The following is a 54,796-nucleotide window of genomic DNA, read 5'->3' as shown; positions in this document are numbered from 1 at the left end:
AGCGACTGGACGACCTCGAGGTGCTCGTCGAACTCGCGACCGAGGCCGACGATGCCGAGGCTGCCGCCGAGGCCGCGAGCGAGCTCACCGACCTCGAAAAGGCGATCCAGGACCTCGAGGTGCAGACGATGTTGTCGGGGGAATACGACGAGCGCGCCGCCGTCGTGACGATCCGTTCGGGCGCCGGGGGTGACGACGCGACCGACTTCGCCGAGATGCTGCTGCGCATGTACCTGCGCTGGGCGGAGAAGCACGGGTACGGTTCCAAGGTGCTCGACACCTCCTATGCGGAGGGTGCCGGCATCAAGTCGGCGACGTTCGAGATCGATGCGCCGTACGCGTTCGGCACCCTCTCCGTCGAGGCGGGCACCCACCGGCTCGCCCGCATCAGCCCGTTCGGCTCAGCCGACAAGCGCCAGACGAGCTTCGCCGGCGTCGAGGTGATCCCGCTCCTGGAGGAGGCGACCGAGGTCGACGTGCCGGAGACCGATCTGCGCATCGACGTCTACCGCTCATCGGGGCCAGGCGGCCAGTCGGTGAACACCACCGACTCTGCGGTGCGCATCACCCACCTTCCGACCGGCCTCGTCGTCTCCATGCAGAACGAGAAGAGCCAGATCCAGAACCGCGCCGCTGCCATGCGCGTGCTGCAGACCCGACTGCTGCTGCTCCAGCGCGAGGAGGAAGCGGCGAAGAAGAAGGAGCTCGCCGGCAGCATCACGGCGAGCTGGGGCGACCAGATCCGGTCCTACTTCCTCTACGGCCAGCAGCTGGTGAAGGATCTCCGCACCGGGCACGAGTCGACGCAGCCCGATTCCGTCTTCGATGGCGAGATCGACGGTTTCATCGCTGCAGGCATCAAGTGGCGCTCTCTCGAACAGGCGTCAACGGAAAGCTGAGAGCCTGACGAGTGCCTGCGCGTCGCAGGTGCTCCCCGAATCGTCGAGCGTAAGGTGGGGTGCGTCATGATCCTCTTCGAGAACATCACCAAGCAGTACCGAGGTACGCAGCGCCCGGCGCTCGACTCGATCGACCTCAAGATCGACCGAGGTGAGTTCGTCTTCATCGTGGGTGCCTCCGGTTCCGGCAAGTCGAGCTGCCTGCAGCTGATCCTCCGTCAGGAGCAGCCCACGTCTGGCAGCATCCACGTCCTCGGGCAGGATCTCGGCCGGATCTCCTCGCGGAAGGTACCGTACTTCAGGCGGAACCTCGGCATGGTGTTCCAGGACTTCCGGCTCCTCACCGATAAGACGGTGTACGAGAACGTGGCGTTCTCGCTCCAGGTCATCGGCAAGTCGCGCGGCTTCATCCAGGAGGCCGTGCCCGACACGCTCGAAATGGTGGGGCTCGGCAACAAGTCGAAGCGGTATCCGCACGAGCTCTCGGGCGGTGAGCAGCAGCGCGTCGCGATCGCTCGCGCGATCGTGAACAAGCCGGCGATCCTGATGGCTGACGAGCCGACGGGTAACCTCGACCCCGCCACAAGCCTCGGCATCATGCAGCTGCTCCGGGCGATCAACGCGTCGGGGACCACCGTGGTGATGGCGACACACGAAGCGACCTTCGTGGACATCATGCAGCAGCGCGTGGTCGAGCTCTCGCAGGGCATCGTCGTTCGCGACGAGATCGGCGGAGGCTACGGCGAGACCGCATCGATCCCGGTCACGGAGCTCCCCGCAGTGAGCGCGCAGGTGCTCCGTACGAGTGAGGAGGTGGTGCGCGCCGCGCTCGCCCCCGAATTCGGCGGTGAAGCCCCAACCGGCAGCGTGCCGGGCGGCAAGGGAGAGGCTCGCTCGACGGGGCCGGCGCAGAGCACCTCCGAGGCCGAGCCCAAGCCGGCCTCCGCGGACGTCGTGGAGACGGTCGACGCCGAGTCAGAGGTCGTGGATGCCGACAGCGGCGACGGCGACGGCGACGGGCGTCGCTTCGCGGCGCCCGCAGCAGATGATCGTGCTTCCCGCTCCGGGGACCAGGGGGCCGAGGATCAGGAGACGGAGGCCGGGTGGACGCAGGCGGAAGCGCCTGCCGAAGAGGACGACGACCTCACTGTCGTCGCGGGCGAACGCCGTGACGACCAGCGGATTCCCGCGTTCCTGGAACCGGGCGAAGACATCGATCCGGTGAAGCTCGCCTCCGAGGGTGGGCTCGCATCGAGGCTGGGCCTCTCGAAAGACAAAGACGACGACACGGATGTGGGGCCGGTTCGATGAGGGTAGGGCTCGTACTCGGAGAAGTCTGGAACGGACTCCGCCGCAATCTGTCGGTGGTGATCTCCGTCATCCTGGTGACCTTCGTCTCGCTCACCTTCGTGGGTGCCGCGATTCTCATGCAGCTGCAGGTGCAGCAGATGAAGACGTTCTGGTACGACCGAGCTCAGGTGGCCGTGTACCTGTGCACGGAGTACGACCAGAGCGCGACGTGCTCGGGAGAGGACGTCACCGAGGAGCAGATCGCCGCCGTTGACGACGCGCTGAACTCCGACGTGCTCGCGCCCTACATCGACGACTACTTCTTCGTCGACCATGAGCAGGCGTACGAGGAGTTCACGCAGCAGTTCGAAGGCAACCCGATCGTCGATATCACGCGCCCTGAGCAGCTCAACCAGACGTACTGGCTGAAGCTCGAGGATCCCTCGGAGTCGGCGATTATTCAGGAGACGTTCGCCGGGATCCCCGGAGTGCAGAGCGTCTCGGACCAGCGGAGCCTGCTTGACCGAATCTTCCTCTTCCTCGGAGTCGCGAGCTACACCGCGATCACCATCGCCGGCCTGATGCTCGTCGCCGCCATGCTCCTTATCTCGACGACGATCCGGTTGTCGGCGTTCTCGCGTCGACGGGAGATCGGGATCATGCGCCTCGTCGGCGCATCGAACCGCTTCATCCAGACCCCGTTCGTCTTGGAAGGGGTGATCGCCGCCCTCGTGGGCGCGGTGCTTGCCGGAGCGGCCTCGGTGGGAATTGTGAAGTTCTTCGTTCAGGACTTCCTCGTCGCGGAAGTGCCGTTCACGAGCTACATCACGGTCGAGCAATCGCTCGTGGTGCCGCCGATACTCGTGCTCGTCGGAGTGGTCCTTTCGGGCATTGCGGCGAAGATCGCGATCACGCGCTACCTCCGCGTGTAGCGAAGTCGACCCGCTCAGCGGGCGGTGAGTGCTCTGAACGGGTAAGCTGGTGCTTTGGCCAACCCGCGAGAGGATGTGAGCGATGCCCAAGGAGAGCGGCGAGAAGCTGGTCGCCTCGAACAAGAAGGCGCGGCACGACTACCTCATCCTCGACACCTATGAGGCGGGCATGGTCCTCACCGGCAGCGAGGTGAAGTCGCTGCGCATGGGGCGGGCCTCGCTCGTGGACGGGTACGTCTTCTTCGAGGGCGGGGAAGCGTGGCTCGACGCCGCCTACATTCCCGAGTACCTGAACGGGTCGTGGACGAACCACGCGCCCCGACGAAAGCGGAAGCTGCTGCTGCACCGCGATCAGATCGACAAGCTCTACCAGAAGACCCGCGAGGGCGGACTGACGGTGGTGCCGCTGCGCCTCTACTTCCTCGACGGACGCGCGAAGGTTGAAATCGCGCTCGCCCGCGGTAAGAAGGAGTACGACAAACGGCAGACGCTCCGCGAGAAGCAGGACAAGCGTGAGGCGGAGCGGGCGATGCGTCAGCGCAATCGGATGGGCGAGTAGCCCGCCTCGCTCACACCCCCGCCTGCTCGCGCACCCGACGTCCGGCGAGGACGGTGTACAGCGCGATCGAGACGATGATGCCCGCGGGTACGGACAGGTCGATGTTGCCGATCGCTACCGCGAGGGGACCGGTCCACACATCGGTGGCGAGGAAGAGCGCACTCGCGACCCCGCCCGCGACAGCTGAGGTGAGGCCGGCGATGCTGAATCCGCCGTGGTACCAGAAGCGAGCGCCCGGGCGCTCGTCGAAGAGGTCGACCCCGTCGTACCGGTTCCGGCGCAGGACGATGTCGGCGACGTAGACCGCCATCGTCGGCACGGAGATGATCAGCAGGAACTGCAGCATGAGGTTCACCGCGTCGAGCAGGCTGGTCGACATGACCAAGAAGATCGTGAAGCCCGTGCCGAGCACGCCGATGAGGATCGCCGAGGGAATGCGCCGGATCGGTACGCCGATCGACTGGAACGCCATACTCGCGGTGTAGGTGGTCATGCCGTTCAGTGCCACGGTGTTCACGATCACCCCGACCACGAACACTGGGCCGAGCCAGGCGGGGAGCATGTCCAGCAGGGCGTACTCGATGCCGAACTCGAGAGCGTCTGCCGAGACGATGCTGCCGAGGAGTGCGCCGATGATCGTGAAGAAGACGCAGGGGAGCGCGCCGCCGAGGGCGGTCGCCGCGATGATGTGCGAGCGCTTCGCGTCGCGGGGCAGGTAGCGGGCCATGTCGGCACTGTTGGAGAAGGACAGCGGCGAGGAGGCGAGGATCGCGAAGGCGATCGTCAGGCTCGACCAGAGCGCGACGCCCTGGAGGGGTTCGGGCTGGCTGAAGTTCCAGTCGACCTCGGGAACGATGAAGCCCGAGACGAGGAGGAAGATGCCCAGGAGGACGACGGTGATCGCCGTGTAGGCCTTGAGGATCAGCGCGTGCCCGTAGACCGCGACGAGGACGGTGATGACCGAGACGACCACCGTGACCCCGATGAGCGCGACGGTCTTGTCCTCGACGCCGATGCGGGTGAGGAGTTCGGCGCCCATGTACGAGGAGGCGACCCAGTTCAGCGCGAGGAACACTCCGGAGATGAACCACCCGTAGAACGCGATGACGATCTTGTTCCCGCGGAATCCGTAGATCGCTCGCTGGATGACGGAGCCGGAGGTGCCCGCTGCTGGGCCGCTGATGGCGACGATGCCGGGGAGGATCCACAGCACCGCCACGGCGACGGTGACGAGGATCGCCTGCCAGATCTCGAGTCCGAGGACCGCGGTGAACGACGCGCCGATCGTGAAGTTCAGCACGCTCACCATCGTGGCGGCCCACACGGGGAAGAGGCTTCTCGGTCGGCCGTGACGTTCGGAATCATCGACGAGCTCGATGCCGCGCGTCTCAGGCTGACTGGCGACGTCGGTGAAGTGGGCGTCGGCCGGGGGAGCGGGTGTGGTCACGAAGGTTCCTCTCGGGGGTCGCGGGCGTCATCGCTGGCGACAGCAGCAGCGCCTCTGCTATTGGTCATTGGGCCAATGGACGCTGTTGGTCACTTATCCAATAGGATGTGCGGCATGGTGTCAAGCGGAGCAGCTGGACGGGTGCGGAAGCACCCGGAGGAGCGCCGTGCCGAGATCCTGGACGAGGCCGCCCGGCTTGCGCTGGCCGAGGGACTCGAGCGCATCACCCTTCGCGCGGTGGCCGCCGGACTGGGCGTCCGTCCGGGGTTGATCAGCCACTACTTCCCAGCAGCCGAAGACCTCGTGGTCGCGGCGTTCGCGCGAGCAGCGGACGGCGAGCGTGCGGCGATCCTCGGATCTACCGGGTCGGGGGACCCCTTGGGACGGATGGCGCGGTTCATCGCCCGCATCGAGCGCGGTTACGGCGACGAGCTCGCGTGTCTGTGGCTGAACGCTCGCCACCTCGCGCGCTTCCTGCCGGGCCTCGCGGATGCGCTCGAGCGGCAGGAGGCTCGCGATCGCGACCGGATGGTCGCGCTCATCGAGGCGGGGAACGCCGCGGGCGACTTCCACGCGCCCGACCCGCTGGCGGCGTGCGTGCGCATCTTCATGGCGGCGGACGGCTACGGGGTGTACGTGAATAACCCGGAACCGTTCGACGTCGATGCCTACACCCACTTCGTCGCCGACGTTGCCGAGTGGGCGCTGGGGGTCGCGCCGGGAGTGCTGAGGTCACGTGCCGTCGACATGCCCGAAGTCGACGTGGTATCCTGAAAGGCCGGCTCAGCCGGTGTCACATTGACAACTCCACAGTGCGTGATGTCACTCCTCTCTCGGGGCCGATCGGTTTCGACACGTCGATTTGAGACCGTGAGAAGCGGGTCGAGGACGCGAAGTTATCTCGTTAACGCCCTTCGCAAACCATAGGTGCCAACGCAAAGCGCACCGACTTCGCTCTCGCTGCCTAAGCACGAGACCGAGTCCGTCAGGCCGGGTGGGCCTCCGCCCCGGTTCCTGGCGTCATTCAGGAGGCTTGCTGATGTGTCGCGCCTCAGGGCACATCGGGACTTTGCTTGAGGCTGGGCCTGTCGTCCGAGGTGTTCGTGACAACGGACGGGGCCGAGTAGAACGCCTGCACGAACTACACCCGTAGAAGGCACGGAATCATCGAAGTGGACCGGGGTTCGATTCCCCGCGGCTCCACCGAGGCGCATCGACGAGATGCGTCGGAGCGACATCACGCGCTGTGCGAGGACTTCCTCTCGCTCCGATCGGGCAGGTCGCGCTGACCGATCAGTCCGTCCGCGGCTCCCGGTCGAGGCGACGTGTGAGCGCGGCGACTCCTCGCCACCCCACGAGTCCGATCAGTAGCGAAACCGTCGCCACGATGATGAATGGTGTGGCGATTCCGCTGCCGGTGATCGCCCGCAGTCCCATACCGACTACGAGGGCCGCGATCCACACCGGGAGGCCGGTGCGCACGAGCGCCCAGGGTCGCTTCCAGCCGCGGACGGTGGCCCAGCCTGCTGCTGCGCCCGCCAGGAACGGCCAGGCGGTCTGCAGCACGCCGAATACCGTCATGTCCTCCGAGTGTGCTCCGCGGCCGATCCAGGCGAAGAGCAGGATCACGATGACGTCGATCGCGGCCGCCGAGATGATCGCTCCCCGTGACGCGGGGAGAGAGGTGTGTGAGCGCATGCAGCTATTGTATGAATCCTCCACACTCGGAGGCGAGTCGGAGGGCTCGCATATACTTACGTCGCGATAGCGAGGACCGTCCGTGTCTTGGGGAAGGGAACGATGACGGAACCGAAATGGCTCAATGATGAGGAGCGACGGGCGTGGTTGCGCCTGGTCAGCCTGAACGTACTGCTGCCCAGCGCGCTCGAGGCGCAGCTCAAGCGTGACGCCGGAGTCACCCTGTTCGACTATCACGTGCTGGCGATGCTGTCCGACGCTGACGATCACACGCGCCTCATGAGCGACCTTGCGCTCTTCACGAATGCGTCGCTGTCGCGACTCTCCCACGTGGTCACCCGGTTGGTGAAACAGGGGTGGGTGCGACGCGAGGCGCACCCCGGTGACGGCAGAGCCACCAACGTCGTGCTCACCGAAGCGGGGCAGCGGCACTTGGACGAGCACGCTCCCGCCCACGTCGCAGAAGTGCGCCGCCTGGTTTTCGACGCCGTGGATCCCGATCAGGTCGGGGTGTTCGCGGATCAGGTCGGCAGGATCCTGGATGCCATCGATCCCGACGGTCGTCACCAGCGCGAAGCGTAGCGCGGGGAGTCAGGCGGGGGAGTGGTGCTCAGCGATGTGGGCGACGGCTGCGTCGTGCAGATGCCCGTTCGTCGCGAGTGAGCTCCCGTTCCAGGCGGTGTCAGCGCCGTTCACATCCGTAAACCGCCCGCCCGCCTCCCGCACGATCGGCGCGATCGCGGCGAGATCGTAGGGCTTGACGTCGAATTCGGCGACGATGTCGACGAGGCCCTCCGCGAGCAGCATGTACGACCACATGTCACCGTAGGCGCGATCCCGCCACACGGTCCTGGTGAGGGCGACGAGCGCCTCGAGGTAACCCGCCTGGTCCCACTGCTCGATGCTCTGGAAGCTCAGGGAGGCGTGCTCGAGGTCGCGCACATCGGACACCCTGAGGCGCCGCGGCTCCTGACCTGACGCCTGCCCCCACGCGCCGGTTCCGGTCGATGCCCACCAGCGAGCCCCGAACGCCGGTGCGGAGACCACTCCGACGGTGGCGACGCCGTCCACTTCGAGGGCGATCAGCGTCGCCCAGTTCGGAACTCCGCGGAGGAAGTTCGCCGTGCCGTCGATCGGGTCGATGATCCAGCGACGGGATCCCCGCTCGGAGCGACCGGATTCCTCGCCGAAGAAGCTGTCACCCGGGAGCTCCTGCTCGATGACTTCGCGCAGTGCCCGCTCGACTGCGGTGTCCGCATCGGTGACGAACGAGCGGTCAGGCTTCGTGTCCACGTGCAGGTCAGCGGCCTGGAAGCGGGGGAGCGAGACGGCATCGGCGAGATCTGCCAGGCGCAGGGCGAACGCGAGGTCGGGGGACGGCTGAGTCATGAAACCAGCCTACCGACTGCGCCACCGACTGGGCCGCCGACCCAACTCGCGACCACCCGCGATCCCCCGCGAACCCGAGACAGCCGGGTCACTCCTTGCGGGTCCGGAGGCAGGATACCCGCGAGAAGCGACCCGGCTGAGCCGGGACAGGAGGCGCGATCACGCCGTGATGGTGCGCGACTCCGTCTCCCGGGCCTCATGCGGCGTCTCCACCTCGATCTTTCGCGGTTTTGCGCGCTCGCTGATCGGGATGATGACGCTCAGCACACCGTTCTCGTACGAGGCCGAGATGCCAGCGGTGTCGACGCCCTCCCCAATGCTGAACTGCCTGAGGTAGCTGCCCTCCTGGCGCTCCCGTGCGAGCCACTTGACGCCCTCGGTCGACGATGCGGAGCGCTGTGCGCGAATGGTGAGCAACTGCCCGTCGACGTCCACATCGACGGAGCCCGGGTCGACGCCGGGGAGGTCCGCGGTCAGTACGTACCGCTGTTGATCTCGGTAGAGGTCTACCGGCATCACGCGGGGCGCGGATCGGGACTGGAGCAAGCCGCTCGCAAGGCGATCCAGTTCGCTGAAAGGATCAAAAGACAGTGCCATGATGAATCAATCTCCCTTCGAATCTCCGAACTTGAGTCACTATCACTCAAGTTGAGACGAGAATAGCTCCAGATCCCCGGAAACATGCCTGGAGGATGCCGAGAGCGCCCATGAAGATCGCCGAAAATAATCTGAAAGGGGAACGAAGAAGGCCCCCACTCGTGAGAGTGGGGGCCTTGCTGTACACCCCCCGGGACTTGAACCCGGAACCCGCTGATTAAGAGTCAGCTGCTCTGCCAATTGAGCTAGAGGTGCTCGCTGCGACCGGCGCAACAGAACTAATTTAGCACGGTCCGTGGCGCCCCCCAAATCGAGGTCCGTCGAGCGTGTCAGGTGTCCCGTGGCAGCCGTTTCGCGGCACGTGCCTCGCTCGGTCGGACGAGGAAGAACGCGGAAACGACGATGGCGATGAGTGATCCCACCATGACCGCCAGGCGGGCGGTGTCCGCGTGATGGGGGTCTGTGAAACTGAGATCGGTCACGAGGAGTGAGACAGTGAAGCCGACGCCGGCGAGCGCCCCGACTCCGATGAGCTTGTTCCAACGCACCGTCGGGTCGAGCTCGGCGCTCGTGAACTTCGTGACGAGCCAGGTCGTCAGGGTGATGCCGATCGGCTTGCCCAGGACGAGTCCGACCATGACGCCCAGTGCGACGGGGTCGAAGGGGAATCCGGAGGTGGAACCGACGGCCACGCCCGCGGCGAAAAAGGCGAAGAGGGGGACCGCGACTCCGGTCGAGAGCGGACGGAAGCGGTGCTCGAAGACCTCCGCGAGGTCGGTCTCGCCCCTCCCTCGGACCGGAACGAGGAACGCCAGGACGACACCGGCGATCGTCGCGTGGATGCCCGACGCGTGGAAGAGCGCCCACGCGATGACGCCGAGGGGAAGCATGATGAGCCACGGGGCGGCACCGGATTTTGCGAGCCAGTGCGGGAAACGGTAGCCGATGAGGGCGAACGCGGCGATCGGAATGACTGAGAGAGCCAACGCCCCGAGATTGAGGCCGTCCGTGTAGAACATGGCGATGATCGTGATGGCGATGAGGTCGTCGACCACTGCCAGGGTGAGGAGGAACATGCGGAGCGCCATCGGAATTCCCGGCGCGAGCAGCCCGAGGACCGCGACAGCGAATGCGATGTCCGTCGCGGTCGGGATCGCCCACCCGTGCGACGTCTCAGTCCCCGCGTTGAACGCCGTGTAGATCAGGGCGGGAACCGCTACGCCGCCGAACGCGGCGGCGACAGGGACGATGGCGGTGGAGAAGCGGCTGAGGGCGCCGCCGACGAACTCGCGCTTGAGCTCCAGCCCCACCATGAAGAAGAAGATCGCGAGAAGTCCGTCGGCCGTCCACTGCCCGATCGACAGGTGCAGGTGGAGCGATTCCGGTCCGATCGAAAAATCTCGGATCGAGAAGTACACCTCGGACAGCGGACTGTTCGCCGCGATGAATCCGAGTGCCGCGGCCACCATGATGATGACTCCGCCGACGAGCTCGGCGCGCAGCACCCGGCTCACGCGCACGACTTCGCGCCGGTTGACGTATGAGATGACCCTGATCGGGTGACTGCGCGTACTCGGGGCCCCTGGTTCGTGCAGGGGGGAAGACTCGGTCATGCGTGGACTACTGGTTCAGCTCCTCGAAGACTCGATCCTCTTCCTCTTTGGCGACACCAGCCACCGAGAGGGCGAAGCCGCCGAGCCAGATGCCCCACACGATGAGCCGTCGCCAGTCAGCCGGCATGTTCTTCGTGCGCTTGATGACGCCCAGAACACTGATCGCCGATCCGATGACTCCGGGGTTGGTCACGTACCTGCCGATGGACATGGGGCCTCCCTAAAACGTCGCTGGTCCTCGCCGTTGCGGGCGATACGGGACCAGCCTACTCGGTACGGTACGCTGGGAAGCGATTCGCGCGCGGACCACGTGCGCAGGCATGCAGGTCGAACGGCGCGGAAGGAAGAGTCGGAATGGCGAAGCAGAACGAGGCACTGTTCGAGGAGAGCTCGCAGGGAGCGGTCGGTGTCGCGACAGCTCTGACATTCATCGTGTCGATGGTGCTCATGCTCGGCGGGTTCGTTCTCATGAGCTACGCCTTCACGGCGGATCACACCGCGGGGCTCTGGGAGTTCGCCGGTGGTCTCGTCGCCGTCGTGCTCGGCTTCATGATTCCCTTCAGTTACCAGATCAAGAAGGGCAAGTAACCCGTCGTTCCGCCGCCCGACCGATGCCGATTCGGTGGGCCGAGCAGGACTAGACTGGGCGCATGTCTGAGATCGATATCAAGCCGCGCAGTCGCGACGTCACCGACGGAATCGAGAAGGCCGCAGCCCGAGGCATGCTTCGGGCTGTCGGCATGGGCGACGAGGACTGGGACAAGCCGCAGATCGGCATCGCGAGCTCCTGGAACGAGATCACGCCCTGCAACCTGAGCCTCGATCGGCTCGCTCAGGGGGCGAAAGAGGGTGTGCACGCCGGCGGCGGCTACCCGCTCCAGTTCGGCACGATCTCCGTTTCGGACGGAATCTCGATGGGGCACGAGGGCATGCACTTCTCGCTGGTGTCGCGCGAGGTCATCGCGGACTCGGTGGAGACCGTGATGATGGCCGAGCGCCTCGACGGATCGATCCTTCTCGCGGGGTGCGACAAGTCGCTCCCCGGCATGCTGATGGCGGCGGCTCGCCTTGATCTCGCCTCGGTCTTCCTTTACGCGGGGTCCATCGCTCCCGGCTGGGTCAAGCTCGAGGACGGCACCGAGAAGCAGGTCACGATCATCGACGCCTTCGAGGCGGTCGGCGCGTGCAAGGCCGGCACGCTGAGCGAAGAGGACCTCAAGCGCGTGGAGTGCGCCATCGCCCCTGGCGAAGGCGCCTGCGGTGGCATGTTCACCGCCAACACCATGGCATGCGTCGCCGAGGCGCTCGGCATGAGCCTGCCGGGGTCGGCGGCGCCCCCGAGCGCGGATCGTCGCCGCGACTACTTCGCCCATCGCTCGGGCGAAGCCGTCGTGAAGATGCTCGAGCAGGGCATTACCGCCAGAGACATCCTCACGAAGAAGGCGTTCGAGAATGCCATCGCCGTGGCGATGGTGCTCGGCGGGTCGACGAACGCCGTGCTTCACCTGCTTGCGATCGCCCGCGAGGCCGAGGTGGAGCTGACGCTCGATGACTTCACGCGCATCGGCCAGCAGGTGCCCCACCTCGCCGACATGAAGCCGTTCGGGCAGTACGTGGCACAGGACTTCGATCGCGTCGGCGGCATGCCGGTGATCATGAAGGCCCTGCTCGACGCGGGTCTGCTGCACGGGGACGTGCTCACCGTGACGGGGAAGACGATGGCCGAGAACCTCGCCGACGTCACGACCCCGCTCGACGGCAAGGTGATCCGGAAGCTCGACGATCCGCTGCACGAGAACGGCGGGCTGACGATCCTCTCCGGGTCGCTCGCCCCTGAGGGCGCCGTGGTCAAGACGGCCGGCTTCGACGCCGAGGTCTTCGAGGGCCCTGCACGGGTCTTCGAACGCGAGCGCGCCGCGATGGATGCGCTCTCGGAGGGCAAGATCAGCAAGGGCGACGTCGTCGTGATCAGGTACGAGGGGCCCAAGGGCGGACCTGGCATGCGCGAGATGCTCGCGATCACCGGCGCCATCAAGGGAGCCGGGCTCGGAAAAGATGTACTACTATTGACGGACGGACGATTCTCAGGCGGCACAACCGGCCTGTGCATCGGCCACATTGCACCGGAGGCATCGGACGGTGGTCCGATCGCCCTCCTCCGCGACGGGGACCTGATTCGGGTCGACATCGCCGCACGAACGCTCGACATTCAGGTGGATCCCGCCGAACTCGAGGCCCGCAGAGCAGACTGGGCTCCGCTTCCCCCGCGCTATACGCGCGGCGTTCTGGCCAAGTACACGCAGCTCGTTCACTCCGCATCGGAAGGTGCGATCACGGGCTGAACGCGCGCTCGCGCACACCGTCACACAGAAAGCAAGAGATGAACTCGGATACGAGTACGACTGCAGCAGATTCGCGTGCCGCGGCTCCTCGCGGCGAACAGATGAGCGGAGCGCAGGCTGTCCTGCGCAGCCTGGAGCTCCTCGGCGTCACCGACGTCTTCGGGCTCCCCGGCGGGGCGGTCCTGCCGCTCTACGACACCATCATGAATGCGCCGACGCCGAGACACATCCTCGTGCGGCACGAGCAGGGCGCCGGGCACGCGGCTGAGGGCTACGCCTCGGCCTCGGGCAAGGTCGGGGTCTGCATCGCGACTTCGGGTCCGGGGGCGACCAACCTCGTCACGGCGATCGCCGACGCGTACATGGATTCCGTGCCGCTGCTCGCGATCACCGGGCAGGTCTTCTCCCACCTGATGGGCACGGACGCGTTCCAGGAGGCGGACATCGTCGGCATCACGATGCCGATCACGAAGCACTCGTTCCTCGTGAAGCGTGCGGAGGACGTGCCGAGCACGCTCGCCGCGGCGTACCATCTCGCCTCCAGCGGACGCCCGGGACCGGTGCTCGTCGACATCACGAAGGATGCCCAGGAAGGCCTCTTCGATTTCGAGTGGGATCCGAGGGTCGACCTGCCCGGGTACCGCCCGATCACCAAGGCGAACAGCAAGCAGATCCAGGCGGCTGCCGAGCTCATCGCTCAGGCGGAGCGACCGGTCTTCTACGTCGGCGGCGGCGTCGTTCGCGCGGGTGCATCGGCAGAGCTCCTGCGTCTCGCCGAACTGGTCGGGGCCCCAGTGGTCACGACCCTGATGGCGCGAGGCGTCTTCCCCGACTCGCACGAGCAGAATCTCGGCATGCCTGGCATGCACGGCACGGTCCCGGCCGTTCTTGCGCTGCAGGAGGCCGATCTGCTGATCACCCTCGGCGCGCGCTTCGACGACCGGGTGACCGGGAAGGCGGCGCTCTTCGCGCCGGAGGCGAAGGTCATCCACGCCGACATCGATCCGGCAGAGATCGGCAAGATCCGCGCGGCGGACGTGCCGATCGTCGGCGACGCGCGAGAGGTGATCGCCGACCTCGTCGCCGCGATCAGCACGCTGCAGCGCGACCGCGTGTTCGCCGACCTGACCGTCTGGTGGAACCGCCTGAACGGTCTCCGCGCGAAGTTCCCGCTCGGGTATGAGCCGACGAGCGACGGGCTGCTCTCCCCGCAGCACGTGATCCAGCGCATCGGCGAGCTGACGGGCCCCGAGGGCGTGTTCGCCGCCGGCGTCGGGCAGCACCAGATGTGGGCTGCGCAGTTCATCGAGTACCAGCGCCCGAATGCCTGGCTGAACTCGGGCGGCGCTGGCACGATGGGATATTCGGTTCCCGCAGCGATGGGGGCGAAGGTCGCCGAACCCGAGCGTCCCGTTTGGGCGATCGACGGCGACGGCTGCTTCCAGATGACGAACCAGGAGCTCGCGACCTGCGTCGTGAACAACATCCCCATCAAGGTGGCGATCATCAACAACTCGTCGCTCGGCATGGTGCGGCAGTGGCAGACGCTCATTTATGAGGGGCGCTACTCGAACACCGACCTCAACACGGGCCACGGCTCGTCGCGAGTGCCCGACTTCGTGAAGCTCGGCGAGGCCTACGGCTGCCTCTCGATTCGTGTGGAGCACGAGGACCAGGTGGACGACGCCATCAAGCTGGCGCTCGAGACCAATGATCGCCCGGTCGTCATCGATTTCGTCGTGAGCGCCGATGCAATGGTTTGGCCCATGGTGCGCCAGGGCACATCCAACAGCGATGTGCAGTACGCCCGAGAACACAGCCCCGAGTGGGAGGAGGAAGCATGAGCCGTCACGTTCTGAGCCTCCTCGTCGAGGACAAGCCGGGCCTGCTGACCCGAGTGGCCGGGCTGTTCGCCCGCCGCGGCTTCAACATCGATTCGCTCGCGGTCGGGCCGACCGAGGTCGAGGGACTGTCGCGCATCACGGTGGTCGTCGATCAGGATCAGGTGCTCCTCGAACAGGTGACGAAGCAGCTCAACAAGCTCGTCAACGTCATCAAGATCGTCGAGCTCGAACCGCAGTCCTCGGTGCAGCGCGAGCACATGCTCATCAAGGTGCGGGTCGACAACCACACGCGGTCGCACGTGCTCGAGGCCGTGAACCTCTTCCGCGCTCGCGTCGTCGATGTCGTCACCGATGCCCTGATCATCGAGGTCACGGGCGACACCGGCAAGGTCGACGCGTTCCTGAGGGTCCTCGAGCCTTTCGGGATCAAGGAGATCGCGCAGTCGGGCCTCATCGCCGTCGGTCGCGGTCCGAAGTCGATCACCGAGCGGGTCTTCAAGAACTGACTCGATGGCCGGATCCGGCCACTCACACTTGCGCCTGCAGTGGCGCGCATCACCACTCACGACAACAGAAGGAGAATCCCCATGGCAGAGATCTACTACGACAGCGACGCCGACCTGTCGGTCATCCAGAGCAAGAAGGTCGCGGTCGTCGGGTACGGCTCGCAGGGACACGCGCACGCGATGAACCTCCGCGATTCGGGCGTCGACGTCGTCATCGCGCTGAAGGACGGCTCCAAGTCGACCGCCAAGGCGCAGGAGGCCGGTTTCGAGGTGAAGAGCGTCGCCGACGCCACCGCGTGGGCCGACCTCATCATGATCCTCGCTCCCGATCAGCACCAGCGCTCGATCTACAACGACCAGATCAAGCCGAACCTCAGCGAGGGCAAGACCCTGGCATTCGCTCACGGGTTCAACATCCGCTTCGGCCTCATCCAGGCCCCCGAGGGCGTCGATGTGATCCTCGTCGCTCCCAAGGCGCCCGGTCACACGGTGCGTCGCGAGTTCGTCGCGGGCCGCGGCATCCCCGACATCATCGCCGTCGAGGTCGATGCTTCGGGCACCGCGTGGGATACCGCGAAGGCGTACGCGAAGGCGATCGGCGGCACGCGCGCCGGCGTCATCAAGACCACTTTCACCGAAGAGACCGAGTCCGATCTCTTCGGTGAGCAGGCAGTGCTCTGCGGCGGAACCTCGCAGCTCGTCCAGTACGGCTTCGAGGTGCTCACCGAGGCCGGGTACCAGCCCGAGATCGCCTACTTCGAGGTGCTCCACGAGCTCAAGCTGATCGTCGACCTCATGTGGGAGGGCGGCATCGCCAAGCAGCGCTGGTCCGTCTCCGACACCGCCGAGTACGGCGACTACGTCTCTGGCCCGCGCGTGATCGATCCCTCGGTCAAGGAGAACATGAAGGCCGTGCTCGCCGATATCCAGTCGGGCGCCTTCGCCAAGCGCTTCATCGACGACCAGGACAACGGGGCGAAGGAGTTCCAGGAGCTCCGTGCCAAGGCCGAGTCGCACCCCATCGAGAAGACGGGTGCCGAGCTCCGCAAGCTCTTCGCCTGGCAGCAGCAGGACGACGACTACACGGACGGCAGCGCCGCGCGCTGACCTCGACCTCACGAGTCGCGTCACGGAAGCCCTCGAGCTCAGGCTCGGGGGCTTCCTGCGTGCCAGGGGCGCTGCGAGAGCCTGCCGTGGGATAGTGGGGTGTTCGAGCAGTTCGTGTTCGAATCGAGAGTGCGGGGAGTGATGCGGATGCCGCGCAGGCGCGAGCGGAACAGCGACATATCGTGCACGTCACGGGCAGGCCGATGAGTCTCGTCTACATGGCCGCGCTCCTCATCTCGTTCGCAGGAGTGGCGATCATCGACCTGCGGCATCGTCTCTTCTTCGCGCAGGGTGCCAGGCGAGCGCTCGTCACGGTGGCCGTCGGGTTCGCCGTGCTCCTCATCGTCGATATCATCGCGATTCTCTGCGGTCTCTTCCTCATTGGCTCGTCCCCGTACATGACGGGCATCACTATCGCGCCGCACATGCCGATCGAGGAGCCGCTGTTCCTCCTGTTCCTGAGCTACCTGACGATGGTGCTCCAGACGCTCGTCGCTCGGGTGCAGGACAGGCTGCGGGATCGGGGGACCGCACGTGGTTGACGGATCCGCCACCTACTTCTGGATCGCCTGTGCGATGCTCGCCGCGAGCCTCGCCTTCCGCATCTGGGTCGACCGCCGTGCGCACCGCAGGGGTGAAACGGTGCGGGTCCTCCCGACCGCGGTGACCGCTGCGGTCCTCGTCGTGCTCACCGTCGTGTTCGACAATGTCATGATTCTCGCCGACCTGTTCCAGTTCGATCACGACCAACTGATCGGCGTCTACCTCGGTGTGGCCCCCATCGAGGATCTGAGCTATCCGCTGTGCACCGCGATCCTGCTTCCGGCCGTGTGGAGGATGCAGAACGGCGGCCGCGCGCCCTCGTCCGAGTAGATGAGTGCGCGCGGCCGCCGGCCGTGCTGAGGACTTACTCCTGGGTCGCGGCGTACTCGTCGAGGGTGCCGTCTGCGAACGCGGAGCGGACGTTCTCGAGTTCCGCCTGGTCGGGGACGACGATCGACTGGCCGTCACCGGAGGTGCCCGTACCGTTCGTCGGACTCGTGAAGAAGGTAATGTCGTTCGAACGGATATTGCGCATGTCGAGTCCGAGCATCACCGCACGGTTCAGCGTGAGCCCGTCATCGAGGATGAGATACGGCTTCAGCGATTCGAAGACCGAGGTGACCCGGTCGACGCTGCCGAGCGTGTCCGAGCTGAGGAGCTGGCTGACGAGCGCCTTCATGTAGATCTGCTGGTTCCGCACGCGCTGGTAGTCGCCGTCGGAGAACGCATATCGCTCGCGCACGTACGACAGAGCCTGGTCGCCGTCGAGCGTGATCTCGCCCTCCTTGAAGGTGTAATCGCCGCCACCGTTCTGAGCGGTGTACTCGATCGGGTTGTCGATCGTGACTCCGCCGACGGCGTCGGTGAGCCCCTTGAACGAGTCGAAGTCGATGAGCGCGACGTGGTCGATCCGCGCGCCGATGAAGTTCTCGACGGTGTTCACCGCGAGGGGGAGACCGCCGTAAGCGACGGCGGCGTTGATCTTCGCCTCGCCGTGGCCCTCGATGTTCACCCAGTTGTCGCGCATGATCGACATGACGGTGACCGAGTCGTCCTCGGGGGAGACCTGGGCCACCATGATCGCGTCGCTCCGGAAGCCGTCGAGATCCTCGATCGTGGCGTCAGGATCGGTGGTCTCGCGGGAGTCCGAGCCGAGCAGGAGGATATTGACCGGTGCATTGTCGCCAGTGGCCTCCGCCGGGCGCTGCCAGTCGGGATCCTGCTCGATGGACACGCGATCGACCTCGTTGTAGGTGCTCGCGAGGAGCGCGTACCCGATGCCGACCACGAGGCCCAGCAGAACGAGCAGCACGCCGATAATGATGAGGAATCGCTTGAGTCCCCGGCGGCGCCTCGGCCGTCGGCCGGTCGGCTCCGGTTCTGCGGATCCGTCGTCCGCGAAGAGGCGGTCGAGCGCGCTGTTGGACTGGTTCACGTGTCTGCTCCCGTGGATCGTGCGTACTGGTGCTGCGAGTCGTTCTGAGGGCGGACGCGCATCGTGCGCTCCCTAGGATACCCGGCACACGCTGCGCAGCTGCCCGGGAGACGGCTCAGACTGAGTGCGTACGGAGCATGGCCCCGTATCCTCAGGGCCATGCAGGGACAGCAGGTGAGAGAACAGGACACGTCAGAAATCGGGATCGGGGTCTCCGACGTGTACGCGAGCGCCTTCCCGGAACTCGCGGTGCCGTGGGAGGCCGGGGAGCCGGAGCGTCCTGCGCTGCTCGTGCTGAACGACGCGGTCGCTCGCGATATCGGCCTCGAACCACGATGGCTCAGATCCGAATCAGGGGTGCGCTCCCTGCTCGGCAACGAACTCGCCGAGGGGGCGCGCCCGGTGGCCCAGGCATACGCAGGCCACCAGTTCGGAAACTACTCCGCTCGACTCGGAGACGGGCGCGCCTTGCTCCTCGGCGAGCGGACGAACGCTCTGGGGGAACTCAGGGACCTTCACCTCAAGGGTTCGGGACCCACGCCGTTCGCTCGCAGCGACGGGTACGCCGCGATCGGGCCCATGCTGCGGGAGTATGTGCTCGGCGAGGCTATGCACGCGCTCGGGATCCGTACGACTCGGGCCCTCGCGGTCATCGATACTGGTCGGCGGGTGCGACGCGATGCGGAACTGCTTCCGGGAGCCGTGCTCGTCAGGGTCGCGCGCAGTCATTTGCGTGTCGGCACGTTCCAGTACGCGCGGTCGATGCGCGACGAAGAGCTGCTCTCTCGGCTGGTCGCGCACGCGCTCGAACGTCACTATCCGGAGCGGCAGGACGACGATACCCCTGCGCTCGCCCTCCTGGACGGGGTGATCGAGGCTCAGGCCCAGCTCGTCGCCGACTGGATGCTCGTGGGCTTCATCCACGGCGTCATGAACACCGACAACGTCTCGATCGCCGGAGAGACTATCGACTACGGTCCATGCGCGTTCATGGATGCGTTCGAGCCGACGACCGTCTTCAGCTCGATCGACCATAACGGCCGGTACTCCTATGGGAATCAGCCGGGAGTCGCCCAGTGGAACCTCGCCCGCTTCGCTGAGGCGCTTCTGCCGCTGCTCGACGGCGACGAGACGCGTGCCATCGAGATCGCGGAGGATCGCATCGGCCGCTTCGCGGCGCTGTATGAATCCGCGTGGCTCCGGGGCATGCGGGCGAAACTGGGCATTTCACACGGAGAGGACTCCCGAGCCGCCTCGACGACCGACTCCGATGAGGCGGTGCATCGCGACACCGAGCTCGCGCAGACCATCCTCCAGGATCTTCGGGATCATCGTCTGGATTACACCGGGTTCTTCCGGGCGCTCGCCGACGCGGCGCGCGGAGATGACACGGCGATCCGCGCCTTCTACACCTCGTCAGCGGACGCGGGGAGCGACCAGCGCAGCGCGGCTGGTGCGGATGCCTGGCCCCGTCCGTGGACCGAGGCGTGGCGGGCGCTCGAGCCCGATGCCGACGCCATGGACCGCGTCAACCCTGTCTACGTCCCGAGGAATCACCTCGTCGAAGAAGCCCTCGACGCGGCGACGGCGGGTGACCTTGCTCCGCTGACCCGACTCGTGGAGGTGCTCCGCGCGCCGTTCGACGTGCGGCCGGATCGAGCGCGGTTCGCGCTCCCGGCGCCGGCAGGGTCGTGGATCGGCACGACATTCTGCGGCACCTGAAACGGCTCAGACCAGTCGGCGCTCCGGGGAGGAGGATTCCGTAAGCGCGGGATCCCGCTCGACGACCCCCTCGAGCGCGTCATCGATCGCTTGGAGCAGGTCCGCGTCGAGGGTGATCCCTGAGGCGCGAACCGTGTCGCCGAGCTGCTCGGGACGGGAAGCTCCGACGAGTGCCGCGGAGACGTTCGGGTTCTGCAGCACCCAGGCGATGCCGAGTTGTGGCATCGTCAAGCCCGCCTCGTCGGCGAGCGGCCGGAGCCGCTGCACCGCCCTGAGTACCTCGTCGCGCAAGAAGCGCTGATCCACGTTGTCGCGGCTCTTCTCGTTCGCGGCGCGTGAACCCTCGGGCAGCGCTTCGCCTGCGCGGTACTTCCCGGTCAGCACGCCCTGCGCGAGCGGGGACCACACGACCTGAGTGATCCCGAGTTCCTGGGACGTCGGCACGACGCGGTCCTCGATCACCCGCCAGAGCGCCGAGTACTGCGGCTGGTTCGAGACCAGCTGGATCCCCAGGTCCTTGGCCAGGGCGTGGCCGGCGCGCAACTGTTCGGCCGTCCATTCGGAGACGCCGATGTAGAGCACCTTGCCCAGGCGGACGAGGTCCGCGAAGGCCTGGAACGTCTCCTCCAGCGGGGTCTCTGAGTCGAATCGGTGCGCCTGGTACACATCGATGTACTCGGTCCCGAGTCGGCGCAGGGAGCCGTCGACCGAGTCGCGGATGTGCTTCCGGCTGAGCCCCGTATTGTTCGGCCCTTTGGCTCCGGTCGGGAAGTAGACCTTGGTCATCAACTCCAGCGTGTCCCGTCGCTGTCCCTTGAGCGCTTCGCCGAGCACCGCTTCCGCGCGGGTGTTGGCATACACGTCCGCAGTGTCGAACGTCGTAATGCCGTGGTCCAGCGCCGCGTGGACGGTGGCGATCGCGGCGTCGTCTTCGACCTGCGACCCGTGCGTCACCCAATTGCCATAGGTGATCTCCGAGACCTTGAATCCGCTGTTTCCGAGATACCGATACGCGACCATGCGGCCCACCATACTCCGGGGCACCCGGGGTGGATCAAGAGAGACCGGTGACACGCATCGTAATGTTCACTCGTCCGTGATCGAGACCGCACCCGTCTGGAGCGGTCCCGGGGAACGTCTTCTGCACGCCGTGGAAGGCGAATCGTGATGGGCCCCCGAAGACGAAGAGATCGCCAGACGCGAGCTCGAGATCCTGATAGGGCCGATTGCGGTGCTCGGTGTTTCCGAAGCGGAACACGCAGGTGTCGCCGATCGAGAGCGAGACCACGGGAGCATCGGAACGTTCATCCTTGTCCTGGTGCATGCCCATACGCGCGTTCGCGTCGTAGTAGTTCACGAGCGCCGTGTCGGGTGCGTAGTCCTCACCGGCACGCGGATCACCGGTCGCCTCGACCAGGGCGCGTCGACCGAGATCTCCGAGCCAGTCGGGAAATTCGAGGACCCGGTTGCCGTTGACGTCGACGGCCTCGCGCGAGTACTGGTAGGGGCGCCAGTGCCATCCCAGGCAGACGGTCTTCACCGACATCTCGTGTCCGCGCACGCGCGCGGCCCGAATCGGCACGGGACCATCGGCCCAGGTGAGGAACTGACCGATGATCCAGCGCTGCTCGTCGAGGGAGAGCCACGCCGGCACATGGTGGGCGCCCTCCGGAAGGTCTGGCGGGATGAGCATGCCTCCAGGCTAACCCCGCACAGAGCTGCTCGCGCTGCCGCCGTTAGACTGGGGCGCGTGTCCGTCTCCGAGCTTTCCGCCAGCACCCAGAACTACCTGAAGGCCGTGTGGAGCCTTCAGGAGTGGTCTGACGCACCCGTCACGGCGACGACCATCGCGGAGAAAGCCGGCGTCAAGCTGTCGACGGCGTCGGACGCGGTGCGGAAGCTGAGCGAGCAGGGGCTGCTCGACCATGCGCCGTACGGGGCGATCGCTCTGACGGAGCTCGGTCGCGACTACGCCATCGAGATGGTGCGCCGTCATCGACTCATCGAGACGTTCCTGGTCGAGACGCTCGGGTACACGTGGGATCAGGTGCACGACGAAGCCGAGACCCTCGAGCACGCCGTCTCCGACTTCATGATCACCCGGATCGACGGGCACCTCGGGCACCCGACGCGGGACCCGCACGGAGACCCGATCCCGAGTGCCGGCGGTGACGTGCACCGCCCGGATGCGGTGCGCCTGTCGAGCGTGCCGGCGGGACATCGGGTGCGCGCCGAGCGCGTCTCCGACGCGGATCCTGAGCTGCTCCAGTACTTCGCGTCGCACGGGATCGCCGTCGGTACCGTGCTCACAACCCGCGCCGGGGCGCCGTACTCCGAGTCCGTCGAGGTCGAGGTCGAGGGTGGAGCGACGTTCCCCCTCGGGCGCGTAGCGACTGACTCGGTGTGGGTGACCTCCGCCTAACTCTCAGGCGATTTCGGCTCCTGCGGAGGTTCCAGGGGCGAGCGATCTCGGTAATGCGAATGAGCGCCGCGACGATCGCGCGCACTTCTCGCATATGTCGGCGGTCGTGTGCGCCGGATCGGACTTCAGCGTGCGCGTTTCCGCTCGGCAATACCCTCCAGCACATGTTTGGCGTGCCGTATTTGCATTGTTTGGAGCTCCGAACAATAATGAATCTCGCCAGTGCGAAGCGCGAGAGTGCCCGGGAGCATCCGTCCCGGAGTCGTGCTGCAGAGACCCCAGAGGAGACCCGTGAACACCGCGCCCATCCGTGGAAGTGTCGGCTTCGAATCGCACGAGATCTCGCGCGAGGCGAGCGCCGACCTCGTCTACTTCTCGAGCGCGTCGGAGAACACCCGCCGCTTCGTGGAACGTCTCGACCGACGGGCCATCCGCATTCCGCTCCGCCCACGCGTCGAGGGGATGATCCGGGTCCGAGAACCCTACGTGCTCGTCGTGCCGAGCTACGGCGGAGGCGAGCATAAAGGGGCCGTGCCGAAGCAGGTGATCGCGTTTCTCAACGACGAGGTGAACCGGTCGCTGATCCGCGGCGTCATCACCGCGGGGAATACCAACTTCGGTGAGCACTACTGCGTCGCCGGGCCCATCATCGCCGAGAAGTGCGGAGTGCCCGAACTGTATCGGTTCGAACTGCTCGGCACTCCGGACGACGTGCAGCGCGTCGATGCGGGACTGCGCGAATTCTGGGAAGCCGAGCGCGGCCGCCGATCCGCATAACGACCGCGCATCCCGCTGTGCTCTGACTGCTGCTCCACGCTTCTCGACTCCGCCAACGTCACCCGCCCATTCCGACCAGAAAGGCCCCGCATGAACGCGCCGCTCACCTCACCGTCCGTCACTCCGCCCGCCTACCGGCACGACCCAGCAGCTCGTCTCCGCCCGATCAACTGGAACCGCGTCTCAGATGAGAAGGACTTGGAAGTCTGGAACCGGCTGACCGCGAACTTCTGGCTCCCGGAAAAGGTGCCGCTCTCCAACGACCTCCCCGCCTGGCAGGGCATGGATGAGGTGCAGCGCACGCTGACGATGCGCGTCTTCACTGGTCTCACGATGCTCGACACGGTGCAGGCGACGGTGGGGGAGATCTGCCAGATTCAGGACGCCCGCACCGAGCACGAGGAGGCCGTGTACACCAACATCGCGTTCATGCAGTCGGTGCACGCCCGCTCGTACTCATCCGTCTTCTCCACATTGACGAGCACCCCCGAGATCGATGACGCCTACCGCTGGGCCGTCGGCAACGACCTCTTGCAGCAGCGCTGCAAGACTGTGCTGCAGCACTACTTCGGGCCCGATCCGCTGAAGCGGAAGGTGTCATCGACACTGCTCTCCTCGCTGCTGCTCTACGCCGGTTTCTATTTGCCGCTCCATTTCTCGGTGCACGCGACGCTCACCAACACCGCCGACATGATCCGCCTCATCCTGCGAGACAAGGCGGTGCACGGGTACTACTCGGGATACAAGTACCAGCGCGGGCTCGAAGCCCACACAGCTGCGGAGCGCGCCGAGATGGAGAAGTTCACCTTCGCGCTGCTCGAAGAGCTCTACGAGATGGAGCTCGCGTACTCCGGAGAACTCTATGCGCCGCTCGGACTGATGGATGATGTCGCCGCGTTCGTGCGCTACAACGCCAACAAAGCCCTCATGAACCTCGGCTACGCCCCACGATTCGACGCCGCCGAGACGCGCGTCAGCCCCGAGATCCTCGCAGCTCTCGCCCCAGGGGCAGACGAGAATCACGACTTCTTCAGCGGCAGCGGCTCGTCGTATGTCATCGGCACGTCAGAGGCGACGCGAGATGAGGACTGGGAGTTCTAGGCTTCGGCGCTCGTGGCGGAGCCGGGTCCGGCGTCGGTGTCGGGATCGGTGAGCAGCGCCTCGCGGAGCTGCTCGAGCGTCCGCTCATCGAGCCCGAGCCCGTCGGTGAAGTATCCCTCGATCGACCCGTAGTCCTCATCGACGGCGCTGAACGCGGTGTCGAGATACTCGGTCCGCACGCCGAGCACGGGATCCAAGAGCCTCGGATCCCCACCCGCTGCCTCGAATCGGTCGAACAAGGGGCGCAGAGCCGGGATGAGGTCGGTGTTGGTGCGAAGGTAGTCGTCCAGGACGATGCTCGCCTCCACACCGAGGAATGTGAGCAGGGCGGCTGCGGCCCATCCGGTGCGATCCTTGCCCGTGGTGCAGTGGAACAGCGCAGGGCGCTGCGGCGCCGTGGTCAGTCCCCGGAAGAGTGCGGCGTACGAGCGTCGCGCGCTGGGCAGGCGCACGAGGTCGCGGTACGCACTCGTGAACTGCGTCTCGATCCCGCCTTGTTCGGCGAACGCGCGCGCCGCCTCCGGGTCGGAGAGGAGCTGCTGGAGTTGTGCAGGGGCTTGGTGCTCGGCGTCGGCAAAGACGTCGAGCGTGACCTCTTCGATGCCCGAGGGCAGGCGATCGGGTCGGGCGTCGCGCTCCGCTGCGGTGCGGAGATCGTAGACGGTGCGCACGCCGAGCTCGGACACCTGCGCGATCCCTGTTGCATCGAGCCTGCCGAGGTCGACGGAGCGGAAGACCACGCCGGTGCGGACGGTGCGGCCGTCGGTGGTGGAGTGGCCGCCGACATCACGGAGGTTGGGCAGTGTGTCGATCTGCATGCGAAGTCCCCTCATCGTCACAACCCATGCTGCCAGAACGGTCGGAGACTCAGGAGCGGAGCGGTCGGGTCGCCTATCGTGGAAGTCATGCGGCACGGAGCTCGGAAGCGTTTCGACGTCCGGCGACTGCTCACCCGCATCGACGGGAAGCGAGTGCTTCGGGGCGTCGCCGGCGGGGGCATCGCGCTGCTGCTCGCCGTGGGAGGCGTCGCTCTCATCGTCTCCCCTGCCCACACGCCCAACGTGCCCGACCGTTTCGACCCCGGCATGATCATCGCGGATGACCTCTTCTACGACGGTGACGCGATGACCGCTGACGAGATCGAGGCGTTCCTCGATGCACGCGTGCCCGACCCGACACGCAAGAGCCTCCGCAACTTCAGCGAGGACACCGAGACTCGACCTGCCGACGACTACTGCGATGACTTCTCAGGCAAGAAGCACCACACAGCCGCGGAGATCATCGCCCAGGTCGGGGAGGCGTGCGGCATCAGCCAGCGGGCGCTCCTGGTGATCCTGCAGAAGGAGACCGCGCTCGTGGGGCTGCGAGAGCCCGAGAGCTGGCGGTACGACCGTGCCATGGGGTACGCCTGCCCCGACAGCGGCCCCAACCGGTCAGCGAACTGCGACGAGGACTTCTACGGCTTCGCCAACCAGCTGTACTGGGGTGCACGGCAGTACCAGGTGTACCGGCAGCACCCGGAGAACTTCAACTACCGGCCCTTCAAGATGAACACCATCCAGTACCACCCCGATCGCGACCGCTGCGGCGTCTCCGACGTCTACATCATGAACTGGGCCACCGCCGGGCTCTACAACTACACGCCGTACCAGCCGAACCTCTCGGCGCTCGCCGCCGGACAGGGGGAGGGCGACGAATGCTCCACCTACGGCAACCGCAACTTCTACGATCTGTACAAGGCGTGGTTCGGCGACCCGCACGTGGTGCACCAGGAGTAGTGCCGCACACCGCGTTCCTGGCGTACGCTGATCGCATGTGCGGGAGAGTCATCGTCGACTACGAAGAGAATATGGACGTGGCGGCCGACAGTGCACTCGCGGAGTGGGTGCTCGGGGTGCCCGACGGAGCGCGATCCTCCTGGAACGTGAAACCGACGGAGGCGATCCCGATCGCCCTGACCTCGGCGAAGGACGGTCGTCGGCGATTCGAGCTCGCGCGGTGGTCGCTGGTGCCGCCGTGGGCGACGTCGCTGGCGTCGAAATTCCCGACGTTCAACGCGCGGTCCGAGGGTGTGGCAGAGAAGCGCACCTTTGCGGGGCCGCTACGGCACCAGCGGTGTGTCGTGCCGGTATCGGGGTTCTACGAGTGGTCGGGGCCGAAGGGGGCCCGAGTGCCGCACGCCATCTTCGGGTCGGAGGAGGTGCTGCCGATGGCGGGTCTCTACTCTTGGTGGCGGGACCCGGCACTGGAGGGGCGGGACGCCTGGCATCTCACGGCGACGATACTCACCCGCCAGTCAGCGGGAGTGATGGCCGGCATCCACGAGCGGATGCCGGTGTTCATCGCCGACGAGCTGGTGAGGGAATGGCTGGATCCCGAAACGTCGGGCGACCAGTCGCTCGTGGACGCGGTCTCAGCGGAGGCAGTGCCGATTGCCGAGCATCTCCGCGAGTGGACGGTGCGACCACTGCGCGGAGATGGGCCAGAACTGCTCGAGCCCGCCGACTGACGCGAAGCTCAGAAGAGCGGACGGAAGGGCAGCAGTGCGGCCTCGGCGATCTTCGTTGCGGTGCTGCGCTCCTCCCAGTGCGGAGGGGAGAGGATTTCGCAGTGCTCGGAGTCCGCCTCGTAGATGCGCTCCATCTCGCTCGCGAAGTCCTGATCGACGATCTCGACGTTCGTCTCGTAGTTGAACGTGAGTGACAGGCGATCGATGTTCGCGGTACCGACCGTCGACCACTCGCCGTCGATGGTCGCCGTCTTCGCGTGGATCATGCTTGCCGCGTAGAGGAGCAGCGTGATCTTCGACGAGAGCAGCTGGCCGTAGAAGCCGCGCGTCACCCAGTCGGCCAGGATGTGGTTCGACTCCTTGGGGACCATGAGGCGTACGTCGACGCCGCGCTCGGCCGCGTGGCTGAGCGCGGTCACGATCTGCTGGTCGGGCACGAAGTAGGGGGTGGTGATCCAGATCCGGTGCTGAGCCCGTTCGATCGCGTCGAGGTACATTTGCCGGATCGGGTACACCAGTTGCACCGGAAGATTCGCCGCGACGTGCACGGGGGAGGCCCAGGTGTCCGGCGGGATCCAGGGGATCGCCTCGTCGGAGCTGCAGCGCTCGTTCCAGACCCGCGCGACCGAGTTGCGCAGCCCCCAGACTGCAGGACCGATCTCGCGGATGTGGGTGTCTCGCCACTCCCTGGCGTAGAGCGCGCCGATGTTGTACCCGCCGACGAATCCGATCCGGTCGTCGATGACGAGCACCTTCGAGTGGTTCAGGCCGGTGTAGCGGAGCGGGGCCTTCCAGATCTTGCGCCGGAAGACCGGCAGACGGTGCACAAAGACCTCGGCGGAGATCTGGTCGTAGAACGACTGCGGAACGACGAGGTTCGCGAAGCCGTCGTACATGAGGTGCACGCGGACTCCTCGGGCCGCAGCCGCATTGAATGCGTCGATGAATCGCTGGCCGACCTCATCGTTCTTCCAAATGTAGGTCTCCATGATCACGGAGTGCTCGGCGGCCTCGATCGAGGCGAGCATGTCGTCATACAGGGTGCCGCCATCGGTGTAGATGGTGATCGAAGACTCGGCGACTTCCGCCTCGTACGTGCCGGGGTGCGGAGCGTTCCGCTTGACGCGTCCGCGCCGCTCCAGATGGTCGACGGTGATGGCGGGGGCCGCAGCGATTGCGGAACTGATCGCCCCGATCGCTGACGCGATGGCTCCGTACTTCAGGATCGTCCGCATCGGTCGCCGTCGGTACTCCTGTCGCGCACGCATGCACCCACTGTAGCGTGCGACTGACTCGCGAAAATGTGCGCGGGGCGCGTGCGTCCCATCCAACCCTCGCACTGGATGGGACACGGCTCCATCATATCAGGGCGGCCACATGTGAGTGGCGAGCCATGTGGAGCTGTGGCGAACCTGGGCGCGTTCCCGTTGCGGCTCCCAGGAAGGCGAACTACCGTAGATCAGATGAATGCTCGCGACCTCGCGGGCGCGCACCCGACCTCGCAGGAAGCAGGATGTACCAGAGCATCTTCGAAGACGCCATCGCCGACCTGAAGAGCACGGGTCAGTATCGCACCTTCACTCACATCAACCGTCTCGCCGATCAGCACCCCCAGGCGCTCATGTATCCGAAGGGGGAACAGGGAGGGCTGCGGCCGGCGGACGCCGCCGCGGCGACGGACTCGCACGAGATCACGGTCTGGTGCAGCAACGACTATCTCGGAATGTCGACGCACCCCGACGTGATCGGCGCCATGGTCGCCACGGCGCAGCAGTACGGCGCGGGCGCCGGGGGCTCGCGGAACATCGGCGGCACCTCCGACCTGCATCGGAACCTCGAGCAGTTGCTTGCCGACTGGCACGGGAAGGAAGCAGGACTGAGCTTCCCCTCGGGATACGGCGCCAACGACGCCACGCTGCAGTGCCTCGTCCGCCTGATTCCCGACCTCGTGATCTTCAGCGACGAGTTGAACCACGCGTCGATCATCAGCGGTATTCGCGCGTCGCGTGCGGAGAAGCGCATCTTCCGCCACAACGACGTCGCCCACCTGGAGGAGATGCTCGCCGAGTACCCGCAGGAGCGACCGAAGATCGTCGTGTTCGAGTCGGTCTACTCGATGGACGGCGATGTCGCGCCGATCGCCGAGATCGTCGAGGTTTCGGAGCGTTTCGGAGCGCTGACGTACATCGACGAGGTGCACGCGGTCGGCATGTACGGGCCGGGAGGGGCCGGCGTCGCGGCCGAGGTCGGCATGCAGGATCGGATCGACATCATCCAGGGCACCCTCGCGAAGGGGGTCGGGGTCTCCGGCGGTTACATCACCGGTAACCGCGCGCTCGTCGACGCCGTGCGCTCCTTCGCTCCCGGTTTCATCTTCACGACCGCCCAGGCTCCTGCCGTGGTCGCGGCCGCTACGGCGAGCATCGAGCACCTCAGGCGCTCGGATGCCGAGCGGGAGGCGCAACGCGCCGCCGTCGCACGTATGCGCGTGGCGCTCGATCGCGTCGGCATCGCGGTGAACCCCGACACCACGACCCACATCCTGCCGATCCACGTGGGCGACTCGGCGCTCTGCCGGCAAGCGGCCGATCGTCTGCTCACGGTGCACGGCCACTACCTGCAGCCGATCAATGCGCCGTCGGTGCCCAGGGGGACGGAACGGTTCCGCATCAACCCTACGCCGAACCACTCCGTCGAGCAGATCGAGGCTCTCGCCGATGCGCTCCGCGAGGTCTTCGACCACTTCGGACTTCCGCACGGGGTAGCCCCCGTGCTGCGCGCAGCCTAGCGAGGACGCGTTTCCAGTGGAGGGGCTAGGCGCAGCTTCCGCGGAAGCGATCCTGCGGGTTCGAGATGAGACCCTCTGAGAGGACGGTCTCGAGCGCCATCTCGCCCTCGGGTGAGATGTCGATGCCGGTGAGCGTGATCCCCCGCGGCAGCCGATCCGCGATGCAGACGGTTCGCGGTTCCGCGAGTTCGCCGAGGAGGGCGTCGCCGAACATTCCGGCTCCCTCGATCGTGAGGTCGGACGGCGTCACCACGACGTGACCCGCTTCGACCGCGAGTTCGAACACGCCCTGGAACGGCAGCATGGCCTGAGGTGTGTCCAGCGTGCCGCCCGCGACGAGCCGACCGTCGCGCATCTCCGCCCACTCGACTGCCCCAGCCGTCATCATGCGCATGGCGGGCTCGAGGTGCTCGGGCGCGATCGTCAAGGTCGCCGTTCCGTCCCTGAGCTTGCCGATCAGGGGGAAGAGTGGCACGGAGGCCACCTGCATCTCGGCCGTCGCCGTGACATCGGTGTCGAGCGGGACGTTCTCGGCCTCGATCGAGACGTCGGCGATCCGCCACCTGAGCGCGTTGAGCGCCGCCGACCCCTCCATCGACACATCGACCCGGCTCTCCTGTGCGACGCGGAGGGGCACCCGTACCCCGCCTTCGATCACCGAGGGCATAAATGCGCGCAAACCGAACTCTGCGAGCGCGCCCAGAATGGCGATCACGAGGACGGTGATGGCGAGGCGTTTGAGGAACGTCATCACCATCGACCTTATCCGCCGATCGGGAGCTGTTTCCAGCTCATAGAGCCCGTATCCGCGCTTCGTGATCAACCCGTAAGGTAGGGTGCAGGCATGGCCTCAGAACAGCGCGGTTCGGCGCCCTCAGCGATTCCCACGCCCCCGATCACCCGGGTGGTGATGATCGCGGCGGCCGCCGCGATGGGCGGATTCCTCTTCGGGTTCGACACGGCCGTCATCAACGGCGCCGTGGGCGCAGTCGGGGAGTGGAGCGGCGCCGGGTCGGTGCTGCTCGGATTCTCCGTCGCCGGTGCGCTGCTCGCTTGCGCGATCGGTGCCTGGTTCGCCGGCCCCATTGCAGCTCGCCTCGGTCGCATCAGAGTCATGCAGGTCGCCGCTATCGTCTTCTTCGTTTCCGCACTGGGGTCGGGACTCGCTTGGGATATCTGGTCGCTCACGGTCTTCCGGTTCATCGGAGGATTCGGGGTGGGGGCAGCGAGCGTGATCGCGCCCGCCTACATCGCAGAGGTGTCCCCGGCGAAGATCCGAGGACGGCTCGGCTCGCTGCAGCAGCTCGCGATCGTTGTCGGGATCTTCGTATCGCTGCTCAGCAACTACGCCCTCGCTCAGGCGGCGGGTGGAGCGGGAAGCGAACTGTGGTTCGGGCTCGACGCGTGGCGGTGGATGTTCATGGTGGAGTGCTTGCCCGCCGTGATCTACGGGCTCCTCGCCTCGTTGATTCCCGAATCGCCACGCTTCCTGGTCAGCCAAGGAAGAGATGATGAAGCCGAGCAGGTGCTCGAGCACTACGTCGGCGGCACCCCGACGGAGAAGATCACCGAGATCCGCTCGACGCTCTCCGTCGAGAAGACGCAGTCCATCGCCGTGCTGCGCGGAGTCCGCTTCGGGCTGATCCCCATCGTGTGGATCGGGATCCTGCTCTCCCTCTTCCAGCAGCTCGTCGGCATCAACGTCATCTTCTACTACTCGACCATGCTCTGGGAGGCCGTCGGGTTCGACGAGTCCGACGCCCTGCTCACGAGCGTCATCACCTCAGTCGTGAACATCACGACCACGATCGTCGCGATCCTGCTCGTCGACAAGGTGGGGCGGAAGCCGCTGCTGCTCATCGGCTCCGCGGGCATGCTCGTGACGCTCGGCACGATGGCCTATATCTTCGGTACTGCCCCGACGGAGACGGTCGGCGGAGAAGTGCAGCCGATGCTCTCGGACACCGCGGGCATCGTCGCGGTGCTCGCCGCCAACCTCTACGTCGTGTTCTTCGGCGTCAGCTGGGGGCCGGTCGTCTGGGTGCTGCTCGGGGAGATGTTCAACAACCGGATCCGCGCGTACGCCATCTCGGTCGCCGCAGCGGCGCAGTGGATCGCGAACTTCACGGTGTCGCTGACGTTCCCCGCCCTCGCCGATGCGGGGCTCGGACTCGCCTACGGGCTCTATGCCACGATGGCCGCGGTCTCTTTGTTCTTCGTCTGGAAGTTCGTGCGGGAGACAAAGGGGCGCGAACTCGAGTCGATGGAGTAGTTCAGCCGATCACCCGGGGCGGGACTTGTCCGAGAGACCCCGCATGCAGCATCCGCGCGAAGGCGTCGAGGTCTGCGCGCACTCGCGCATCGCAGGTGAGAGCCTGTCTCGGTACCGTGCCGGTCAGCAGGCGGTGGTCCCACTCCATCAAGAGCGCGACTCGCGTGCGGCGCTCGCCGAGGGCCTCGAACGACACCGAGCCGGCGTGCACGCGCGGACCCAAACTGCGCCAGGCCAGCCGGCGTTGCGTGAGCCGCTCCAGGATCATCGCGTCGAACTCCAGCTCCCTCCCCTCGAATGCGACATTCCAGCGGAACACCGTGCTGCTCAGCTGAACGACCTCGACCGCAGCGGCGATGAAGAGCGGATAGGTCTCGCACCGCAGCCACGGCTCGAAGACGTCGTGCAGCGGCAGGTCGATCTCCAGATCGGCAGACCCTCGGTCTCGCGGCATCGTGTCAGTCCCTTGATGTCGGTGATATCACCGAGGCTACGTGCCGGATGCCCGGAAGTCACCACGGTTGACACCGAACGGAAAGGTCTGCATTCGGTGCTGCACGCCGACGTGACCCGGGAAGCGACAACGCGAGAGGGCGAGATCGCTCTCACGGGTGGAAGGGCTCGATAGTGCCGAGTGGTTTCTCAGGGTCGTGAATCCAACCGACAGGCTCCTCAAGGCCGGTGAGTTCACGCTCCCACGGGTAATGACGAACACGGCCCGACCCCGTGGGGCCAGCGAGCCCATCCACGATCACGGCATCGGCAACATCGGCAGGCGTATTCGGATCGAAGAGAGCTGACAGGGCGGAATACTCAAAGAACCTTCCCACCAAAGGGGCGCCCTCTGATCCGCGATAGATCACGATTGCGGTGTCTTCACCCGCCACCGCCGTCGCGATCAGCGGGAACGGGAACAGATCCTCCATTTTCGACTGCTTATGCAGTTCGAGGAGAGACAGTTGCACCTCTGAGAGCCCGTTATTCATGGGTACCCCTATTCGTGAGTGAATCAACCATAAGCATCTATGATCACGTCTCCGCGATGTGACCGATACCGGACCACGGGACGGCCTGAAGCAAATGACTCGCAGGGTGAATATTTCAGACGCATGGTCGAAGACCGCCCCGACGAGCTTCTGTGAATAGATGAATCGTCTCTGTCCTCTTCTCGAGAACCGGGCGGGACACTGTCGTACGTCCGGGCGTATGAAAGGAGACAGTTCGGTAAAGGAGGCCAGAATGGGGTTAGGACTTATTACGGCCCGAGAACTCGGAGTCACCATGAGCAGGAAATCGCGGAACATCTTCATCCTCGTAGCCGCACTGGTTCTGCTTGGATTCGCTGTTCTTCTATTCGGCGTTGAGTTGAGTGGATGGTGCAACGACTCAACTGAAGCCGAATTGAGCGAGTGTCGTACGAATTGGCGTTGGAGACAGTGGTGACTTCGCGGTGAGCTTCGGGCGACTCTTTTCTCCAAGCTCAACGCGTCGTCACCGGCTTGCCGCAAAGCCCCATGACAGTGTCGTCACGAGCTCACTCCAAAGGCGCTACGTCGAGGTTGACGTACCACGTTCAATCTACGCGATCCGGTGGTCCACAGATGAAGAACGCCCCAGGCGAGAGCTGTACGGAGTCTGATCTGGGGCGTTTCGTCGTGGGCCCGGCGGGGCTCGAACCCGCGACCCGCGGATTAAAAGTCCGATGCTCTGCCAACTGAGCTACAGGCCCACAGAAGATCCTATCGGACCGAACGAGCCTTCTCGTTCACTTCGGGTCCACGCCTCGGGTCCACGCCGGGAATCTCGACTCCATTCTCTCACCCGCCCCTGAACGATGAGTCTGTGCGTTGCGAGTGGTCGGGGCGTAGACTCGCCGGGTCGTCGCAGGCGATCTCGGCCGGGATCCGTCACGCGCGAGGGAGAGGAGCCACATGACCCGCGAGCACGCCAAACCGATCCTCCAGCCCACCCAAGACTTCGATTGGATTATCGGATCCGACGAACCCGGAGCCGCGCACCGGCTCGCGCACGAGACGTCCTGGGCGCTTCTCGATCGCGTACGCAGCGTCGCCGATCCCGACGTCGTCGATCGCGTGGTTGGCCTTGCCGCGAACGAGGGGATCGACGATATCGCAGAGCTCTGGTCCCACGCGGATCCTCGCTCACTCGCCGGAGTGCTCTGGCGGCTCTATCTGCTGCGACGGGTCGCCGCGGTGAACCCGGCTGCGACAGCGGATCTCTTCACTCGAGGGGTCGAGGTCGCAGTCACCATCGATCCCGTGGTGGCCGGTGCCGCCGAACCTGTTACGCCCGGCTCGATGGTGGAGCTGTGCGACACGATTCTGCGAGGTGTGTATGCGGGCGATCTCACTGCGGCCTTGAACCGTGCCGCGAGCTACTGCCGGCTCATGTCGCTCGGGGCCGCGGCGCTCGCCGACGACCGGGACGCCCACGACGACGATCACGCCGCAGAGCTCACGCAGCGGTCTTTGCGATACTCAGCCTTCGCCGAGGAGCTGCACGCGGCAGCGGTCCGCTGGCGAGACGGCACACTCGACTGAGCAGTCCGTGGCTGGCGCCTGGACGTGCCGCTTTCGCACCCCTCCATTCGCCTTCCGCTCGAGATGTACCGTCCGCTCACTCTGGGGAGTGAATCGGGCGAGCGGAGCCTCGATTTCGAGCTGGCCGTCAGGCATATCCCGCAACCGAGACGCAGCACGCCCGGGCGCGATGAGTGACTGGCGGACCCCCGGGGGTGCTGCGTTACACTGATTCGTGCCGGGCCGCAGTAACCCCGGGCTCCAATTTTTGCCGCTTCGAGCGGCCTTCCGCCGAGAGGCGTTCTGCGGCTCGGTCTTTCAGTTGAGGGCCCGGATGCGCGGGATGCCCGCCGTCGACCCCCCTACCCGAAGCGCCCGGAGACGTAGTCCTCGGTCGCCTTCACGGACGGTGCGGAGAAGATCTTTCGGGTATCGCCGTACTCGATGAGCTTGCCGGGCTTGCCCGTGCCCGCGATGTTGAAGAACGCGGTGCGGTCGGAGACGCGGGATGCCTGCTGCATGTTGTGGGTGACGATAACGATCGTGTACTGCTGCTTGAGTTCGTCGATGAGATCTTCGATGGCGAGCGTGGAGATCGGGTCGAGCGCCGAGCAGGGCTCGTCCATGAGTAGCACGTCGGGGGAGACGGCGATGGCGCGTGCGATGCAGAGGCGCTGCTGCTGACCGCCGGACAGGCCGGACCCGGGCTTGTCGAGACGATCCTTCACCTCGTTCCAGAGGTTCGCCCCAGACAAGGACTGCTCGACCAGGGCGTCGGCGTCGGACTTCGAGATCGACCGGTTGTTGAGGCGCACGCCGGCGAGCACATTCTCTCGGATCGACATGGTCGGGAAGGGGTTCGGGCGCTGGAACACCATGCCGATCTGACGGCGGACGAGCACCGGGTCGACTCCCGGTCCGTAGAGGTTCTCGCCGTCGAGCAGCACCGATCCTTCGACGCGAGCACCGGGAATCACCTCGTGCATGCGGTTCAGCGTGCGCAGGAAGGTGGACTTGCCGCAACCCGAGGGGCCGATGAACGCCGTGACGCTGCGCGGTTCAATGTCGATGGTCACGTCTTCGACGGCGAGGAACTTCGAGTAGTAGACGTTGAGGTCTGAGACTTCGATGCGCTTCGACATATGAGTGGGGTTCCTTCTGAGGTCGGTGTCCGTGTGCGGGGTGCAGGGTCGCGTACCGCGAATCTACCTGCGCGAGTTAGGGGAGAACCAGCGGGCGATGAGCCTGGCCAGCAGGTTCAGGAGCATGACGATCAGGATCAGCACGAGCGCGGCAGCCCACGCCCGCTCGAGGAACGCCCACCCCGGATTCCCCTGGTTCGCGAACTGGGTGTAGACGTAGACGGGCAGCGACTGCATCCGATCGTTGAAGAGGTTGTAGTTCATCGACGCGGTGAAGCCCGCGGTGATGAGGAGTGGAGCCGTCTCGCCGATGACGCGGGCGATGGCGAGCATGACGCCGGTCGTGATACCGGCGATCGACGTGGGCAGGACCACCTTCAGGATGGTGCGCCATTTCGGCACGCCGAGTGCGTAGGCGGCCTCGCGCAGCTCGTTCGGGACGAGGCGCAGCATCTCCTCACTCGAGCGCACGACGACGGGGATCATCAGCACAGAGAGGGCGACCGCGCCGATGATGCCCATCCGGACGCCAGGACCGAAGATGAGGGCGAAGGCCGCGTATGCGAAGAGTCCGGCGACGATCGACGGGATGCCGGTCATGACGTCGACGAAGAAGGTGATGGCTCGAGCGAGACGGCCGCGTCCGTATTCGACGAGGTAGATGGAGGTGAGCAACCCGAGCGGCACCGAGATGACCGTCGCCGCGAGCGTGATCATCAGGGTGCCCATCATGGCGTGCAGGGCGCCGCCGCCCTCGCCGGTGACGTTGCGCATCGAGTGGGTGAAGAACTCCGCGTCGAAGCGGGCGAGCCCGTTGCCGATCACCGTGATGGCGACCGACACGAGGGGCACCATCGCGAGGAGGAAGGCCCCGGTCACGAGTCCGGTGATGAACCGGTCGACGGCCTGACGGCGTCCCTCGACCGAAGCGGAGATGCCCGTGATGACGGCGAGGGACAGGATCGCCGCGACGACGGCGGTGCCGACGATGCTGAAGGCGGATCCGGATGCCGCGGCGAGGAGGGCGAACAGCGCGATCGAGGCCGCGATGCTCGCGGCCAGCACGATCCACGGGACGGGGCGGGGCAGGCGGTTGCCCGCGAGCGTTGACCCGGCTGAGACCGGACGGGTGATGATGGCCATGTGGGGGTTCCCTCGTGGTCGGCGGTGCGTCAGTCGGCTGCGTTGAACTCGGCCCGGCGGCTGATGATCCAGCGGGCCAGGGCGTTCACGAGCAGGGTGACGACGAACAGGATCAGACCGGTCGCGATGAGTACGTTGACGTTCTCCCCGTAGGCTTCGGGGAAGGAGAGCGCGATGTTCGCGGCGATGGTGGACGGGTTCTGCGAGGTGAGCAGGTTGAGCGTCACCACGCCCGTCGCGGAGAGGACCATGGCGACCGCCATCGTCTCACCGAGGGCGCGTCCGAGCCCGAGCATGGCGGCGGAGACGATGCCGGCGCGGCCGAAGGGGAGCACGGCGAGCCGAATCATCTCCCACCGGGTGGCGCCGAGGGCGAGCGCGGCCTCCTCGTGCAGGGCGGGTGCTTGCAAGAAGACCTCGCGGCAGATCGCCGTCATGATCGGCAGGATCATCACTGCCAGCACGATCGCCGCGGTGAGGATCGTGCGGCCAGTGCCCGATGCGGTTCCCCCGAACAGCGGGAACCAGCCGGCGTTCGTGTTCAGCCACTCGTAGATCGGCTGCACCGCAGGAGCGAGCACGCCGATGCCCCAGAGACCGTAGACGACGCTCGGTACCGCCGCCAGTAGATCGACGATGTAGCCGAGCACCTGCGAGAGCTTGCGTGGGGCGTAGTGCGAGATGAAGAGCGCGATGCCGATGGAGATCGGGAGCGCGATGACCAGCGCGAGGGTCGCCGCCCACACCGTGCCGAACACGAGCGGTCCCACGTAGGCCCAGAAGTTGGACGTGAGCAGCGATGCGCTCTCATCGGTGGCGAAGAACGCTGGCACGCTCTGCACGATCAGGAAGATCGCGACGGCGGCGAGCGTGACGAGGATCATGCTGCCGGCGAACACCGCCGACCGCGAGAACACGCGATCCCCGATGCTGAGGACCGGCTTCCCGGTGGCGGCGGTGTTCGCGGCGGTGGCGGTGGTCACGTGGGCGGCTCCTGCGTGGTCGGTGCTCGGACGAGCGAGGGTCAGCTGATCGCGTCGATCGCGGGCTGGATGCTCTCGCGGAGGGTGTCGGAGATCGGCGCGCTGCCTGCGGCCTCGGCCGCGTCCTGCTGGCCCTGCTCGCTGATGATGTAGTCGAAGTAGGCCTGCGTCAGCTCGGCGTTCGCCGGATCCTCGTACTGCTCGCAACCGATGAGGTAGCTCACGAGGACGATCGGGTAGACGCCGTCCTCGGTGCTGGTCCGGTCGAGCTGGATCGCGAGGTCGTGCTCGGTGCGCCCCTCCTCGAACTCCGACGCGTCGACGACGGCGGCCGCGGCCTCGGGGGTGTAGGCGACGTACTCGTCGCCCACCTTGATCTCGACGGTGCTGAGGTCGCCCGCGCGTGAGGCGTCGGCGTAACCGATCGTGCCGACGCCGTTGCTGACTGCCTCCACGACGCCCGAGGTGCCCTGCGCACCCTCGCCGCCGAGCGCGTTCGGCCAGCTCTCGATCGAGCCCTCGCTCCAGTCGTCGGGTGCGGCCTCGGCGAGGTAGTCGGTGAAGTTGCCGGTGGTGCCCGACTCGTCCGAGCGGTGCACGGCGGAGATGGTCTGATCGGGCAGCGTGGCATCGGGGTTCTGATCTGCGATGGCCGGATCGTTCCAGTTGGTGATCTCGCCCGAGAAGATCTGGGCGACGGTCGGGGCGTCGAGCTGCAGCGAGTCCACGCCCTCGACGTTGAAGATGAGAGCGATGGGGGAGATGTAGGCCGGGAACTCCACAAGACCCGAGTCGGGGGCGCAGGCGTCGAAGGGGCCGGCCTCGATCTCCTCGAGATTGAACGCGCGATCCGATCCGGCGAAGGCGTTCGCGCCCTGCTGGAACGTCTCGCGGCCCGCGCCCGAGCCCGTCGGATCGTAGTTGACGGTGACGTCGGCGTTGGCGGTCTGGAACGCAGCGCCCCACGCCTCCTGCGCGGAGCCCTGCGACGATGCGCCGGAGCCGGTGAGCGCGCCGGAGAGCTGGGAATCGGACGTGTCGCCCGATCCGCCCTCGTTCGCGGCGCACGAGGTGAGTGCGAGGGCGGCGATGCCACCGACGACCAGGGTCTTGACCAGGGGGGAAACCTTCACGGGTACCTATCCTTCAGATGCTGGTAACTCAGACTGTGGCGGATCGCCACAGGCACCAGGTTAGGGACCGGAGGTGACGCGCGGGGCAGCAGGAAGTGAACAGCGGGTGAACACCGGAAAGCGCGCACCGGCGCCCATCGCGCTCAGTGCTTGAGCGGGTAGGTCTCCACGCTCAGGATCCCAGCGCCTGGACGCCGGCGCGAAAGGTGGAACACCGAAAAGCCGGCCGGCGGCAGCGAGGTCGCCTCGTCGAGATAGGCGCCGGGAACGCTCCCGGTCGCGAGGACGATCTCACGCGCGATATCCGGGAGGACGGGACGGTGGCTGCACACCACGGCCGACCGGCCGCGCTTCACGATTTTCGCGATGAGCTTCCGCATGCCCTCGAGGTCGCCGGTGTCCCACGTGTCCTGACTCAGGGCGTCCTTCTCGCGGACGCGACGGTCGAGGTGCGCGGCGAGCGGCTCAACGGTGCTCAAGCAGCGCGTCGCCGTAGAGGCGTAGAGGCGCTTCGGGGCGAACGCCGCGAGCATCGGCACGAGTGTCTGCGCCTGTTCAGCGCCGGAGGAGGTGAGCGGGCGCAGACGATCCTCGGGGTACTCGGGACTGCGCCCGGCCGCTTTCGCGTGCCTCAGCAGCGTCACCGAGAACGTGTCGAGCAGATCGTGGTCGACGAGGCGCGTGAAGACCGCGAAGAGGTCGCGGTCAGCGGGGTAGCTGAGCCGTCTCGGCACCTCGTCCCACGGTACCCACTCGAGCGCCTGCACCTCACCGTTGGGGGCGAACGTCGATGCCAGTGCGATCTCGGGGGTGACCTCGGCCGCCCAGTATTGAACGGTCTTCGTGCTGCCCGTGCGCAGGTCGTAGCTGATGGTGCCGAGGCTCATGCCGAGGGAGACGCGCAGTCCGGTTTCCTCCTCGGTCTCGCGAACCGCCGCGGCCTGCATGCTCTCGCCCGGGTCTAACTTGCCCTTCGGAAACGACACGTCGCGCTGCTTCGTCCGGTGGATGAGGAGCACCATGAGGCGATCCTCACCGCCATCGTCGGCAGGCACACGTCGCCAGCACACGGTTCCCGCCGCGTAGACCGCAGCGCTCATCGACTGCCCCGCGGCCGGACTTCGGCGCGGTCGGCGAAGACGAGATCTTGAAGGGCAGGCAGGATCGTCCCGGCCTCATCGCGCTCCCGGCGCTGCCAGGTGCCGTCCTCGAGCAGGTGCCACGCCGACACCTCGTCGCTGAACGCGAGGTCCCAGAGGCGTTCGATGCGGGCGAGGTGGTCGCGATCCTCGAGTCTCACCAACACCTCGATGCGGCGGTTGAGGTTGCGGTGCATGAGGTCGGCTGACCCGATGTAGACCTCGGGATCGCCGTCGTTCTCGAACGAGTAGATGCGGGAGTGCTCGAGATAGCGACCGAGAATCGACCGCGCGCGAATGTTCTCGGACAGCCCGGGCACGCCCGCGCGGATCGCGCAGATGCCGCGCACCCAGATGTCGACGGGCACTCCCGCCTGGCTGGCGCGGTAGAGCGCGTCGATGATGCCCTCGTCGACCATGGAGTTGGCCTTGAACTTGATGCCGCTCGGACGACCGGCCCTGGCGTGCTCGGCTTCGCGCTCGATGCGTTCGAGCAGTCCCTCGCGCAGTCGTTGCGGGGCGACGAGCAGGCGATCGTACTGCGTCTCGATCGCGTACCCCGAGAGCACATTGAAGAGCTTCGTGACGTCGCGCCCGACCTCCGGGGACGTCGTGAAGAGCCCCATGTCCTCGTAGATGCGGCTCGTCTTCGGGTTGTAGTTGCCGGTGCCGATGTGGCAGTAGTGAGTCAGTCGGCCGCCCTCATCGCGGATGACCTGCACGAGCTTGCAGTGGGTCTTCAGCCCGACGAGCCCGTAGACGACATGGACGCCGGCCTGCTCGAGCTTGCGAGCCCACGTGATGTTCGCCTCCTCATCGAATCGCGCCTTGATCTCGACGAGTGCGAGCACCTGCTTTCCAGCCTCCGCAGCCTTGATGAGGGCCGCGACGATCGGGCTGTCACCCGAGGTGCGGTACAGCGTCTGCTTGATGGCGAGCACGTCCGGGTCGGTCGCGGCCTGTTCGACGAATGCTTGCACGCTCGTCGAGAACGACTCGTACGGGTGGTGCACGAGCACTTCGCGGCGGGCGATGGCCCGGAACGTGTCCGGCCGCTCGCTCGGGGAGTTCGGGCGGAACGGCGGAGCGGTGACCGGCACGTGGGGCTTGAACTTGAGGTCGGTGCGATTGAGCTTCGTCAGAGCGAAGAGCCCGTTGAGGTCGAGCGGCGCCGGGAGGGTGTAGACCTGCTGCTCGTCGATATCGAACTCGCGCACGAGCAGTTCGAGCGTGGTCTCATCCATGTCGTCGGAGATCTCGAGGCGGATCGGCGGGCCGAATCGACGACGCAGCAGCTCCTTCTCGAGCGCCTGGATCAGATTCTCGGTCTCGTCCTCCTCGATCTCCACGTCCTCATTCCGCGTCACGCGGAAGACGTGGTGATCGATCACCTCCATGCCGGGGAACAGCCCATCGAGCTGATTGGCGATGAGGTCCTCGAGTGCGACGAAGCGGACGTCGTCGACTGACTCCCGGCGATCCACGCGGATGTACCTGGGGATCATTTGCGGGACCTTGAGCCTGGCGAACTCGACCTTGTCGGTGCGCGGGTTCCGCACGCGGATCGAGAGGTTGAGCGCCCGCCCGGAGATGTACGGGAACGGGTGAGCCGGATCTACGGCGAGCGGCATGAGGATCGGGTAGATGTGCCGTTCGTAGTATTCCGTCAGCACGTGCCGATCCGCCGCGTCGAGCGTCGACCAGTCGGCGATGTGCACCCCGGCTTCGCCGAGAGCGGGGCGAACCTGCTCCGCGAAGCAGCGGGCATGCCGCAGCTGCAGCTGATGGGCGGTGCGGTTGATGTCGGCCAGCACGTCCGTCGGAGCGCGACCGACGTTCGTCGGGACCGCGAGACCCGTCACGATGCGGCGCTTGAGGCCGGCCACGCGGACCATGAAGAACTCGTCGAGGTTCGACGCGAAGATGGCCAGGAAGTTCGCCCGCTCGAGCAGCGGGACTTCCGGATCCTCGGCCAGTTCGAGGACCCGCTGGTTAAAGGCGAGCCAGCTGAGCTCGCGGTCGATGTACCGGTCTCCGGGGAGATCCTCGATGGCTCGCGTCACGTCACTCATGGCGTCCATTCTCCTTCACCCATTGCCGACTGCGTTGATCCACCGTGAACCCCGTGCGCTCGTAGAGACGCACGGCGCGCTCGTTGTCGCCGTCGACGTACAGACTGATCCGGTCGGGGTCGTGCTCGGCCATGCGCCGCAGCGCGCGATCCAGCAGGATCCTGCCGAGCCCGGCGCCTGCCTCATCGGGGTGCACGCCGAGCGCATAGAGCTCGCACTCGGTGCCCCCGAGCGCTGTCTGCGAGGCGGGCGTCACCACCGTCTTCACCCAGGCGAATGCGGCTGGACGTTCCGCGCCGTCGCCTCGGGAGTCGAAGGCGAGCAGCAGATCTGCCGCGTCGAACCACTCCTCGCGGGTGAGTGCTGCGAAATCGTCGAGCGTCATCGCGCCCTGCTCCGGGTGGTCCGCGAATGCCGCGGCGTTGACCGCCACCCACGCGGCGGCCTCGACGGCGCTGCCCGAGGTGTGCGGGGTAATACTGAGCCAGTCGGGCGCCTCGATGGGGTCGCCGTGGGGGAGGAGCGCGGGATCGAGGGTCATCCGGAGGAGTTCGCGGACCGGCGAGAACCCGGCGCGCTGCAGCAGCGCGTCGGCGGCGGGATTCACCCCGTGGGACCACGCCTTGACCGGCATCGTCGCACCCTCCAGCAGACGAGCGAGTGCGGCGGAGCCGATGCCCCGCCCCCGCGCATCCGGGTGGACCACGAGGTCGATCTCGCCATCGCCGACGATACCGACGGCAGCGGGCCGGGGGAGTTCCTCGCCCTCGAGCGCGGCCGTGAATCTGGCGACGAGGCGTCGGCCCTGAGCCGCCGCGACCATCGCCTGGTCGGAGACGGGGGGCCTGTCGTCGTGGGCCTCTGCCGCCGCGACGACGGCACGCACGTCTGCGAGCGCCGCCGTGTCGGGCGCGGCGTGCTCAGCTCCCGAGAACTCGGCTTCGATCCGCGTCACTGCTCGCCCTCTCCGTCGCTCTCCGAGATTGCATCGCGCGCACGAGCGAATCCGTATCCGACCCCGCGAACGGTGCTGATGAGCGCCTCGTGGTCGCCGAGCTTGGCGCGGAGACGCCGCACGTGGACGTCGACGGTGCGCGTGCCGCCGAAGTAATCGGTGCCCCACACCTCGCTGAGCAGCTGCTCGCGCGTGAAGACCCTGCCCGGGTTCGCCGCGAGGTAGTGGAGCAGCTCGAACTCCTTGTAGGTGAGGTCGAGCGTGCGGCGCTGGACTCGCGCCGTGAAGTTGGCCTCGTCGATCGTCACGCCCGCGGTCGTGATCACGTTCGGACGATCCGGAACCGAGGACTCCATGATCGAGAGGAGGCGGAGCCGCGTCTCGACCTCGGCCGGGTTGGCGGTGGGCAGGAGGAATTCGTTGATCCCCCACTCCGGGGTGAGCGCCGCGAGCGCGGTCTCGGCGATGACGAGGACCGTGGCGACACGTCCCGTCTCGCGAAGCCCAATGCATGCCGCGCGCGCGCGGCGGGGATCGAGGCTGCCATCGATGAGTACCGCATCGAAACGCGAGCACGCCGAAGCGCTGACACGTACCGATAGTGGTGAGGTGCTGACTTCGTGGGCCAAGAGGCCCAGTGCCGGAAGACTGTCGGCTGGATCCCGGTCGGTGAGGCAGAGCAGACGCACCAGGGTTCCTCCCTTCGCTGCGCGGCCCGGCTGGCCGTTCACCAGTCTAGCGGGGGTCGGTGTGTGAGAATGTGATCGTGACCGAGTCGCCCGCCCCAAATGCGCCCGAGATGCCTGATGTTCAGTCCTGGCACCTTCCGCGCATGATCATCGCGTGGCTCGTGGCTGCCGTCGTCGGCGTGCTCGTCACCGTGCTCGTCTCCGATGAGGCCCGGTTCGCCTGGCTCGCACTCGCCATCGGACTCAGCACGCTCGTCACGTTCGGGCTGCAGCTCGGCACCGCTCAGCAGAGGGGCTTCATCACCAGGACCGCGTTCAGCGTCGCGGGGTCCGTGGTGATCATCGCCGTCATCGACGTCGTCGGCCTGCTGGTACGATAAGGGCATGCTCGCACTCGAACTCTTCTTCCTCGGACTTCTGGGTCTCGCCGGTGTCGGTATCGCGTGGGTATCTGGCGCCGTGCTGGTGAAGCTCTTCAAGGGTCAGGAATAGGGCGACTGAGGAACTCCCTCTCGTGGTGAGTCCGTTGCTCTCCCTCCCCGGGGCGATCGCGTCAGAGGACCTCGGGGTCGCCGCGCACTACGGGTCCCCGCTGCCCGAGCAGCGCTCGCTCGAGGCCGGGAACGCGATCCTTGACCTCAGTCACCGCGGCATCATCACAGTGGGCGGCGACGATCGCCTGCGATGGCTCCACTCGATGACGAGCCAGGATCTGCTCTCGCTCCGCCCGGGCGAGAGCGCTGAGACGTTGCTGCTGGACCCGAACGGTCGTATCGAGCACGCGATCCGTTTCGTCGATGACGGCGAGCGCGCATGGTTGCTGGTGGACGAGGGGTCGGCGGGTCCGCTGACGGACTTCCTTCTTCGCATGCGGTTCGCGATGCGGGTCGAGGTGGCGGACGTCAGTGACGACTACGCCGCGCTGCTCGCATTCGAGGGGGGTACCGCTCTCCCGGTGCTGCGTGACCTCGAGTCGACGATCGAGTGGCACGACCCGTGGGCCTCGGTGCAGCGGGGCGGCACGCAGTACGCCGTCGGCGACCACCCGGGCGCCGAGTGGTCGGCCGTGCAAAGCGTTCTCCCGCGCACGGCGCTCGCGCCCCTTGCCGATCGGGTGACCGCAGGCGATACGCAGGCAGCGGGATTGCTGGCGCTCGAGGCGCTCGAGATCCGCGCGTGGCGTCCGAGCCGCGCCGGCGACGCCGACGATCGGGCGATTCCGAACGAGTTCGACTGGCTTCGTACCGCCGTGCACCTCAACAAGGGGTGCTACCGCGGCCAGGAGACAGTGGCCAAGGTCCACAACATCGGCCACCCGCCGCGCAGGCTCGCGCTGCTCCACCTCGACGGCTCTGCGGGTGAGCTGCCGGTGTCCGGCGCACTCGTCTACCGCGCCGGCGAGTCCGCTGGGGAGAAGCCGCGTCCGGTCGGACGGATCACGCGTGCGGCGCGTCACTACGAGTGGGGCGGCATCGCGCTCGCCCTGCTGAAACGGGCGCTGCCCGCCGACGCGCCACTGGAGGTGCGCGGCGGCGAGACGGGTGCGGACCCTGATTCACCGGATGGGGAGACCATCGCGGCAACGCAGGAGCCGATCGTGCCGACCGACGCGGGTGCGACGCGTGATCTTCCTCGGCTGAAGCGCCTCTGAACCGTTCCCTCTGAGCGCTCGTCCAGTAGTCTGGACGTATGAGCAACACGCTGATTCTGCTGCGCCACGGACAGAGCGACTGGAACGAGAAGAACCTTTTCACCGGCTGGGTGGATGTTCGGCTCACCGAGCGGGGACGCACCGAGGCCGCTGCCGCGGGTGCGCTGCTCGCGGAGTCCGGCGCGCTGCCCGACGTGCTGCACACCTCCGTGCTCAGCCGCGCCATTCAGACCGCGAACCTCGCGCTCGATGCGGCGGACCGGCTGTGGGTCCCCGTGCAGCGCTCTTGGCGTCTGAACGAGCGTCACTACGGTGCGCTGCAGGGCCTCGACAAGGCCGAGACCCTCGAGAAGTACGGCGAGGACCAGTTCATGCAGTGGCGTCGATCCTTCGACACGCCCCCGCCGCCCCTGGATGACTCGAGCGAGTTCTCGCAGGTCGACGACCCGCGCTACGTCGGCATCGACGGGGACGTGCCGCGCACCGAGTGCCTGAAGGACGTCATCGAGCGGATGCTGCCGTACTGGGAGCAGGCGATCGTTCCCGACCTCGACGCCGGGAAGACGGTGCTCGTTACGGCGCACGGCAATTCACTGCGCGCGCTCGTCAAGCACCTCGAGGGCATCTCCGACGACGATATCGCCGGTCTCAACATTCCGACCGGCATGCCGCTCGTCTACGACATCGAGACCGGCGGCGCTGCCACCGGCCCCGGACGGTACCTCGACCCGGAAGCCGCCGAAGCCGGTGCGGCGGCCGTGGCCGCGCAGGGCCGCTAACGCTCGACCAGCGCGGTGGCGATCGCGGCGATACCCTCGCCGCGTCCCGTCAGCCCCAATCCGTCGGTCGTGGTGGCGGAAACGCTGACCGGAGCACCGACGAGATCGCTGAGCAGGCGCTGCGCCTCCTCTCGACGGGGTGAGAATCGCGGGCGATTGCCCAGGATCTGCACCGACACGTTGACGGGTCGCCATCCGTGCTCAGCCAGACGCTCGACGGCGGTGCGCACGAACCCCGTGCTGGCCGCGTCAGCGGTGTCGGCGCGATCGACGCCGACGAGCTCACCGATGTCTCCGAGGGCGGTGGCGGAGAGGAGCGCGTCGACGATCGCGTGGCACACGGCGTCTCCATCGCTGTGACCCGACAGGCCGCGTTCACCCGGCCAGAAGAGTCCCGCAAGGGTCAGCGGCGACTCGTCGTCGAATGCGTGGACGTCGCAGCCCGTCCCGACCCGGATCACGCCGACCCCAGCAGCGCTTCGAGCAGCGCGCGATCGAAGGCGGTCGTCAGCTTGTGGGCCCGCGATTCGCCCTCCACCGTGGTCACCACCTCGCCTGCGCGCTGGACGACCTCGGCGTCGTCCGTCGGTGCCCCACCGGACTCGTCCGAGAGGAGGGTTGCACTCTCATGGGCGGCACTGAGGATCTCCTTGGGAAACCCCTGGGGTGTCTGCACCGCGACGAGCTCCGACCGATTGACGGTCTCCTGCACCACTCCGGCGGCGTCGACGCGCTTCAGTGTGTCCGCCACCGGGAGAGCGGGAACAACGGATCCGCCCGTGCGGTGTACCGCCGTGATGACGCGCTCGAAGAGATCCGCAGACGCGAGGGGCCGAGCGGCATCGTGTACGAGGACCGTGTCTATGGAGTCGTGCAGTGCCGCGAGCCCGAAGCGGACGGACTCGTGTCGCTCGCGCCCGCCTGACACGACCGAGACGCGCCAGCGCGGATGCGCAGCCGTGAGTCCGTGGGAGAGCATCAGCGCTTCGGGTGCGCGCTCGCGCGGCACGACGAGCACCAGTTGTCCGCTGTGCGGTAGCGAGATGATGGTGGCGATGCAGTGCTCGATCAGCGTGCGCTCGCCGAGCGTGACGAACGCCTTCGGTGCACCAGCACCGAGGCGTTCGCCGCGCCCTCCGGCCACCAGAACGACCCCGAGATCGGGGAGCGGATGCGGTGTCGTCGCTGAACTCGTCATGCAGGTCAGCCTAGCGCCGCGACCGCCGAAAACGCGGCCGAGCAACGGGTCGCGTCAGGACGCGAGTACCTCGTCAAGCATCTCCGATGCCTTGTCCTCGTCCGTCTTCTCGGCGAGAGCCAGCTCGGAAACGAGGATCTGCCGCGCCTTCGCGAGCATCCGCTTCTCGCCGGCGGAGAGCGAACGCACCTCCTGATCGCGGCGCCACAGGTCGCGCACGACCTCGGAGACCTTGATCACATCGCCGGATGCCAGCTTCTCCAGGTTCGCCTTGTATCGGCGGGACCAGTTGGTCGGCTCTTCAGTGAACGGGGCGCGGAGCACCTCGAACACCTGCTCCAGTCCGTCCTTATCAATGACGTCGCGCACGCCCACCAGGTCGCAGTTCTCAGCGGGAACCTCGATCGTCAGATCGCCCTGGTTCACCTGCAGCTTCAGGAAGAGCTTCTCCTCCCCGCCGAGTTTGCGGGTCCTGGTTTCAATGATCTTCGCAGCGCCGTGGTGGGGGTAGACGACGGTCTCTCCGACCTCAAATTGCATCGAGTGGCTCCTTATTCAATCCAACCCCTAGAATACCACAGTGTTTCACGTGACTTAGGCTTACCTAAGCTGCGGCGGAGAAGCGTCAGCGGATAAGATGAATTCAAACTGTCATGGGGATTACCCGTGAATCACCGCAAGAACCGCTCGGAGGACCACCTTGAAGCTTCGGACCGTCTCGGCCATTGTTCTCGCCGCCGGCCTGACCGTGGGGGCTTCGGGCTGCAGCCTCATCGCCCCCGTGGCGACCTCGATCCCCTACGCACCGAGCGACGGCATCGACGTCTCCGTCGGTGGGGCCGACGTGCGCAACATGATGCTCATCGCCGACGAGTCCGGTGAGAACTTCAACGTGGTCTTCACCGGCGTGAACATCGGCTCCTCCGACATCGAGCTCACCGTGAACATGGAGCACGGCGGATCGGGCTTCGCCTCGGCCGATTTCACGATCGAGCCAGGCACCACACTCTTCGGGGACCCGGAGGGCGATGAGGAGCCGACGCTCGTGACGCTCGACGACGTGCAGCCGGGGGAGACCGTGACGGCCTTCTTCCAGGTCGCCGGCGCTGACGAGGTCGAGCACAACATTCCCGTGCTCGACGGCACCCTGCAGGAGTACCGCGACTTCGTGATCAGCGACTCCGAGGTGAGCATGGACTCCGATGAGGAGGAGAGCAGCTCCGGCACCGTGATCGAACCGGGTGTGGACCAGGATGCCGGCACTGCCGAGGAGAACGACAACTCCTAATCCAGCGTCCTTGAGAGCTCGGCGTTGAAGTGTTCGACGGTGAGTTCGAGGAGCTGAGGCGCCGCGGAGCGCCGAGACCAGCGAGTGCGCGGAATGCGGATCCGCTCAGTTGAAGCGGTACCCCACACCTCTCACGGTGGACAGAATGCGGGGGGATTTCGGGTCCGTCTCGATGCGGGAGCGGATGCGCTTCACGTGGACGTCCAGCGTCTTCGTGTCGCCGTAGTAGTCGCTGCCCCAGATGAGATCGATCAACTGTCCGCGGGTGAGCACCCTCCCCGAGTTGCGCATCAGGAGTTCCAGAAGCTGGAACTCCCGGAGTGGCATCGCGACCTCCTCGCCGCGCACGCGGACGGTGTGGCGCTCGGTATCGAGCCGCACGTCGAGCTCGTCGAGCACGCCGTCGCTGTCGGATGGAGCCGCCTCGGCATCCGCGGGTGCCGCACTTCGCCTGAGGGCTGCGCGCACTCGGGCGAGGAGTTCTCGGGTCGAGTAGGGCTTCGTGATGTAGTCGTCAGCGCCGAGCTCGAGACCGACGACGATATCGACCTCGCTGTCCTTCGCGGTCAGCATGATGATCGGCACCTGCGAGACCGCGCGGATGGTGCGGCACACCTCGGTCCCCGGCAGCCCGGGGAGCATCAGGTCGAGCAGGATCAGGTCGTACGACGACTCCTCGAAGAGCCTGACGGCGTCGGGGCCGGTATCGGCGACCGTGATCTCGAAGCCCTCCCGTTCCAGGAGGAACGCGAGCGGACCCGAGATGGACTCCTCGTCCTCGACGAGCAGGATGCGTTGCGTCATACGGAACTCCGTGTCGGTTCGGCCGGTTCGACGGCCTTCTTGATCTTCTTCTTGGCGCGCTTCTTGGCGCGCTGCGGATCCTCGTCGAGGAGGGGGAAGGTCAGCGTGAAGCTCGACCCCACACCGGGCTGCGACCACACGTCGACGTCGCCGCCGTGCGCGCGCATGGTGTGCCGTGCGATGCTGAGGCCGAGACCGGTGCCGCCGCCCTCCCGGCTCCGCGACTCATCAAGGCGGTAGAACCGCTCGAAAATACGGGGCAGGTGTTCCGGCGGAATGCCTGCGCCCTGATCCGTGATGGTCACCACCATCTGCTTGCGCGTGACCTCCATGCCGACACCCACGCGTCCGCCGTCCGGCGAGTGCTGGATCGCATTGCTCAGCAGGTTCGCGACCGCGACCGACAAAGACGAGGGCTTGCCCTGGATGACGGGTTCGCGTTCGGGCGACCTGGGCTCGGTGACGACGAGATCGACGCTGCTCGCGGTCGCGTACCCCCGATGCGCCTCGACTTCCGTGCGCACGAGCTCTCGCAGATCGACGCGCTCGCGGTCCTCCGGTTTCAGTGTCGACTGCGCCTCCGAGAGGTGGATGATGTCGCGGGAGAGGTCTCCGAGCCGCCTCGACTCCTTCATGAGCGAGTTCGCGAATTTCCGCACCGTGGTCGGCTGATCGGCCGCTTCTTTCACGGCTTCGGCGAGCAGGCCGATCGCCGCGATCGGCGTCTTGAGTTCGTGGCTGACGTTCGCGATGAAGTCCCGCCGCATTGCGTTGACCCGCTGCTCCTCGCCGAGGTCCTCGGCGAGCACGACGAGGAATCGCTGGGCGAGCTTGATGATGTGGACCCGCACGGTGTTCGACGGGTCTTCAGTGTTTGGTTCGCGCGTATCCGCGATCCCCGTCGACATCACCTGCCGCGCGCGGCGCAGGAACTCGGGTTCGCGCAGCTCTTCCCCGCTGACCTGGCGCTCGTCGCGGGCCGCCGGATTGACATAGACCGGACTCAGGGACGCGTCGAGGATCACGGCGAACGTATCGATCTCGTGCAGGATCGTCACTGCCGCCTCGGGCAGCTCCGGACTCATCATGCGGGCGCGCCGACGGCCAGCCGAGCGGGCCGCGAGGATCGTCGCCGTGACGAGCGCCCCCACGGCCACGCCGAGTCCGACTGACGCGAGCACGAGAATGGTCGGGGACATGTCTTCATCGTAGAGTGGACTCCCGACGCCGCACGACGAGTTCAGCAATTGTTCACCTGTGCTCCTGCCGGCGTTCACCGCCGATGGTCACACTGGAAGCACTGTGGCTGCACCCGTCGGCCCAGCCCGTCAGTCCGAGAAGGGAATCGCATGCGCGAAGTGTTCCAGCAGTCGTTGCGCGAGGTGCAGGAGCGCCTCGTCGAGATCGCCGAGTTGGTCGAGGAGTCGATCCAGAAGGCGACCACGGCGTTCTCGCACTCCGACGTGGCGCTCGCCGAACAGGTGATCGACGGCGATGAGGAGGTGGAGCGTCGCGTGGCCTCGCTCGACGACCTCTCCATCGACATCCTCGCGCGCCAGCAACCCGTCGCCTCAGACCTGCGGCTCATGGTGGGGGCTCTCCGCATGAGCGCCTCGCTCGAGCGCATGTCGGATCTCGCGGGGCACATCGCGCAGCTCGCGCGCTACCGGTACCCCGAGAGTGCAGTGCCGAGCGGCCTCACCGACATCTTCCTCCGCATGGGAGAGGTCGATGTGGTCATGGCGGGCAAGCTCGTGGAACTCCTCCGGACGCAGGAGCCGCGCGCGATCGCGGAGATCCGAGACCTGGACGACGATCTCGACGAGTTGCACGCCCGCGTCTTCGAGAAGGTGCTGAGCAACAAGCTCTCCGACAACCCGACCGGGGTCGTCGACGCCACGCTCGCGAGCCGCTATCACGAGCGGTTCGGCGACCACGCCGTCGACATCGCGAAATACGTCGAGTACTTCCTCGGGGGCGAGCTCCGCTGACGGGCGCCCGGCCGAGTCCGACTGGCCCGCCCGCGTGGGCCTCGGACCGGCGACCAGTAGGGTAGAGGCTGTGAATCAGCGCATCTACGACTCGAAGCGTCAGGAACTCCTCGACCTCGACCCGGTGACCCCGGGCGAGGTGGGCCTGTACGTCTGCGGGCCGACGGTGCAGTCGGCGCCGCACATCGGGCACCTGCGCAGCGCGCTGGTCTACGACCAGATCCGCCGGTGGCTCACGGCGAGCGGGTACCGGGTCACGCTGATCCGCAACGTCACCGACATCGACGACAAGATCCTCGAGGGCGCGCGCACCGCTGCCGCGGCGGGCGCCCCCGAGGAGTGGTGGGCGCTGGCCTACCGGGTCGAGCGCGACTTCACTGCGGCATACGACGCGATCGGCGTCCTGCCGCCCACCTACGAGCCCCGCGCGACCGCCAATATCCAGGAGATGATCGATCTCATCGAGCGCCTCATCGAGCGTGGTCACGCGTACGTCGCCGAGGACGGCTCGGGCAGCGTGTACTTCGACACCGGCAGCTGGCCCGAGTACGGTGCGCTGACGCGACAGAGCCGGGACCAGATGGAGGAGGCTGCCGACAGCGAGCCGGTCGGCAAACGCGACGCGCGCGATTTCGCGCTGTGGAAGGCGCACCGCGACCACGAGCCGGCTTCGGCCTCGTGGGAATCCCCGTGGGGCCGCGGTCGGCCCGGCTGGCACATCGAGTGCTCGGCGATGTCGACCCGCTATTTGGGCGATGAGTTCGACATCCACGGGGGCGGGCTCGACCTCCGTTTTCCGCACCACGAGAACGAGCTTGCCCAGTCGAACGCGGCGGGGCATCCGTTCGCGCGCCTGTGGATCCACAACGGTCTGGTCAACACTGGCGGGCAGAAGATGTCGAAGTCGCTCGGCAACTCGTTGTTCGCGGCGGATCTGCTGCAGCAGGCGCGTCCGATCGTGCTCCGGTACTTTCTCGGTTCGGCGCACTATCGCTCCACCCTGGAGTTCAGCGCCGAATCGCTTGCCGAGGCCGAGGCGGCGCTCTCGCGTATCGAGGGTTTTCTGGAGCGCGTCGAGCGGGCGTCGGGCGACGACGCCGGGTTCGCTGCCCTGAACGGTGCTGCGAGCGCGGATGACCTTCCCGAAGCCTTCACCTCGGCGATGCTCGACGATTTCGGCGTGCCGCAGGCCCTCGGCGTGCTGCACCAGACCGTGCGCGCGGGGAACACCGCGCTGGATGGGGGCGACCTCGAAGCCGCGATCGCCGCCGCATCCCAGGTCGCGGCGATGATCGACGTGCTCGGAGTGGATGCGCGCGCCGAGCAGTGGGCCGGAGGAGCGGGGGCGGTCGCCGATGACCGTGCCTCATCCGTGCTCGACACCCTGATCGAGGGCCTCATCGCCGACAGAGCTACCGCCAGGGCGTCGAAAGACTTCGCCCTGAGCGACACCATTCGCGACCGCCTGCAGCACGCTGGCGTCACCATCGAAGACAGTCCGACCGGAACCCGCTGGAGCTTGACATGAACACGAAGAAGGGGCGCCCAGGCGCCGTACGCAAGAAGAGCCGCGGCAAGGCCGTCGGGTCGGGAGGTCAGGGCCGGCAGGCGCTGGAGGGCAAGAAGCCTACGCCGAAGGCCGAGGATCGGCCGTATCACCCCGCGGGCAAGGCGAAGGCGGCACGCGAGCGCTATGACGCTGCGCGCCAGCGGCACGGCGGTGGCGGCCGGGACTCCGGCGAGCGCCGCGGCAGGGCGCCTCAGCAGTCGGACGATTCCGAGCTCGTCACGGGCCGGAACGCGGTGTTGGAGGCGCTTCGCACGAAGTCGCCTGCCACGACGCTCTACATCGCGGCCAAGGTCGAGATGGATGATCGGTTCCGAGAGATCCTGAGCCTCGCGGTGAAGTCCAACCTGCCCGTGCTCGAGGTGATGCGCCCCGAGCTCGACCGTATGGTGTCCCGGGACACGGTGCACCAGGGCGTGGCGTTGAAGGTGCCGCCGTACGAGTACGCGCACCCGATCGACCTGCTCGAGAAGACGGTCGACCGGAATCAGACGCCGCTCTTCGTGGCTCTCGACGGGGTGACGGACCCGCGCAACCTGGGCGCGATCATCCGTTCGGTTGCGGCATTCGGCGGTCACGGCGTCATCGTGCCGCAGCGCCGCGCTGCGCCGGTGAACTCGGCCGCTTGGCGCACCTCCGCCGGTGCTGCAGCGCGAATTCCCGTCGCCATGGCGGGCAACCTGACCCAGACGCTGAAGGATTTCAAGAAGCAGGGCGTCTTCGTCGTCGGGCTGGACGGGGACGGCGACGTCTCGCTGCCGGGACTCGATCTCGCCGACCGGCCGCTCGTGCTCGTGATCGGCAGCGAGGGCAAGGGCCTCTCCCGACTGGTGTCGGAGCACTGCGACGCCCTGGTGTCGATTCCGATCACCGGTGCCGCTGAGTCCTTGAACGCCAGCGTTGCCGCGAGCGTCACGCTGTACGAGGTCGCGAAGCTGCGGGCGGAGTCCGGCCGGGCCTGATCCTGGCATCGTCACATCACCCCGAGCACTTCGGCGCGCCAGCGGCCGTGCGTGAGTTCGAGGCGCATCGCGACCCCGATCGCGCGGCGGCCGACGTACACCGTCACGCTCGCCTCGATCGCCCCGGGCCGCGGCTCCGAGGTGAAGACCGAGCCGGGGTGCGGAACGATGCGGCGGCGATCGCGATGCACCGCTCGACGTTCAGCTCGGAGCTGGCGTTGGAAGAGCAGCTGTTCCGCGGCTGCCGTCGAGAGGCGGCCGCGGAGCTGGGTGAAGGGACGGCTCCCCTCGAGCACCTCCACCGCGTGCACCGCGAGGGCCGCGATGAAGGCGCGCGGCGGAGGAGGGATCGCCGGGGGAGTGCTCGGCGCGGTCGCGGCGCGTGAGGTTCGGGGCGGGTGTCCGGGCAAGGCAGGCGCTCCTGTTCCAGTGGGTGCGGTGAAGCGGTCCCGTCCCCCTGGGGTGTCCCCCTGCGGCCGCGAGTGATGACCCCACCATAGAAAACAGTGGGTGAAGAGTGTCAAGCGAGATGTTTCCCTGTGCGCGAATGCGCAGGGCCCGTGAGCCACGGGCGGTAGGCTACTTCCCGTGTCGACACTGCGGAAACTTGCCGAGAAATACTCCAGCCTGAACGAGGAAGAGATCGACTGGCTCGAACTGCTCATGTTCGACTGGCCGCTGCTCGCCGACCTCGCCCTGGGCGACGTCGTGCTGTGGGCGCCGACGCCCGATGGCACCTACCTCGCCGTCGCGCACAGTCGGCCAGCCGGTTCGGTGACGATGTTCTACCGCGACATCCTGGGGGAGTACCTGCGGCCCGATTGGCAGGACCTCGTCGACGAGGCCATGCAGACGCGCGAGCCCGTGAACTCCACCGCTCCCGCCTGGTACGAGGAGAACCCGATGCGCTTGACGGCGTACTCGGTCGCCCGCCGCGACAGTGAGGGTCACCCGTCGCAGCCGTTCGC

At 66.6% G+C, this 54,796-nt stretch carries 58 protein-coding genes, 2 tRNA genes and 1 other RNA gene (2 of these 61 cut by a window edge); 31 read left to right on the top strand and 30 right to left on the bottom strand.

Features of this window, described 5'->3' with window-relative positions:
• The 4 genes from prfB to smpB all read left to right on the top strand — a co-directional run.
• Positions 1-899: the 3' portion of a peptide chain release factor 2 gene (gene prfB, locus K8P10_RS11630; protein WP_224779077.1), read on the top strand. It extends 220 nt beyond the left edge of the window; only the last 899 of its 1,119 coding nucleotides appear in the window; its start codon lies beyond the left edge, outside the window; it ends in the stop codon at positions 897-899.
• 66 nt (positions 900-965) lie between these two features.
• A complete protein-coding gene (gene ftsE, locus K8P10_RS11625; protein WP_224779076.1) occupies positions 966-2,210 on the top strand; it encodes a cell division ATP-binding protein FtsE in 1,245 nt (414 codons plus the stop codon).
• Complete coding sequence (gene ftsX, locus K8P10_RS11620; RefSeq protein WP_224779075.1) at positions 2,207-3,121, top strand: permease-like cell division protein FtsX; 915 nt, start codon at positions 2,207-2,209, stop codon at positions 3,119-3,121. The genes ftsE and ftsX overlap by 4 nt, the downstream gene beginning before the upstream one ends.
• An 82-nt stretch (positions 3,122-3,203) precedes the next feature.
• Positions 3,204-3,680, top strand: a complete 477-nt coding sequence (smpB, locus tag K8P10_RS11615; RefSeq protein WP_224779074.1) for an SsrA-binding protein SmpB — start codon at positions 3,204-3,206, stop codon at positions 3,678-3,680.
• A 10-nt stretch (positions 3,681-3,690) separates the two neighbouring features.
• On the opposite strand, the gene K8P10_RS11610 is transcribed toward smpB, so the two are convergent.
• Complete coding sequence (locus tag K8P10_RS11610; protein WP_224779073.1) at positions 3,691-5,127, bottom strand: cytosine permease; 1,437 nt, start codon at positions 5,125-5,127, stop codon at positions 3,691-3,693.
• A gap of 114 nt (positions 5,128-5,241) precedes the next feature.
• Between K8P10_RS11610 and K8P10_RS11605 the strand changes: the two genes are divergently transcribed.
• The gene (locus K8P10_RS11605) at positions 5,242-5,901 is read left to right on the top strand and encodes a TetR/AcrR family transcriptional regulator (protein WP_224779072.1); all 660 of its coding nucleotides are present in this window, start codon (positions 5,242-5,244) and stop codon (positions 5,899-5,901) included.
• Positions 5,902-5,962: 61 nt separating this feature from the next.
• Positions 5,963-6,333: a transfer-messenger RNA gene (gene ssrA / locus K8P10_RS11600) on the top strand.
• A gap of 87 nt (positions 6,334-6,420) precedes the next feature.
• Here the strand turns inward: ssrA and K8P10_RS11595 are convergent.
• A complete protein-coding gene (locus K8P10_RS11595) occupies positions 6,421-6,825 on the bottom strand; it encodes a DUF3054 domain-containing protein (protein WP_224779071.1) in 405 nt (134 codons plus the stop codon).
• Between the two features lie 102 nt (positions 6,826-6,927).
• Between K8P10_RS11595 and K8P10_RS11590 the strand changes: the two genes are divergently transcribed.
• On the top strand, positions 6,928-7,407 hold the full coding sequence (locus K8P10_RS11590) for a MarR family winged helix-turn-helix transcriptional regulator (RefSeq protein WP_224779070.1): 480 nt from the start codon (positions 6,928-6,930) through the stop codon (positions 7,405-7,407).
• 9 nt (positions 7,408-7,416) lie between these two features.
• Here the strand turns inward: K8P10_RS11590 and K8P10_RS11585 are convergent, their stop codons facing one another.
• The 5 genes from K8P10_RS11585 to K8P10_RS11565 form a co-directional block, all read right to left on the bottom strand.
• The gene (locus K8P10_RS11585) at positions 7,417-8,214 is read right to left on the bottom strand and encodes an inositol monophosphatase family protein (protein ID WP_224779069.1); all 798 of its coding nucleotides are present in this window, start codon (positions 8,212-8,214) and stop codon (positions 7,417-7,419) included.
• A 159-nt stretch (positions 8,215-8,373) separates the two neighbouring features.
• Positions 8,374-8,811, bottom strand: a complete 438-nt coding sequence (locus tag K8P10_RS11580; protein WP_224779068.1) for an Hsp20/alpha crystallin family protein — start codon at positions 8,809-8,811, stop codon at positions 8,374-8,376.
• 182 nt (positions 8,812-8,993) lie between these two features.
• Positions 8,994-9,066: transfer RNA gene (locus K8P10_RS11575), tRNA-Lys, on the bottom strand.
• Between the two features lie 74 nt (positions 9,067-9,140).
• Positions 9,141-10,424, bottom strand: a complete 1,284-nt coding sequence (nhaA, locus tag K8P10_RS11570; protein WP_224779067.1) for a Na+/H+ antiporter NhaA — start codon at positions 10,422-10,424, stop codon at positions 9,141-9,143.
• A gap of 7 nt (positions 10,425-10,431) precedes the next feature.
• Positions 10,432-10,635 carry a hypothetical protein gene (locus K8P10_RS11565; RefSeq protein WP_224779066.1) on the bottom strand — a complete coding sequence of 68 codons (204 nt, stop codon included), beginning with the start codon at positions 10,633-10,635 and terminating at the stop codon, positions 10,432-10,434.
• Between the two features lie 143 nt (positions 10,636-10,778).
• Here K8P10_RS11565 and K8P10_RS11560 point away from each other — a divergent pair, with 143 nt between their 5' ends.
• From K8P10_RS11560 to K8P10_RS11530, 7 genes are all read left to right on the top strand, one after another.
• Positions 10,779-11,012: a hypothetical protein gene (locus K8P10_RS11560; RefSeq protein WP_224779065.1), complete on the top strand. Its 234-nt coding sequence runs from the start codon at positions 10,779-10,781 to the stop codon at positions 11,010-11,012.
• Positions 11,013-11,074: 62 nt separating this feature from the next.
• Positions 11,075-12,766 (top strand): dihydroxy-acid dehydratase, encoded by a 1,692-nt coding sequence (gene ilvD, locus K8P10_RS11555; RefSeq protein WP_224779064.1) that lies wholly within the window; start codon positions 11,075-11,077, stop codon positions 12,764-12,766.
• Positions 12,767-12,804: 38 nt separating this feature from the next.
• Positions 12,805-14,610, top strand: coding sequence for an acetolactate synthase large subunit (locus K8P10_RS11550; RefSeq protein WP_255596721.1), 1,806 nt, complete (start codon positions 12,805-12,807; stop codon positions 14,608-14,610).
• Positions 14,607-15,116 (top strand): acetolactate synthase small subunit, encoded by a 510-nt coding sequence (ilvN, locus tag K8P10_RS11545; RefSeq protein WP_224779063.1) that lies wholly within the window; start codon positions 14,607-14,609, stop codon positions 15,114-15,116. Before K8P10_RS11550 ends, ilvN begins: the two co-directional genes overlap by 4 nt.
• Positions 15,117-15,197: 81 nt before the next feature.
• Positions 15,198-16,223: a ketol-acid reductoisomerase gene (gene ilvC, locus K8P10_RS11540; protein ID WP_224779062.1), complete on the top strand. Its 1,026-nt coding sequence runs from the start codon at positions 15,198-15,200 to the stop codon at positions 16,221-16,223.
• A 203-nt stretch (positions 16,224-16,426) separates the two neighbouring features.
• Positions 16,427-16,765: a lycopene cyclase domain-containing protein gene (locus tag K8P10_RS11535; RefSeq protein WP_224779061.1), complete on the top strand. Its 339-nt coding sequence runs from the start codon at positions 16,427-16,429 to the stop codon at positions 16,763-16,765.
• Entirely contained in the window at positions 16,758-17,096 is a 339-nt protein-coding gene (locus K8P10_RS11530) for a lycopene cyclase domain-containing protein (RefSeq protein ID WP_224779060.1), read from the top strand. The genes K8P10_RS11535 and K8P10_RS11530 overlap by 8 nt, the downstream gene beginning before the upstream one ends.
• A 34-nt stretch (positions 17,097-17,130) precedes the next feature.
• On the opposite strand, the gene K8P10_RS11525 is transcribed toward K8P10_RS11530, so the two are convergent.
• On the bottom strand, positions 17,131-18,201 hold the full coding sequence (locus K8P10_RS11525) for an LCP family protein (RefSeq protein WP_224779059.1): 1,071 nt from the start codon (positions 18,199-18,201) through the stop codon (positions 17,131-17,133).
• Positions 18,202-18,360: 159 nt separating this feature from the next.
• On the opposite strand from K8P10_RS11525, the gene K8P10_RS11520 reads away from it, so the two are divergent.
• A complete protein-coding gene (locus K8P10_RS11520) occupies positions 18,361-19,923 on the top strand; it encodes a YdiU family protein (RefSeq protein ID WP_224779058.1) in 1,563 nt (520 codons plus the stop codon).
• 6 nt (positions 19,924-19,929) lie between these two features.
• Here K8P10_RS11520 and K8P10_RS11515 read toward each other — a convergent pair whose 3' ends face one another.
• Both K8P10_RS11515 and K8P10_RS11510 read right to left on the bottom strand, forming a co-directional pair.
• Positions 19,930-20,943, bottom strand: coding sequence for an aldo/keto reductase family protein (locus K8P10_RS11515; RefSeq protein ID WP_224779057.1), 1,014 nt, complete (start codon positions 20,941-20,943; stop codon positions 19,930-19,932).
• Positions 20,944-20,977: 34 nt separating this feature from the next.
• Positions 20,978-21,616, bottom strand: coding sequence for an alpha-ketoglutarate-dependent dioxygenase AlkB (locus K8P10_RS11510; protein WP_224779056.1), 639 nt, complete (start codon positions 21,614-21,616; stop codon positions 20,978-20,980).
• Positions 21,617-21,673: 57 nt separating this feature from the next.
• On the opposite strand from K8P10_RS11510, the gene K8P10_RS11505 reads away from it, so the two are divergent.
• The 3 genes from K8P10_RS11505 (at position 21,674) to nrdF (ending at position 24,223) form a co-directional block, all read left to right on the top strand.
• Complete coding sequence (locus K8P10_RS11505) at positions 21,674-22,345, top strand: metal-dependent transcriptional regulator (protein ID WP_224779055.1); 672 nt, start codon at positions 21,674-21,676, stop codon at positions 22,343-22,345.
• A 306-nt stretch (positions 22,346-22,651) separates the two neighbouring features.
• On the top strand, positions 22,652-23,122 hold the full coding sequence (gene nrdI, locus K8P10_RS11500; protein WP_224781273.1) for a class Ib ribonucleoside-diphosphate reductase assembly flavoprotein NrdI: 471 nt from the start codon (positions 22,652-22,654) through the stop codon (positions 23,120-23,122).
• Positions 23,123-23,212: 90 nt separating this feature from the next.
• The gene (nrdF, locus tag K8P10_RS11495; RefSeq protein ID WP_224779054.1) at positions 23,213-24,223 is read left to right on the top strand and encodes a class 1b ribonucleoside-diphosphate reductase subunit beta; all 1,011 of its coding nucleotides are present in this window, start codon (positions 23,213-23,215) and stop codon (positions 24,221-24,223) included.
• Here nrdF and K8P10_RS11490 read toward each other — a convergent pair.
• Positions 24,220-25,041: a tyrosine-protein phosphatase gene (locus K8P10_RS11490; RefSeq protein WP_224779053.1), complete on the bottom strand. Its 822-nt coding sequence runs from the start codon at positions 25,039-25,041 to the stop codon at positions 24,220-24,222. The genes nrdF and K8P10_RS11490 overlap by 4 nt on opposite strands.
• An 87-nt stretch (positions 25,042-25,128) precedes the next feature.
• On the opposite strand from K8P10_RS11490, the gene K8P10_RS11485 reads away from it, so the two are divergent.
• A complete protein-coding gene (locus K8P10_RS11485; protein ID WP_224779052.1) occupies positions 25,129-26,001 on the top strand; it encodes a hypothetical protein in 873 nt (290 codons plus the stop codon).
• Between the two features lie 35 nt (positions 26,002-26,036).
• Positions 26,037-26,732, top strand: coding sequence for an SOS response-associated peptidase (locus K8P10_RS11480; protein ID WP_224779051.1), 696 nt, complete (start codon positions 26,037-26,039; stop codon positions 26,730-26,732).
• A gap of 8 nt (positions 26,733-26,740) precedes the next feature.
• Here K8P10_RS11480 and K8P10_RS11475 read toward each other — a convergent pair whose 3' ends face one another.
• Entirely contained in the window at positions 26,741-28,000 is a 1,260-nt protein-coding gene (locus K8P10_RS11475) for a phosphatidylserine/phosphatidylglycerophosphate/cardiolipin synthase family protein (RefSeq protein ID WP_224779050.1), read from the bottom strand.
• A gap of 245 nt (positions 28,001-28,245) precedes the next feature.
• Between K8P10_RS11475 and hemA the strand changes: the two genes are divergently transcribed.
• Entirely contained in the window at positions 28,246-29,520 is a 1,275-nt protein-coding gene (gene hemA, locus K8P10_RS11470) for a 5-aminolevulinate synthase (RefSeq protein WP_224779049.1), read from the top strand.
• A gap of 25 nt (positions 29,521-29,545) precedes the next feature.
• On the opposite strand, the gene K8P10_RS11465 is transcribed toward hemA, so the two are convergent.
• Positions 29,546-30,271 (bottom strand): LmeA family phospholipid-binding protein, encoded by a 726-nt coding sequence (locus K8P10_RS11465; RefSeq protein ID WP_224779048.1) that lies wholly within the window; start codon positions 30,269-30,271, stop codon positions 29,546-29,548.
• Between the two features lie 93 nt (positions 30,272-30,364).
• On the opposite strand from K8P10_RS11465, the gene K8P10_RS11460 reads away from it, so the two are divergent.
• Complete coding sequence (locus K8P10_RS11460; protein WP_224779047.1) at positions 30,365-31,792, top strand: sugar porter family MFS transporter; 1,428 nt, start codon at positions 30,365-30,367, stop codon at positions 31,790-31,792.
• Between the two features lies 1 nt (position 31,793).
• On the opposite strand, the gene K8P10_RS11455 is transcribed toward K8P10_RS11460, so the two are convergent.
• From K8P10_RS11455 to K8P10_RS11445, 3 genes are all read right to left on the bottom strand, one after another.
• Positions 31,794-32,246 (bottom strand): SRPBCC family protein, encoded by a 453-nt coding sequence (locus K8P10_RS11455; RefSeq protein ID WP_224779046.1) that lies wholly within the window; start codon positions 32,244-32,246, stop codon positions 31,794-31,796.
• Positions 32,247-32,397: 151 nt separating this feature from the next.
• The gene (locus K8P10_RS11450) at positions 32,398-32,778 is read right to left on the bottom strand and encodes a hypothetical protein (protein ID WP_224779045.1); all 381 of its coding nucleotides are present in this window, start codon (positions 32,776-32,778) and stop codon (positions 32,398-32,400) included.
• A gap of 670 nt (positions 32,779-33,448) precedes the next feature.
• Positions 33,449-33,521 (bottom strand) — tRNA-Lys (locus K8P10_RS11445).
• A 202-nt stretch (positions 33,522-33,723) separates the two neighbouring features.
• Between K8P10_RS11445 and K8P10_RS11440 the strand changes: the two genes are divergently transcribed.
• Entirely contained in the window at positions 33,724-34,353 is a 630-nt protein-coding gene (locus K8P10_RS11440) for a hypothetical protein (protein ID WP_224779044.1), read from the top strand.
• A 341-nt stretch (positions 34,354-34,694) separates the two neighbouring features.
• Here the strand turns inward: K8P10_RS11440 and pstB are convergent, their stop codons facing one another.
• From pstB to K8P10_RS11400, 8 genes are all read right to left on the bottom strand, one after another.
• Positions 34,695-35,474 (bottom strand): phosphate ABC transporter ATP-binding protein PstB, encoded by a 780-nt coding sequence (gene pstB, locus K8P10_RS11435; protein WP_224779043.1) that lies wholly within the window; start codon positions 35,472-35,474, stop codon positions 34,695-34,697.
• A 63-nt stretch (positions 35,475-35,537) separates the two neighbouring features.
• Complete coding sequence (gene pstA, locus K8P10_RS11430; protein ID WP_224779042.1) at positions 35,538-36,617, bottom strand: phosphate ABC transporter permease PstA; 1,080 nt, start codon at positions 36,615-36,617, stop codon at positions 35,538-35,540.
• A 29-nt stretch (positions 36,618-36,646) separates the two neighbouring features.
• Positions 36,647-37,600, bottom strand: coding sequence for a phosphate ABC transporter permease subunit PstC (pstC, locus tag K8P10_RS11425; protein WP_224779041.1), 954 nt, complete (start codon positions 37,598-37,600; stop codon positions 36,647-36,649).
• A gap of 41 nt (positions 37,601-37,641) precedes the next feature.
• A complete protein-coding gene (gene pstS, locus K8P10_RS11420) occupies positions 37,642-38,733 on the bottom strand; it encodes a phosphate ABC transporter substrate-binding protein PstS (protein ID WP_224779040.1) in 1,092 nt (363 codons plus the stop codon).
• A 143-nt stretch (positions 38,734-38,876) separates the two neighbouring features.
• Positions 38,877-39,833, bottom strand: coding sequence for an NUDIX domain-containing protein (locus K8P10_RS11415; protein ID WP_224779039.1), 957 nt, complete (start codon positions 39,831-39,833; stop codon positions 38,877-38,879).
• Positions 39,830-41,944 carry an RNA degradosome polyphosphate kinase gene (locus tag K8P10_RS11410; RefSeq protein WP_224779038.1) on the bottom strand — a complete coding sequence of 705 codons (2,115 nt, stop codon included), beginning with the start codon at positions 41,942-41,944 and terminating at the stop codon, positions 39,830-39,832. The genes K8P10_RS11415 and K8P10_RS11410 overlap by 4 nt, the downstream gene beginning before the upstream one ends.
• Positions 41,937-42,899, bottom strand: coding sequence for a mycothiol synthase (gene mshD, locus K8P10_RS11405; RefSeq protein ID WP_224779037.1), 963 nt, complete (start codon positions 42,897-42,899; stop codon positions 41,937-41,939). The genes K8P10_RS11410 and mshD overlap by 8 nt, the downstream gene beginning before the upstream one ends.
• On the bottom strand, positions 42,896-43,630 hold the full coding sequence (locus K8P10_RS11400; RefSeq protein WP_224779036.1) for a response regulator transcription factor: 735 nt from the start codon (positions 43,628-43,630) through the stop codon (positions 42,896-42,898). The genes mshD and K8P10_RS11400 overlap by 4 nt, the downstream gene beginning before the upstream one ends.
• Before the next feature lie 35 nt (positions 43,631-43,665).
• Here K8P10_RS11400 and K8P10_RS11395 point away from each other — a divergent pair, with 35 nt between their 5' ends.
• The 3 genes from K8P10_RS11395 to K8P10_RS11385 all read left to right on the top strand — a co-directional run bounded on the left by K8P10_RS11395 (position 43,666) and on the right by K8P10_RS11385 (position 46,018).
• The gene (locus K8P10_RS11395) at positions 43,666-43,968 is read left to right on the top strand and encodes a hypothetical protein (protein ID WP_224779035.1); all 303 of its coding nucleotides are present in this window, start codon (positions 43,666-43,668) and stop codon (positions 43,966-43,968) included.
• A gap of 137 nt (positions 43,969-44,105) precedes the next feature.
• A complete protein-coding gene (locus K8P10_RS11390; RefSeq protein ID WP_224781272.1) occupies positions 44,106-45,239 on the top strand; it encodes a folate-binding protein YgfZ in 1,134 nt (377 codons plus the stop codon).
• Between the two features lie 38 nt (positions 45,240-45,277).
• A complete protein-coding gene (locus tag K8P10_RS11385; protein ID WP_224779034.1) occupies positions 45,278-46,018 on the top strand; it encodes a phosphoglyceromutase in 741 nt (246 codons plus the stop codon).
• Here K8P10_RS11385 and ispF read toward each other — a convergent pair.
• From ispF to K8P10_RS11370, 3 genes are read right to left on the bottom strand one after another with little or no spacing between them, the layout of a single operon-like run.
• The gene (gene ispF, locus K8P10_RS11380) at positions 46,015-46,479 is read right to left on the bottom strand and encodes a 2-C-methyl-D-erythritol 2,4-cyclodiphosphate synthase (protein WP_224779033.1); all 465 of its coding nucleotides are present in this window, start codon (positions 46,477-46,479) and stop codon (positions 46,015-46,017) included. The genes K8P10_RS11385 and ispF overlap by 4 nt on opposite strands.
• Positions 46,476-47,216 carry a 2-C-methyl-D-erythritol 4-phosphate cytidylyltransferase gene (gene ispD / locus K8P10_RS11375; RefSeq protein WP_224779032.1) on the bottom strand — a complete coding sequence of 247 codons (741 nt, stop codon included), beginning with the start codon at positions 47,214-47,216 and terminating at the stop codon, positions 46,476-46,478. Before ispD ends, ispF begins: the two co-directional genes overlap by 4 nt.
• Positions 47,217-47,270: 54 nt before the next feature.
• On the bottom strand, positions 47,271-47,756 hold the full coding sequence (locus K8P10_RS11370; RefSeq protein ID WP_208237642.1) for a CarD family transcriptional regulator: 486 nt from the start codon (positions 47,754-47,756) through the stop codon (positions 47,271-47,273).
• Between the two features lie 160 nt (positions 47,757-47,916).
• On the opposite strand from K8P10_RS11370, the gene K8P10_RS11365 reads away from it, so the two are divergent.
• Positions 47,917-48,504 carry a DNA modification methylase gene (locus K8P10_RS11365; RefSeq protein WP_224779031.1) on the top strand — a complete coding sequence of 196 codons (588 nt, stop codon included), beginning with the start codon at positions 47,917-47,919 and terminating at the stop codon, positions 48,502-48,504.
• 105 nt (positions 48,505-48,609) lie between these two features.
• On the opposite strand, the gene K8P10_RS11360 is transcribed toward K8P10_RS11365, so the two are convergent.
• Positions 48,610-49,308, bottom strand: coding sequence for a response regulator transcription factor (locus tag K8P10_RS11360; protein WP_224779030.1), 699 nt, complete (start codon positions 49,306-49,308; stop codon positions 48,610-48,612).
• Positions 49,305-50,507, bottom strand: a complete 1,203-nt coding sequence (locus K8P10_RS11355; RefSeq protein WP_224779029.1) for a cell wall metabolism sensor histidine kinase WalK — start codon at positions 50,505-50,507, stop codon at positions 49,305-49,307. The genes K8P10_RS11360 and K8P10_RS11355 overlap by 4 nt, the downstream gene beginning before the upstream one ends.
• Before the next feature lie 150 nt (positions 50,508-50,657).
• Here K8P10_RS11355 and phoU point away from each other — a divergent pair, with 150 nt between their 5' ends.
• The 3 genes from phoU to rlmB all read left to right on the top strand — a co-directional run bounded on the left by phoU (position 50,658) and on the right by rlmB (position 53,828).
• Positions 50,658-51,299, top strand: coding sequence for a phosphate signaling complex protein PhoU (phoU, locus tag K8P10_RS11350; protein ID WP_224779028.1), 642 nt, complete (start codon positions 50,658-50,660; stop codon positions 51,297-51,299).
• Positions 51,300-51,369: 70 nt separating this feature from the next.
• Entirely contained in the window at positions 51,370-52,827 is a 1,458-nt protein-coding gene (gene cysS / locus K8P10_RS11345; protein WP_224779027.1) for a cysteine--tRNA ligase, read from the top strand.
• Entirely contained in the window at positions 52,824-53,828 is a 1,005-nt protein-coding gene (gene rlmB / locus K8P10_RS11340; RefSeq protein WP_224779026.1) for a 23S rRNA (guanosine(2251)-2'-O)-methyltransferase RlmB, read from the top strand. The genes cysS and rlmB overlap by 4 nt, the downstream gene beginning before the upstream one ends.
• Before the next feature lie 11 nt (positions 53,829-53,839).
• Here rlmB and K8P10_RS11335 read toward each other — a convergent pair whose 3' ends face one another.
• Entirely contained in the window at positions 53,840-54,238 is a 399-nt protein-coding gene (locus K8P10_RS11335; protein WP_224779025.1) for an Rv3235 family protein, read from the bottom strand.
• A gap of 178 nt (positions 54,239-54,416) precedes the next feature.
• Between K8P10_RS11335 and K8P10_RS11330 the strand changes: the two genes are divergently transcribed.
• Positions 54,417-54,796, top strand: the 5' portion of a protein-coding gene (locus K8P10_RS11330) for a sensor histidine kinase (RefSeq protein WP_224779024.1). Its footprint extends 1,135 nt past the window's final position; only the first 380 of its 1,515 coding nucleotides appear in the window; the start codon lies at positions 54,417-54,419; its stop codon lies beyond the right edge, outside the window.

It is taken from the genome of Leucobacter sp. Psy1, assembly GCF_020096995.1.
In the GTDB taxonomy this organism is placed as follows: Bacteria; Actinomycetota; Actinomycetes; order Actinomycetales; family Microbacteriaceae; genus Leucobacter.
This window is presented reverse-complemented; position numbering and strand designations above follow the sequence as displayed.

Excerpts from the sequence above, each read along its gene's own strand:
- ftsE (WP_224779076.1), top strand. The coding sequence starts at position 966 with ATGATCCTCTTCGAGAACATCACCAAGCAGTACCGAGGTACGCAGCGC.
- ftsX (WP_224779075.1), top strand. The coding sequence starts at position 2,207 with ATGAGGGTAGGGCTCGTACTCGGAGAAGTCTGGAACGGACTCCGCCGC.
- smpB (WP_224779074.1), top strand. The coding sequence starts at position 3,204 with ATGCCCAAGGAGAGCGGCGAGAAGCTGGTCGCCTCGAACAAGAAGGCG.
- K8P10_RS11605 (WP_224779072.1), top strand. The coding sequence starts at position 5,242 with ATGGTGTCAAGCGGAGCAGCTGGACGGGTGCGGAAGCACCCGGAGGAG.
- K8P10_RS11595 (WP_224779071.1), bottom strand. The coding sequence starts at position 6,825 with ATGCGCTCACACACCTCTCTCCCCGCGTCACGGGGAGCGATCATCTCG.
- K8P10_RS11590 (WP_224779070.1), top strand. The coding sequence starts at position 6,928 with ATGACGGAACCGAAATGGCTCAATGATGAGGAGCGACGGGCGTGGTTG.
- K8P10_RS11585 (WP_224779069.1), bottom strand. The coding sequence starts at position 8,214 with ATGACTCAGCCGTCCCCCGACCTCGCGTTCGCCCTGCGCCTGGCAGAT.
- K8P10_RS11580 (WP_224779068.1), bottom strand. The coding sequence starts at position 8,811 with ATGGCACTGTCTTTTGATCCTTTCAGCGAACTGGATCGCCTTGCGAGC.
- nhaA (WP_224779067.1), bottom strand. The coding sequence starts at position 10,424 with ATGACCGAGTCTTCCCCCCTGCACGAACCAGGGGCCCCGAGTACGCGC.
- K8P10_RS11565 (WP_224779066.1), bottom strand. The coding sequence starts at position 10,635 with ATGTCCATCGGCAGGTACGTGACCAACCCCGGAGTCATCGGATCGGCG.
- K8P10_RS11560 (WP_224779065.1), top strand. The coding sequence starts at position 10,779 with ATGGCGAAGCAGAACGAGGCACTGTTCGAGGAGAGCTCGCAGGGAGCG.
- ilvD (WP_224779064.1), top strand. The coding sequence starts at position 11,075 with ATGTCTGAGATCGATATCAAGCCGCGCAGTCGCGACGTCACCGACGGA.
- K8P10_RS11550 (WP_255596721.1), top strand. The coding sequence starts at position 12,805 with ATGAACTCGGATACGAGTACGACTGCAGCAGATTCGCGTGCCGCGGCT.
- ilvN (WP_224779063.1), top strand. The coding sequence starts at position 14,607 with ATGAGCCGTCACGTTCTGAGCCTCCTCGTCGAGGACAAGCCGGGCCTG.
- ilvC (WP_224779062.1), top strand. The coding sequence starts at position 15,198 with ATGGCAGAGATCTACTACGACAGCGACGCCGACCTGTCGGTCATCCAG.
- K8P10_RS11535 (WP_224779061.1), top strand. The coding sequence starts at position 16,427 with ATGAGTCTCGTCTACATGGCCGCGCTCCTCATCTCGTTCGCAGGAGTG.
- K8P10_RS11520 (WP_224779058.1), top strand. The coding sequence starts at position 18,361 with ATGCAGGGACAGCAGGTGAGAGAACAGGACACGTCAGAAATCGGGATC.
- K8P10_RS11515 (WP_224779057.1), bottom strand. The coding sequence starts at position 20,943 with ATGGTCGCGTATCGGTATCTCGGAAACAGCGGATTCAAGGTCTCGGAG.
- K8P10_RS11510 (WP_224779056.1), bottom strand. The coding sequence starts at position 21,616 with ATGCTCATCCCGCCAGACCTTCCGGAGGGCGCCCACCATGTGCCGGCG.
- nrdF (WP_224779054.1), top strand. The coding sequence starts at position 23,213 with ATGAACGCGCCGCTCACCTCACCGTCCGTCACTCCGCCCGCCTACCGG.
- K8P10_RS11490 (WP_224779053.1), bottom strand. The coding sequence starts at position 25,041 with ATGCAGATCGACACACTGCCCAACCTCCGTGATGTCGGCGGCCACTCC.
- K8P10_RS11485 (WP_224779052.1), top strand. The coding sequence starts at position 25,129 with ATGCGGCACGGAGCTCGGAAGCGTTTCGACGTCCGGCGACTGCTCACC.
- K8P10_RS11480 (WP_224779051.1), top strand. The coding sequence starts at position 26,037 with ATGTGCGGGAGAGTCATCGTCGACTACGAAGAGAATATGGACGTGGCG.
- K8P10_RS11475 (WP_224779050.1), bottom strand. The coding sequence starts at position 28,000 with ATGCGTGCGCGACAGGAGTACCGACGGCGACCGATGCGGACGATCCTG.
- hemA (WP_224779049.1), top strand. The coding sequence starts at position 28,246 with ATGTACCAGAGCATCTTCGAAGACGCCATCGCCGACCTGAAGAGCACG.
- K8P10_RS11465 (WP_224779048.1), bottom strand. The coding sequence starts at position 30,271 with ATGACGTTCCTCAAACGCCTCGCCATCACCGTCCTCGTGATCGCCATT.
- K8P10_RS11460 (WP_224779047.1), top strand. The coding sequence starts at position 30,365 with ATGGCCTCAGAACAGCGCGGTTCGGCGCCCTCAGCGATTCCCACGCCC.
- K8P10_RS11455 (WP_224779046.1), bottom strand. The coding sequence starts at position 32,246 with ATGCCGCGAGACCGAGGGTCTGCCGATCTGGAGATCGACCTGCCGCTG.
- K8P10_RS11450 (WP_224779045.1), bottom strand. The coding sequence starts at position 32,778 with ATGAATAACGGGCTCTCAGAGGTGCAACTGTCTCTCCTCGAACTGCAT.
- K8P10_RS11440 (WP_224779044.1), top strand. The coding sequence starts at position 33,724 with ATGACCCGCGAGCACGCCAAACCGATCCTCCAGCCCACCCAAGACTTC.
- pstB (WP_224779043.1), bottom strand. The coding sequence starts at position 35,474 with ATGTCGAAGCGCATCGAAGTCTCAGACCTCAACGTCTACTACTCGAAG.
- pstA (WP_224779042.1), bottom strand. The coding sequence starts at position 36,617 with ATGGCCATCATCACCCGTCCGGTCTCAGCCGGGTCAACGCTCGCGGGC.
- K8P10_RS11415 (WP_224779039.1), bottom strand. The coding sequence starts at position 39,833 with ATGAGCGCTGCGGTCTACGCGGCGGGAACCGTGTGCTGGCGACGTGTG.
- K8P10_RS11410 (WP_224779038.1), bottom strand. The coding sequence starts at position 41,944 with ATGAGTGACGTGACGCGAGCCATCGAGGATCTCCCCGGAGACCGGTAC.
- K8P10_RS11385 (WP_224779034.1), top strand. The coding sequence starts at position 45,278 with ATGAGCAACACGCTGATTCTGCTGCGCCACGGACAGAGCGACTGGAAC.
- ispD (WP_224779032.1), bottom strand. The coding sequence starts at position 47,216 with ATGACGAGTTCAGCGACGACACCGCATCCGCTCCCCGATCTCGGGGTC.
- K8P10_RS11370 (WP_208237642.1), bottom strand. The coding sequence starts at position 47,756 with ATGCAATTTGAGGTCGGAGAGACCGTCGTCTACCCCCACCACGGCGCT.
- K8P10_RS11360 (WP_224779030.1), bottom strand. The coding sequence starts at position 49,308 with ATGACGCAACGCATCCTGCTCGTCGAGGACGAGGAGTCCATCTCGGGT.
- K8P10_RS11355 (WP_224779029.1), bottom strand. The coding sequence starts at position 50,507 with ATGTCCCCGACCATTCTCGTGCTCGCGTCAGTCGGACTCGGCGTGGCC.
- phoU (WP_224779028.1), top strand. The coding sequence starts at position 50,658 with ATGCGCGAAGTGTTCCAGCAGTCGTTGCGCGAGGTGCAGGAGCGCCTC.
- rlmB (WP_224779026.1), top strand. The coding sequence starts at position 52,824 with ATGAACACGAAGAAGGGGCGCCCAGGCGCCGTACGCAAGAAGAGCCGC.